This is a genomic window from Pseudomonas sp. Sample_23, assembly GCF_004307595.1.
In the GTDB taxonomy this organism is placed as follows: Bacteria; Pseudomonadota; Gammaproteobacteria; order Pseudomonadales; family Pseudomonadaceae; genus Aquipseudomonas; species Aquipseudomonas atacamensis.
On record NZ_RCNX01000091.1, the window covers coordinates 1 to 44,992 of the forward strand.

General features: G+C 60.1%; 37 protein-coding genes. 11 read left to right on the forward strand and 26 right to left on the reverse strand.

Going from position 1 to position 44,992, the window contains the following annotated elements:
* Both lpxH and D8U82_RS24305 read right to left on the reverse strand, forming a co-directional pair.
* Positions 1-734: UDP-2,3-diacylglucosamine diphosphatase (lpxH, locus tag D8U82_RS24300; protein WP_130903150.1), on the reverse strand; the 734-nt coding region annotated here is incomplete at its 3' end.
* Positions 731-1,237 (reverse strand): peptidylprolyl isomerase, encoded by a 507-nt coding sequence (locus tag D8U82_RS24305; protein WP_076567676.1) that lies wholly within the window; start codon positions 1,235-1,237, stop codon positions 731-733. The genes lpxH and D8U82_RS24305, both read right to left, overlap by 4 nt.
* Positions 1,238-1,488: 251 nt before the next feature.
* On the opposite strand from D8U82_RS24305, the gene D8U82_RS24310 reads away from it, so the two are divergent.
* A complete protein-coding gene (locus D8U82_RS24310; RefSeq protein ID WP_024013424.1) occupies positions 1,489-3,186 on the forward strand; it encodes a glutamine--tRNA ligase/YqeY domain fusion protein in 1,698 nt (565 codons plus the stop codon).
* Positions 3,187-3,204: 18 nt separating this feature from the next.
* The gene (gene cysS, locus D8U82_RS24315; RefSeq protein ID WP_130903151.1) at positions 3,205-4,587 is read left to right on the forward strand and encodes a cysteine--tRNA ligase; all 1,383 of its coding nucleotides are present in this window, start codon (positions 3,205-3,207) and stop codon (positions 4,585-4,587) included.
* 210 nt (positions 4,588-4,797) lie between these two features.
* Here cysS and D8U82_RS24320 read toward each other — a convergent pair whose 3' ends face one another.
* On the reverse strand, positions 4,798-6,636 hold the full coding sequence (locus tag D8U82_RS24320) for a sigma-54-dependent Fis family transcriptional regulator (RefSeq protein WP_130903152.1): 1,839 nt from the start codon (positions 6,634-6,636) through the stop codon (positions 4,798-4,800).
* Positions 6,637-6,988: 352 nt separating this feature from the next.
* Between D8U82_RS24320 and D8U82_RS24325 the strand changes: the two genes are divergently transcribed.
* From D8U82_RS24325 to D8U82_RS24350, 6 genes are read left to right on the forward strand one after another with little or no spacing between them, the layout of a single operon-like run.
* A complete protein-coding gene (locus D8U82_RS24325) occupies positions 6,989-8,080 on the forward strand; it encodes an ABC transporter ATP-binding protein (protein ID WP_130903153.1) in 1,092 nt (363 codons plus the stop codon).
* Positions 8,080-9,192 (forward strand): ABC transporter ATP-binding protein, encoded by a 1,113-nt coding sequence (locus D8U82_RS24330; protein WP_125927401.1) that lies wholly within the window; start codon positions 8,080-8,082, stop codon positions 9,190-9,192. Before D8U82_RS24325 ends, D8U82_RS24330 begins: the two co-directional genes overlap by 1 nt.
* Positions 9,189-10,055: a sugar ABC transporter permease gene (locus tag D8U82_RS24335; protein ID WP_130903154.1), complete on the forward strand. Its 867-nt coding sequence runs from the start codon at positions 9,189-9,191 to the stop codon at positions 10,053-10,055. The genes D8U82_RS24330 and D8U82_RS24335 overlap by 4 nt, the downstream gene beginning before the upstream one ends.
* A gap of 9 nt (positions 10,056-10,064) precedes the next feature.
* Complete coding sequence (locus D8U82_RS24340) at positions 10,065-10,865, forward strand: carbohydrate ABC transporter permease (RefSeq protein WP_024013421.1); 801 nt, start codon at positions 10,065-10,067, stop codon at positions 10,863-10,865.
* Between the two features lie 10 nt (positions 10,866-10,875).
* Positions 10,876-11,148, forward strand: a complete 273-nt coding sequence (locus D8U82_RS24345; RefSeq protein ID WP_038861868.1) for a DUF2160 domain-containing protein — start codon at positions 10,876-10,878, stop codon at positions 11,146-11,148.
* A 47-nt stretch (positions 11,149-11,195) separates the two neighbouring features.
* Positions 11,196-12,938, forward strand: a complete 1,743-nt coding sequence (locus tag D8U82_RS24350; RefSeq protein WP_016775286.1) for an ABC transporter substrate-binding protein — start codon at positions 11,196-11,198, stop codon at positions 12,936-12,938.
* 383 nt (positions 12,939-13,321) lie between these two features.
* On the opposite strand, the gene nuoN is transcribed toward D8U82_RS24350, so the two are convergent.
* The 22 genes from nuoN to D8U82_RS24470 all read right to left on the reverse strand — a co-directional run bounded on the left by nuoN (position 13,322) and on the right by D8U82_RS24470 (position 39,590).
* Complete coding sequence (gene nuoN / locus D8U82_RS24355) at positions 13,322-14,785, reverse strand: NADH-quinone oxidoreductase subunit NuoN (RefSeq protein WP_024013420.1); 1,464 nt, start codon at positions 14,783-14,785, stop codon at positions 13,322-13,324.
* A 7-nt stretch (positions 14,786-14,792) separates the two neighbouring features.
* A complete protein-coding gene (gene nuoM, locus D8U82_RS24360) occupies positions 14,793-16,325 on the reverse strand; it encodes an NADH-quinone oxidoreductase subunit M (RefSeq protein WP_123442121.1) in 1,533 nt (510 codons plus the stop codon).
* A gap of 39 nt (positions 16,326-16,364) precedes the next feature.
* Positions 16,365-18,218: an NADH-quinone oxidoreductase subunit L gene (nuoL, locus tag D8U82_RS24365; protein ID WP_024013419.1), complete on the reverse strand. Its 1,854-nt coding sequence runs from the start codon at positions 18,216-18,218 to the stop codon at positions 16,365-16,367.
* Entirely contained in the window at positions 18,215-18,523 is a 309-nt protein-coding gene (gene nuoK, locus D8U82_RS24370) for an NADH-quinone oxidoreductase subunit NuoK (protein ID WP_003180046.1), read from the reverse strand. The genes nuoL and nuoK overlap by 4 nt, the downstream gene beginning before the upstream one ends.
* A 3-nt stretch (positions 18,524-18,526) precedes the next feature.
* The gene (gene nuoJ, locus D8U82_RS24375) at positions 18,527-19,027 is read right to left on the reverse strand and encodes an NADH-quinone oxidoreductase subunit J (RefSeq protein ID WP_007951462.1); all 501 of its coding nucleotides are present in this window, start codon (positions 19,025-19,027) and stop codon (positions 18,527-18,529) included.
* A 9-nt stretch (positions 19,028-19,036) separates the two neighbouring features.
* Positions 19,037-19,585, reverse strand: a complete 549-nt coding sequence (nuoI, locus tag D8U82_RS24380) for an NADH-quinone oxidoreductase subunit NuoI (RefSeq protein ID WP_016775283.1) — start codon at positions 19,583-19,585, stop codon at positions 19,037-19,039.
* Between the two features lie 11 nt (positions 19,586-19,596).
* The gene (gene nuoH, locus D8U82_RS24385) at positions 19,597-20,604 is read right to left on the reverse strand and encodes an NADH-quinone oxidoreductase subunit NuoH (protein WP_016775282.1); all 1,008 of its coding nucleotides are present in this window, start codon (positions 20,602-20,604) and stop codon (positions 19,597-19,599) included.
* Positions 20,601-23,315 carry an NADH-quinone oxidoreductase subunit NuoG gene (gene nuoG, locus D8U82_RS24390; RefSeq protein WP_130903155.1) on the reverse strand — a complete coding sequence of 905 codons (2,715 nt, stop codon included), beginning with the start codon at positions 23,313-23,315 and terminating at the stop codon, positions 20,601-20,603. The genes nuoH and nuoG overlap by 4 nt, the downstream gene beginning before the upstream one ends.
* 136 nt (positions 23,316-23,451) lie before the next feature.
* Positions 23,452-24,807, reverse strand: a complete 1,356-nt coding sequence (gene nuoF / locus D8U82_RS24395) for an NADH-quinone oxidoreductase subunit NuoF (RefSeq protein WP_130903156.1) — start codon at positions 24,805-24,807, stop codon at positions 23,452-23,454.
* Entirely contained in the window at positions 24,804-25,301 is a 498-nt protein-coding gene (gene nuoE / locus D8U82_RS24400; RefSeq protein WP_130903157.1) for an NADH-quinone oxidoreductase subunit NuoE, read from the reverse strand. The genes nuoF and nuoE overlap by 4 nt, the downstream gene beginning before the upstream one ends.
* A 2-nt stretch (positions 25,302-25,303) precedes the next feature.
* A complete protein-coding gene (gene nuoC / locus D8U82_RS24405) occupies positions 25,304-27,088 on the reverse strand; it encodes an NADH-quinone oxidoreductase subunit C/D (protein WP_122612132.1) in 1,785 nt (594 codons plus the stop codon).
* A gap of 69 nt (positions 27,089-27,157) precedes the next feature.
* Positions 27,158-27,832: an NADH-quinone oxidoreductase subunit B gene (locus D8U82_RS24410; protein WP_016775278.1), complete on the reverse strand. Its 675-nt coding sequence runs from the start codon at positions 27,830-27,832 to the stop codon at positions 27,158-27,160.
* Between the two features lie 10 nt (positions 27,833-27,842).
* Positions 27,843-28,256 (reverse strand): NADH-quinone oxidoreductase subunit A, encoded by a 414-nt coding sequence (locus tag D8U82_RS24415; RefSeq protein ID WP_003223812.1) that lies wholly within the window; start codon positions 28,254-28,256, stop codon positions 27,843-27,845.
* A 646-nt stretch (positions 28,257-28,902) separates the two neighbouring features.
* Complete coding sequence (aceA, locus tag D8U82_RS24425; RefSeq protein ID WP_016775277.1) at positions 28,903-30,228, reverse strand: isocitrate lyase; 1,326 nt, start codon at positions 30,226-30,228, stop codon at positions 28,903-28,905.
* A gap of 475 nt (positions 30,229-30,703) precedes the next feature.
* A complete protein-coding gene (locus D8U82_RS24430) occupies positions 30,704-31,465 on the reverse strand; it encodes a secretin N-terminal domain-containing protein (RefSeq protein ID WP_073471299.1) in 762 nt (253 codons plus the stop codon).
* Positions 31,466-31,753: 288 nt separating this feature from the next.
* Positions 31,754-32,179, reverse strand: coding sequence for a GNAT family N-acetyltransferase (locus D8U82_RS24440; RefSeq protein ID WP_130888674.1), 426 nt, complete (start codon positions 32,177-32,179; stop codon positions 31,754-31,756).
* Positions 32,172-33,341 (reverse strand): cupin domain-containing protein, encoded by a 1,170-nt coding sequence (locus D8U82_RS24445; RefSeq protein ID WP_016775274.1) that lies wholly within the window; start codon positions 33,339-33,341, stop codon positions 32,172-32,174. The genes D8U82_RS24440 and D8U82_RS24445 overlap by 8 nt, the downstream gene beginning before the upstream one ends.
* Positions 33,342-33,427: 86 nt before the next feature.
* Entirely contained in the window at positions 33,428-34,798 is a 1,371-nt protein-coding gene (gene purB / locus D8U82_RS24450; protein ID WP_003223822.1) for an adenylosuccinate lyase, read from the reverse strand.
* Positions 34,799-34,924: 126 nt separating this feature from the next.
* Complete coding sequence (gene hflD, locus D8U82_RS24455; RefSeq protein ID WP_039763308.1) at positions 34,925-35,548, reverse strand: high frequency lysogenization protein HflD; 624 nt, start codon at positions 35,546-35,548, stop codon at positions 34,925-34,927.
* Positions 35,545-36,669 carry a tRNA 2-thiouridine(34) synthase MnmA gene (gene mnmA, locus D8U82_RS24460; protein ID WP_003223826.1) on the reverse strand — a complete coding sequence of 375 codons (1,125 nt, stop codon included), beginning with the start codon at positions 36,667-36,669 and terminating at the stop codon, positions 35,545-35,547. Before mnmA ends, hflD begins: the two co-directional genes overlap by 4 nt.
* A gap of 59 nt (positions 36,670-36,728) precedes the next feature.
* On the reverse strand, positions 36,729-37,175 hold the full coding sequence (locus D8U82_RS24465) for an NUDIX hydrolase (RefSeq protein WP_016775271.1): 447 nt from the start codon (positions 37,173-37,175) through the stop codon (positions 36,729-36,731).
* A gap of 189 nt (positions 37,176-37,364) precedes the next feature.
* A complete protein-coding gene (locus tag D8U82_RS24470) occupies positions 37,365-39,590 on the reverse strand; it encodes an NADP-dependent isocitrate dehydrogenase (RefSeq protein WP_071172899.1) in 2,226 nt (741 codons plus the stop codon).
* Positions 39,591-40,071: 481 nt separating this feature from the next.
* Between D8U82_RS24470 and icd the strand changes: the two genes are divergently transcribed.
* The gene (icd, locus tag D8U82_RS24475) at positions 40,072-41,328 is read left to right on the forward strand and encodes an NADP-dependent isocitrate dehydrogenase (RefSeq protein ID WP_024013414.1); all 1,257 of its coding nucleotides are present in this window, start codon (positions 40,072-40,074) and stop codon (positions 41,326-41,328) included.
* A gap of 77 nt (positions 41,329-41,405) precedes the next feature.
* Here icd and D8U82_RS24480 read toward each other — a convergent pair whose 3' ends face one another.
* On the reverse strand, positions 41,406-41,687 hold the full coding sequence (locus D8U82_RS24480; protein WP_071172897.1) for a cold shock domain-containing protein: 282 nt from the start codon (positions 41,685-41,687) through the stop codon (positions 41,406-41,408).
* A gap of 224 nt (positions 41,688-41,911) precedes the next feature.
* On the opposite strand from D8U82_RS24480, the gene clpS reads away from it, so the two are divergent.
* Positions 41,912-42,295 carry an ATP-dependent Clp protease adapter ClpS gene (clpS, locus tag D8U82_RS24485; RefSeq protein WP_011334948.1) on the forward strand — a complete coding sequence of 128 codons (384 nt, stop codon included), beginning with the start codon at positions 41,912-41,914 and terminating at the stop codon, positions 42,293-42,295.
* Between the two features lie 30 nt (positions 42,296-42,325).
* The gene (gene clpA, locus D8U82_RS24490; protein WP_016775266.1) at positions 42,326-44,596 is read left to right on the forward strand and encodes an ATP-dependent Clp protease ATP-binding subunit ClpA; all 2,271 of its coding nucleotides are present in this window, start codon (positions 42,326-42,328) and stop codon (positions 44,594-44,596) included.
* Positions 44,597-44,992: the final 396 nt, after the last annotated feature.

Here is a 44,992-nt window from a genome sequence, read left to right on the forward strand (position 1 = left end):
AGGGCGGGTGGCGGGGCGAAATCGAATGGCGCCAAGGCATACCCGCTCTCATCCACCTGCAACGCCCAACCCTGACGATCCCAATCCCCCAGCACAATCCGCTTCGCCGCCTGCTCACCAAGCTGCAACTTGTGAATTGCCGGGCGGTGGGTGTGGCCGTGGATCAGAGTCTTCACGCCGAATGCCTGCATCACTCGCGGAATCTCTTCCGGGGTGACATCGACAATGTCATTGGCTTTCATCCGCGTCTGTGCACGGCTTTCGCTGCGTAGCTTGCGCGCCAGTTTGTGGCGGCTGCTCAGCGGCAGATGGCGGAGGATGAACAGGGTAATCGGGTTGCGCAGGTAGCGGCGCAGCTTCATGTAGCCAACGTCGCGGGTGCACAGGCTGTCGCCGTGCATCAGCAGCACCGGTTCGCCGTAGAACTGCACGACACTCGGATCCTTCAGCAAGGTGCAGCCGGCCTGTTTGCAGAAGGCCTTGCCAAGCATGAAATCGCGATTGCCGTGCATCAGGAATATGGCCGTGCCGCTGTCGCTCAAATCGCGCAGGGCCTGGCAGATGGAACGCTGAAAGGGCGTCATGGCGTCGTCGCCGATCCATGCCTCGAAGAAGTCGCCGAGGATGTACAACGCACTCGCCGAGCGGGCGCGTCCGGCGAGCAAATCCAGAAACGCCCGGGTAATGTCCGGGCGCTCCTCTTCCAGATGCAAGTCTGAAATCAGCAATATCACGCTGCGATGATCTCGGCTTTCTCGATGATCACGTCGTCTGCTGGTACGTCCTGGTGGCCGGCCTTGGAAGTGGTCGACACGCCTTTGATCTTGTCGACAACGTCGGTGCCGGCGGTCACTTTACCGAATACCGCGTAGCCCCAGCCCTGGACGTTCTTGCCGCTGTGGTTGAGGAAAGTGTTGTCGGCGACGTTGATGAAGAACTGCGCCGATGCCGAATGCGGCTCCATGGTGCGGGCCATGGCGACGGTGTATTTGTCGTTGGAGAGACCGTTGTCCGCTTCGTTCTGGATGCTTGGACGCTTGTCTTTCTTCTCTTTCATGCCTGGCTCGAAACCGCCGCCCTGGATCATGAAGTTGCCGATGACGCGGTGGAATACGGTGTTGGTGTAGTGACCGGCGTTGACGTACTCGATGAAGTTGGCAACGGTGATCGGCGCCTTTTCAGCGTTCAGTTCGATGACGATGTCGCCATGGTTGGTGGTCAGTTTGACTTGAGTCATGGTCATTACTCTTCAAAGGGAATTCGTGGTTCTGGGACATTGAGCCCCACAACCGGTTCAGCCTGCTTCGGCCAAGGTGCGCAGTTTAGCGTGACAGGCGCGAATTTCGAGGCGGTTTTTCATTTCCCGGCGATTAAATGCGTGCCTTTATAAGAGCTGCTCTGTCAGGCCCTTGACAGCATCGGCTATGATAGCGGCTTTGTTTTGTCTGGCCCCTCTTTGCGGCCGCGCACCTGTACGTCAAGGATCCTATGAGCAAGCCCACTGTCGACCCTACCTCGAATGCCAAGTCCGGCCCTGCCGTGCCGGTCAACTTCCTGCGGCCGATCATCCAGGCAGACCTGGACTCGGGCAAGCACACCCAGATCGTGACTCGCTTCCCGCCGGAGCCCAACGGCTACCTGCACATCGGCCACGCCAAGTCGATCTGCGTCAACTTCGGCCTGGCCCAGGAGTTCGGTGGCGTCACGCACCTGCGTTTCGACGACACCAACCCGGCCAAGGAAGATCAGGAATACATCGACGCGATCGAAAGCGACGTCAAATGGCTGGGCTTCGAATGGTCCGGTGAAGTGCGCTACGCCTCGCAGTATTTCGATCAATTGCACGACTGGGCCGTCGAGCTGATCAAGGCCGGCAAGGCCTACGTCGACGACCTGACCCCGGAGCAGGCCAAGGAATACCGTGGCAGCCTGACCGAGCCGGGCAAGAACAGCCCGTTCCGTGACCGTTCGGTTGAGGAAAACCTCGACCTGTTCGCGCGCATGAAGGCCGGTGAATTCCCGGACGGCGCGCGCGTGCTGCGGGCGAAGATCGACATGGCCTCGCCGAACATGAACCTGCGCGACCCGATCATGTATCGCATCCGCCACGCCCATCACCACCAGACCGGCGACAAGTGGTGCATCTACCCAAACTACGACTTCACCCACGGGCAGTCGGACGCCATCGAAGGCATCACCCATTCGATCTGCACCCTCGAGTTCGAAAGCCATCGCCCGCTGTACGAGTGGTTCCTGGAGAACCTGCCGGTGCCGGCGAACCCGCGCCAGTACGAGTTCAGCCGTCTGAACCTGAACTACACGATCACCAGCAAGCGCAAGCTCAAGCAACTGGTTGACGAGAAGCACGTCAATGGCTGGGACGATCCGCGGATGTCCACGCTGTCGGGCTTCCGCCGCCGTGGCTACACGCCGAAATCGATCCGCAACTTCTGCGAAATGATCGGCACCAACCGTTCCGACGGCGTGGTCGATTTCGGCATGCTCGAGTTCAGCATTCGTGACGACCTCGACCACAGCGCACCGCGCGCCATGTGCGTGCTGCGTCCGCTGAAAGTGGTCATCACCAACTACCCGGAAGGCCAGGTCGAAAACCTCGAACTGCCACGCCATCCGAAAGAAGACATGGGCGTGCGCGCGCTGCCGTTTGCCCGGGAAATCTACATTGACCGTGAAGACTTCATGGAAGAGCCGCCGAAGGGCTACAAGCGCCTGGAACCGGCCGGTGAAGTGCGTCTGCGCGGCAGCTACGTGATCCGCGCCGACGAAGCGATCAAGGACGCCGACGGCAACATCGTCGAACTGCGTTGCTCGTACGACCCGGACACCCTCGGCAAGAACCCGGAAGGGCGCAAGGTCAAAGGCGTGATCCACTGGGTGCCGGCCGCCGCCAGCGTCGAGTGCGAAGTGCGTCTGTACGATCGCCTGTTCCGTTCGCCGAACCCGGAAAAGGCCGAAGACAGCGCCAGCTTCCTCGACAACATCAACCCTGACTCGCTGCAAGTGCTGACCGGTTGTCGCGCTGAGCCATCGCTCGGCAACGCACAGCCGGAAGACCGTTTCCAGTTCGAGCGCGAAGGCTACTTCGTCGCGGACCTGAAGGACTCGAAACCCGGTCAGCCGGTATTCAACCGTACCGTGACCCTGCGTGATTCGTGGGGCCAGTGAGTGAGTCAAGGAACTAACGTGCTAACGATCTACAACACGCTCAGCAAGAGCAAAGAAGTCTTCAAGCCGCTGGATGGCAACAAGGTGCGCATGTACGTCTGCGGAATGACCGTGTACGACTACTGCCACCTCGGCCACGGCCGCAGCATGGTTGCGTTCGACCTGGTGACGCGCTGGCTGCGCTTCAGCGGTTATGACCTGACTTACGTGCGCAACATCACCGACATCGACGACAAGATCATCAATCGTGCCCGCGAGAACGGTGAATCGTTCGAAGCGCTGACCGAGCGCATGATCGCCGCGATGCACGAAGACGAAGCGCGCCTGAACATCCAGAAGCCGGACATGGAACCGCGCGCCACCGATCACATCGCTGGCATGCACGCGATGATCCAGACCCTGATCGACAAGGGCTACGCCTATGCGCCGGGCAATGGCGACGTGTACTACCGCGTCGCCAAGTTCATGGGCTACGGCAAGCTGTCGCGCAAGAAGATCGAAGATTTGCGCATCGGTGCGCGTATCGAAGTCGACGAGTCGAAGCAAGACCCGCTCGACTTCGTCCTGTGGAAAGCCGCCAAGCCGGGCGAGCCGAGCTGGGAATCGCCATGGGGCGCCGGACGTCCGGGCTGGCACATCGAGTGCTCGGTGATGTCCACCTGCTGCCTCGGTGAGACTTTCGATATTCATGGCGGCGGCAGCGACCTGGAGTTCCCGCACCATGAAAACGAAATCGCCCAGAGCGAAGCGGCCACCGGCAAGACCTACGCCAATGCGTGGATGCATTGCGGGATGATTCGCATCAATGGCGAGAAGATGTCCAAGTCCTTGAACAACTTCTTCACCATCCGCGACGTGCTCGACAAGTACCACCCGGAAGTCGTGCGTTACCTGCTGGTATCGAGCCACTACCGCAGCGCGATCAACTATTCGGAAGATAACCTCAAGGACGCCAAGGGCGCACTGGAGCGTTTCTACCATGCGCTGAAAGGCCTGCCGAGCGTGGCGCCGGCGGGCGGCGAAGCGTTTGTCGAGCGTTTCACCACGGTGATGAACGATGACTTCGGCACCCCTGAAGCCTGCGCCGTGCTGTTCGAGATGGTCCGTGAGATCAACCGTCTGCGTGAGAGCGATCTCAATGCAGCGGCGGGGCTGGCGGCACGTCTGAAAGAACTGGCGAGCGTGTTGGGTGTGTTGCAGTTGGAGGCGGATGACTTTTTGCAGGCGGGCGCTGAAGGGCGGGTCGATGCGGCTGAAGTCGATGCACTGATTGCGGCGCGCCTGGCAGCTCGGGCGGCGAAAGACTGGGCCGAGTCGGACCGGATTCGTGATCAGCTGACGGCGATGGGTGTGGTGCTGGAAGATGGCAAGGGTGGGACTACCTGGCGTCTGGCTGACTGACTCAAAAGCCAAAAGTCAAAAGCCCCTCACCCTAGCCCTCTCCCGGAGGGAGAGGGGACTGACCGAGGTGTCTTTTGCTATACGCCGACCTGAACGATCGAGTCGATTATGGATTCGATGAAGCAAGGTCAGGTCGGCGTATCTCTCGAATATCCCCCAATCGGCTCCCTCTCCTCGGGGAGAGGGCTGGGGTGAGGGGAAGGGGTGTACTCAGTTGCCAATCTGCCGCAATCGCTTATAGAGAGTATTCCGACTAACCCCCAAACGCCGTGCCAGGTGCGAGATATTCCCTCCAGCCGCCTTCAACTCCCTGTTCAACGCCTCAACATCATTCAAATCCAGCCCCAGCGGCGCCGCTGTTTCCACCGGCTCCATCTCCAGGTCGACAAAGAAATCATCCGGCAAATGCTCAGGCCGCACCGGTTGTTCCTCGGCCATGGCCAGCGCTACCTGCATCACGCTGCTGACCTGACGCAAATTCCCCGGCCACGGGTGCTTTTCAAACAGCTCCAATACCTCCGGGCTCAGCCCCGCCCATTGCGTCGGCTCGCGATGTTGCTCCCACAGCCGTTTGAACAGCGCCTGCTTGTCACTGCGCTCGCGTAACGGCGGCAGCTCCAGGGTCAGGCCGCCGATGCGGTAGTACAAATCCTCACGAAACCGCCCCAACTGCACCTGCTCGCGCAACGAACGGTTGGTCGCGGAAATGATCCGCAGATCAACCGGGAACAACTCGCTGCTGCCCACTGGCTGCACGCAGCGCTCCTGCAACACGCGCAACAAACGCGCCTGAGTTGGCAGCGGCATGTCACCGATCTCGTCGAGAAACAGCGTGCCTTTGTCGGCCTTGCGGATCAGGCCGATGCTGCCTTTCTGGTTGGCCCCGGTGAACGCGCCTTTCTCGTAACCGAACAACTCGGACTCGACCAGTTCAGCGGGGATCGCTGCGCAATTCACCGCGATGAATGCCTGTTTGCTCCGCGAGCTGGCCTGGTGCAAGGCTTTGACGAAGACTTCCTTGCCGACGCCGGTCTCACCGTGAATCAGCAACGGAATGTCCTTCTCCAGCAAGCGCTCGGCCTGGCGCACGGCTTTTTCCACACGGCTGTCGCCGAAATGCAGGGTATTGAGGCTGATCGCGCTGGCTGGCGCAGGCTTGTCCTCGGCGACAAACACCCGCGCCTGCACCGGAGCCTGTTTCGGCCGTTTCAGCAAGCACTGGAAACGGTTGCGTCCAGAAGTCTGCAAGGCAAACGGCAGACCCTCGGGCTGATTGATCAACTCCAGCAGCGACACCTTGAACAGGCTTTCAACGCTGACGCGGGACAAACGCACACCGAGCAAATTGTCGGCGCGGCGATTGGCCGACAGCACCTGTCCGCTCTCATCGAAAATCAACAACCCGGCCCACTGGCTGTCGAGGTTGTTCAACCCGGTGTTGAAGGTCAGTTGAAAATGCTGGCCATGGAACAGGTTGAGGATCAGCCGGTTCTCCACGGTCTGGCTCATCATCTTGACCATGCCCAGGGTGTGCGAAGGCGGCAGGTAGCTGTCGCTGGAGACATCGAGCACGGCGATGACCTTGCGCTCGGCGTCGAAAATCGGCGCGGCGGAGCCGGTCATGAAGCGGTTGGCCTTGAGGAAGTGTTCGTCGTGTTCGATGTGCACCGCCTGCTCACAGGCCAGTGCGGTGCCGATCGCGTTGGTACCGCTGCTACGCTCCATCCAGCTCGCACCGGCCTGAAAGCCCCGGGCCAGATTCGGCTCGATAAAGCGCTGTGTGCCCCATGAGGTCAGCACCTGGCCCTGATTGTCGGCGAGCATGATCAGGCAGTTGGAGTTGCTGAGGATGTTTTCGTAGTAGGGCAGCACTTCCTGATGGGTGGTCTGCACCAGCGAATGATGGCTGTCGAGCAACCGCGCAATGCCGGCGGCGGGCAATTGATCGAAGGCCGGGGCGCTCTGGTGGTCGAGGCCGAACGCGCGGCAACGTTGCCAGGAGGTCTGGACGATCGCGTCGTGGGACAGCGGCGAAGCAGGTGCGGCCATGGGGGCGAGCCTCTGAGTGCAGCGATTTTATTATTGTTATGAGGTACACCATCCCCTGTAGGAGCTGCCGAAGGCTGCGATCTTTTGATTTTGATCTTGAAAAAGCAAAGTCAAAGTCAAAGTCAAAAGATCGCAGCCTTCGGCAGCTCCTACATGGGTGTGAACAGTGCATAGAGTGTTGTTCACTATTGTTCATTGTCAATCACTCCGACTGTTCAAAAGTGTTCAGCTGTGAACGCCATTTCCCCGCGTAATAACGATTTTTAGGGAAAATCAACCACTTGCCACTTTTGGCACGAATGTCGCTCTGTTGCTCCGGTCGCTTGACTCCAAAAATAACAAAGGCCGAGCCATGTCACTCACCCTGGAGCACGTCAGCCGTACCGTCGAGGGCCAGATCTGGATCGACGATGCGTGCCTGAAATTCGAACCCGGATCCTTCAACGTTCTGCTCGGGCGCACGCTGTCCGGAAAGACCAGCCTCATGCGTCTGATGGCCGGCCTCGACAAGCCCGACAGCGGCCGCGTGCTGATGAACGGCGTCGACGTCACCCAGCGCCCGGTGCGGCTGCGCAACGTGTCGATGGTCTATCAGCAGTTCATCAATTACCCGACCATGACCGTGTTCGAGAACATCGCCTCGCCACTGCGCCAGGCCGGCATCTCGAAAGAGATCATCCACAGCAAGGTGCAGGAAACGGCACGCATGCTGCGCATCGAGAAGTTCTTGCAGCGTTATCCGCTGGAGCTCTCCGGTGGGCAGCAGCAGCGCATGGCCATGGCCCGCGCGCTGGTCAAGGATGCTGAACTGATCCTCTTCGACGAGCCGCTGGTCAACCTCGACTACAAGCTGCGCGAAGAGCTGCGTCAGGAAATGCGCGAGCTGTTCAAGGCCCGCCACACCATCGCCATCTACGCCACCACCGAACCCAACGAAGCGCTGGCCCTCGGCGGCACCACCACCATCCTGCACGAAGGCCGGGTGATCCAGAGCGGGCCGTCGACCGAGGTCTATCACCAGCCGCAAACCGTGTTGGCGGCGGAATTGTTCTCCGAACCACCGATCAACCTGATGCCCGGACGCATCGCCGGCAACGAAGTCAGCTTCGCCAATTTTGTGCACTTCCCGCTGAACGTCGATCTGCGCCCGGTAGGCGAGGGCGAGTTCCGCTTCGGCGTGCGCCCCAGCCATATCTCACTGGTGCCGAGCAACGATGACGACCTCGAACTGGCGGTGACCGTCGAGGTCGCCGAAATCAGCGGTTCGGAAACCTTCCTGCATGTGCGCAACGAGCATTTCCTGCTGGTGCTGCACTTGCCCGGGGTTCACGAATACGACGTCGATGCGCCGATCCGCATCTATATCCCGACCCACAAACTGTTCGTTTTCGATGCGCAGGGCCGTGTGCAAGCACCGGGCCGGCGTGTCGCGAGGGTTGCCTGATGGCCGAAATCCGTTTGCAGCACCTCGCCCACAGCTACAGCAAAACCCCGAGCGGCGCCGAGGATTATGCGATCCGCGAGATGGATCACGTCTGGGAGCAGGGCGGCGCCTACGCCTTGCTCGGCCCGTCCGGTTGCGGCAAGTCGACCTTGCTCAACATCATTTCCGGCCTGCTCAGCCCGTCCCAGGGCCATGTGTTGTTCGACGGCAAAGCGGTCAACGACCTCACGCCGGAGAAGCGCAACATCGCCCAGGTTTTCCAGTTTCCGGTGGTCTACGACACCATGACGGTGTTCGACAACCTCGCCTTCCCGCTGCGAAATCAGGGCATGGCCGAGGCGAAAGTGCACAGCAAGGTGCAGGAAATTGCCGAGGTGCTCGACCTGCAGAATCTGCTGAGCAAGAAGGCGCGCAATCTCACCGCCGACGAAAAACAGAAAGTCTCCATGGGCCGTGGCCTGGTGCGCGACGACGTCTCGGCGATCCTTTTCGATGAGCCGTTGACGGTGATCGACCCGCACCTGAAGTGGAAACTGCGGCGCAAGCTCAAGCAGATCCATGAGCAGTTCAACATCACCATGGTCTACGTCACCCACGATCAGCTCGAAGCCTCGACCTTCGCTGACAAGATCGCGGTGATGTACGGCGGCCAGATCGTCCAGTTCGGTACGCCACGGGAATTGTTCGAGCGGCCGAGCCACACCTTTGTCGGCTATTTCATCGGCAGCCCCGGCATGAACCTGATCGAGGTACAGCCGCAGCCCGGTGGCGTCGGTTTCGCCTCGACGCACCTGCCGTTATCCGACGCCTTGCAGCGCCATATCGAGCACGGCCAGTGGAAAAACCTCAAGGTCGGCATCCGCCCGGAGTTTATTCACGTGTGGGACGAGCCATTTGACGACGCGATGCAGGCAAAAGTCGTACACGTCGAAGACCTCGGCACCTACAAGATCATGACCCTCAACCTCGACGGCGCACCGTTGAAGGTGCGTCTGGCTGAAGACAAACCGGTGCCTCAGGGCACGGCTTACATCAGTTTCCCGGCGCAATGGCTGATGGTCTATGCCGATGAATTTCTCCTGGAAGCCAGCGACGAGGAGGTGCAGCCATGAACAAGGTGCAGAACAACAAGGCCTGGTGGCTGGTGTTGCCGGTGTTCCTGCTGGTGGCGTTCAGTGCGGTGATCCCGATGATGACCGTGGTCAACTATTCGGTGCAGGACATCTTCGACCAGTCCAGCCGCTACTTCGTCGGTGCCGATTGGTACAAGCAAGTGCTGCTCGATCCGCGTCTGCACGACTCGCTGCTGCGCCAGTTCATCTATTCGGCGTGCGTGCTGCTGATTGAAATCCCGCTGGGCATCGCCGTCGCGCTGACCATGCCGACCAAGGGCCGCTGGTCCTCGGTGGTGCTGATCATTCTGGCGATACCGCTGCTGATTCCGTGGAACGTGGTCGGCACCATCTGGCAGATCTTCGGCCGCGCCGACATCGGCCTGCTCGGTTCCAGCCTCAACGCGATAGGAATCAGCTACAACTACGCGGCCAACACCATGGACGCCTGGGTGACGGTGCTGGTGATGGACGTCTGGCATTGGACTTCTCTGGTCGCGCTGTTGTGTTTCTCCGGCCTGCGGGCGATTCCCGACGTCTATTACCAGGCCGCGCGGATCGATCGCGCCTCGGCCTGGGCAGTGTTCCGCCACATTCAGTTGCCCAAACTGAAAAGCGTGCTGCTGATCGCGGTGATGCTGCGTTTCATGGACAGTTTCATGATCTATACCGAGCCGTTCGTGCTCACCGGCGGCGGGCCGGGCAATGCCACGACCTTCTTGAGTCAGACGTTGACGCAGATGGCCGTAGGGCAGTTCGACCTCGGTCCGGCGGCGGCGTTTTCGCTGGTGTACTTCCTGATCATCCTGTTGGTGTCGTGGCTGTTCTATACCGCCATGACGCACTCCGACGCCAACCGCTGAGGCCCGGCCATGAGCAAGAAAAAGCTTATTCCATTGCTGGTGTACATCCTGTTCCTGCTGGTGCCGATCTACTGGCTGCTGAACATGTCGTTCAAGAGCAACACCGAAATCCTCGGCGGCCTGACGCTTTTCCCACAGGATTTCACGCTGGCGAACTACAAGGTGATCTTCACTGATCCGAGCTGGTACACCGGCTACTTGAACTCGCTGTATTACGTCAGCCTCAACACGGTGATTTCCCTGAGCGTGGCGTTACCGGCGGCTTACGCGTTTTCACGCTATCGTTTCCTCGGCGACAAGCATCTGTTCTTCTGGCTGCTGACCAATCGCATGGCGCCGCCGGCGGTGTTCTTGCTGCCGTTCTTCCAGTTGTATTCGTCGATCGGCCTTTTCGACACGCATATCGCCGTGGCTTTGGCGCACTGCCTGTTCAACGTGCCGCTGGCGGTGTGGATTCTCGAAGGTTTCATGTCCGGCGTGCCCAAGGAGATCGACGAAACGGCCTACATCGACGGCTACAGTTTCCCCAAGTTTTTCGTGAAGATTTTCATCCCGTTGATCGGTTCCGGTATCGGCGTCACGGCGTTTTTCTGCTTCATGTTTTCCTGGGTCGAGCTGCTGCTGGCGCGCACGCTGACCTCGGTCAACGCCAAGCCGATTGCGGCGGTGATGACGCGCACGGTGTCGGCGTCGGGGATCGATTGGGGCGTGCTGGCAGCGGCGGGGGTGTTGACCATCCTGCCGGGCATGCTGGTGATCTGGTTTGTACGCAACCACGTGGCCAAGGGCTTTGCCCTCGGCCGGGTATGAGGAACTGATGATGGAATGGATGAGCTGGACGACACCGACCGCCGCGTTCTTCATCGGCATCGGTCTTATTCTGGTGGGCATGACCACCTGGGAATTGCGCTCGCCGAGCATTCTGCGGCGCGGGTTTCTGCCGATTGCCACCACCCGTGGCGATCGCTTGTTTATCGGTCTTCTCGGCAGCGCCTACCTGCATTTGCTGGTAATCGGCGTCACCGACTGGAGCATCTGGGTGGCGTCCGCGTTGTCCCTGGTGTGGCTGTTGGCTGTGATGCGTTGGGGCTAGTCGAATCGTTCGGCAACGCGGCTCCACAACTTAAACAGGAGGTCTCTATGTTCGATAAAAACAATAAGCTGCGACATAGCATTTCATTGGCAGCCATGCTGGCACTCAGCGGTTTGAGCGCATCTGCCTGGGCCGACGCCTATGAAGATGCGGCGAAAAAATGGATCGGCAGCGAGTTCAAGCCCTCGACCCTGACGGCCGAACAGCAGCTTGAAGAATTGAAGTGGTTCATCAAGGCCGCCGAGCCGTTTCGCGGCATGGACATCAAGGTCGTTTCCGAAACCCTGACCACTCACGAATACGAGTCCAAGGTGCTAGCCAAGGCCTTCAGCGAAATCACCGGGATCAAACTCACCCACGACCTGCTGCAGGAAGGCGACGTGGTCGAGAAAATGCAGACGGTGATGCAGTCGGACAAGAACATCTACGACGGCTGGGTCAACGACTCCGACCTGATCGGCACGCACTTTCGCTACGGCAAGACCGAATCGATCACCGACCTGATGGCCAACGAAGGCAAGAACTTCACTTCGCCGACCCTCGACATCAAGGACTTCATCGGCATCTCCTTCACCACCGCGCCCGACGGCAAGATCTATCAGCTGCCCGACCAGCAATTCGCCAACCTGTACTGGTTCCGTGCCGACTGGTTCGAGCGCGCCGATCTGAAAGCCAAGTTCAAGGAGAAGTACGGTTACGAGTTGGGCGTGCCAGTGAACTGGTCGGCCTATGAAGACATCGCCAAATTCTTCAGCGAAGACGTCAAGGAAATCGACGGCAAACGCGTCTACGGCCACATGGATTACGGCAAAAAAGACCCGTCGCTGGGCTGGCGTTTCACCGACGCCTGGTTCTCCATGGCCGGTGGCGGCGACAAGGGACTGCCCAACGGCTTGCCGGTGGACGAGTGGGGCATCCGCGTCGAGGACTGTCATCCGGTCGGCTCCAGCGTGACCCGTGGCGGCGACACCAACGGCCCGGCGGCGGTGTTTGCCACCACCAAATACGTCGACTGGCTGAAGAAATACGCACCACCGGAAGCGGCCGGCATGACTTTCTCCGAGTCCGGCCCGGTGCCGTCGCAGGGCAACATCGCCCAGCAGATCTTTTGGTACACCGCGTTCACCGCCGACATGACCAAACCCGGCCTGCCGGTGGTCAACGCCGACGGCACGCCGAAATGGCGCATGGCGCCGTCGCCTAAAGGCCCGTATTGGGAAGAGGGCATGAAGCTCGGCTATCAGGATGTGGGATCGTGGACGTTCATGAAATCCACGCCTGAGAAACAGAAACTCGCGGCGTGGCTGTACGCGCAGTTCGTCACGTCGAAAACTGTTTCGCTGAAGAAAACCATCGTCGGTCTGACACCTATTCGCGAGTCGGACATCAACTCGCAGGCCATGACCGATCTGGCGCCGAAACTTGGCGGGCTGGTCGAGTTCTATCGCAGCCCGGCCCGCGTGCAATGGTCGCCGACCGGCACCAACGTGCCCGACTATCCACGTCTCGCTCAGCTGTGGTGGAGCCATATCGCCGAAGCCGCCAGCGGCGAAAAAACACCGCAACAAGCGCTCGATGGCCTGGCCAAGGATCAGGACCGCATCATGGAACGCCTCGAGCGCTCCAAGGCCCAGGCCACTTGCGCGCCGAAGATGAACCCGGAACGCGATGCGCAATACTGGTTCGATCAACCGGGCGCACCGAAGCCGAAACTGGCCAACGAGAAGCCGAAGGGTGAAACCGTGAGCTATAGCGAACTGCTGAAATCCTGGGCGGATGCGCGCAAATGATGTTGGAAATGTGAGAAGCGAACGGCACCGGAAGGTGCCGTTTTTTTTGCTGCCGGATCTGCCGCTTTCGCGAGCAGGCTCACTCCCACATTGGAGCGGTGCTACTCAAAATTGGTGGCACCCGAGATCCCTGTGGGAGCGAGCCTGCTCGCGAAAGCGGAGGGTCGGTTAGCATATCCGTCGACTTGTAGGACGCCATCGCGAGCAGGTTCACTCCTGCTGGGTGTGCGATGCACCCGGATGCTATGAGCGACACACACACCTGTGGGAGCGGGCTTGCCCGCGATGACGCTTGCACAAACGCCGGCGATATCGACTTCTGCTACAAACAAAAAACGGCACCCGAAGGTGCCGTTTCCATTCCAGCCAGATCAGCCGAGCAATCAGCCCGCCAGACCCGCCTGCTGTACCAGCACCAGCAATGGCTGCGGGTACACGCCCAGGAAAAATGCGACCAGGGCGATGGCCAGCAGCATCACGCCGCCTGCCTTCTGTTCCCAGTGCAGCTGGGCGTCGTGGCGACGCAGGTTAGGCTCGATCAGGTACAGGGTGACCATCACGCGCAGGTAGTAGAAGACGCCGATGGCGCTGCCCAGTACCAGTGCGCCGACCAGCCACCACTGACGCGTTTCGACGCCGCTGGCGATGATGTAGAACTTGCCGATGAAGCCGGCGGTCAGCGGGATGCCGGCCAGGGACAGCATCATCACGGTCAGCACGGCGGTCAGGTACGGACGGCGCCAGAACAGGCCTCGGTACTCGTACAGCGCGTCAGCGTCGCGGCCGTTGTACGGCGACGACATCAGGGTGATCACGCCGAACGCGCCGAGGCTGGTGATGACATAAGTCACCAGATAGACGCCGATGGCTTCCACCGCCAGACCCTTGCTCGCCACCAGCGCGATCAGCAGATAGCCGAAGTGCGCAATCGACGAGTAACCGAGCAGACGCTTGAGGTTGCTCTGGGTCAGGGCCAGCAGGTTACCGAACAGGATCGAGGCGACCGCGATCACGCTCAGCACATCGCTCAGCACGCCACTGCTGGCGGCAGGGGAGAGCTGGAACAGACGCACCATCACCGCAAACACTGCGACCTTCGAAGCGGTAGCGAGGAACGCCGCCACCGGTGCCGGAGCACCTTCGTAGACGTCCGGCGTCCACAGGTGAAACGGTACCAGCGACAGCTTGAACGCCAGACCGATGAGCATCATGCCCAGGCCCAGTTGCGCCAGCGGGCTTGGCAGGCCGGTCGCGGCCAGGGCCTGACCAATGCCGACGAAGCTCAGCGAACCGGCGTCGGCGTAGAGCAGCGCCATACCGAACAGCAGGAACGCAGAACCGGCGGCCGACAGCACCATGTACTTGATGCCGGCTTCCAGCGAACGCTTGTTGAAGAAGGCGTAAGCCACCAGACCGTAGACCGGTACCGAGAGCAGTTCCAGACCGATGAACAAACCGGCCAGGTGCTGCGCACTGACCAGAACCAGACCACCGGCGGCGGCCATCAGGATCAGCAGGTACAGTTCTTCGCGGTTGCCCGGGTAGCCCGAACCGCCATCACCCAGATAAGCGTGGGCGAGGGTGACGCAGGCGAGGGTGGCGACCAGGATCATCGCCATGTACAGGCAGGCGAAGGCATCGATTTGCAGCAATGGGGTCACGGCCAGAGGCGCGACTTTCAACGCAGGCAGGATCGACAGCAGGGCCAGGTTCAGACCCGCCACCGAAATCAGGAAGGTCTGCGAGTGGTTGCGGCGCCAGGCGATTGCCAGCATCACCACGATAATGGTGAGGCTGGTGATCAACAGTGGCGCAAGCGCAATAAAGTGTTGAATCGTGAATTCCATAGCGCTCTTACCGGGCCGAAGCGAGTTGAGAGAAGGCGGTGCCGAGCCACTGCTGCACGCCATGCATGGTGGCGGCAGAGGTGTCGAGGAACGGTTGCGGGTAGACGCCGAGGTAAATCAGCAATACCGCCAGACCGAGCACCATGATCAGTTCGCGCGCATCCATGCCGTGCAGCACCGCGTCGGATTTCGACGGGCCGAAGTAGGCACGGTGGATCATGATCAGCGAGTAGACCGAACCGAACACCAGACCGGACGTGGCAATCGCCGTGACCCATGGAGCGCTGGCGAAGGAACCGATCAGGATCAGAAATTCGCCGACAAAGTTACCGGTGCCCGGCAAGCCCAGCGACGCCGCAGCGAAGAACAGGCTGATCGCCGGCAGGTAAGCGATACGCGACCACAGACCGCCCATCTCACGCATGTCACGAGTGTGCAGACGCTCGTACAACTGACCGCTGAGGATAAACAGCGCCGCTGCCGACAGACCGTGCGCCAGCATCTGGATCACTGCACCTTGCAGCGCCAGTTGGCTGCCGGAGTAGATGCCGATCAACACGAAGCCCATGTGGGAAACGGAAGAGAAGGCAATCAGACGCTTGATGTCGGTTTGTGCGAACGCGAGGAACGCGCCGTAGAAGATCCCGATCAGACCGAGGCTCATGGCGATCGGCGCGAACTCCGCCGAAGCGTTCGGGAACAGCGGCAGGGCGAAACGCAGCAGACCGTAGGCCGCAGTTTTCAGCAGGATACCGGCGAGGTCGACGGAACCGGCAGTCGGTGCCTGGGCGTGAGCGTCAGGCAGCCAGGAGTGGAACGGTACGACGGGCAGCTTGACCGCGAAAGCGATGAAGAAGCCGAGCATCAGAATGTACTCGGTGGTCATCGACATCTTGGTTTTCAACAGGTCGGCGTAGTTGAAGGTGATCACGCCGGTATTGTTGAAGTTGACCAGCACCAGACCGAGGATCGCCACCAGCATGATCAGGCCGGACGCCTGAGTGAAGATGAAGAACTTGGTCGCTGCGTAGATCCGGGTTTTCTTGCCGTCCGAAGAACTGTGACCCCAGAGCGCGATGAGGAAGTACATCGGCACCAGCATCATTTCCCAGAAGAAGAAGAACATGAACAGGTCGAGGGCGAGGAACACGCCGACCACACCGCCCAGGATCCACATCAGGTTGAGGTGGAAGAAGCCAACGTGACGTTGAATCTCTTTCCACGAGCAGAGTACCGAGAGGATACCCAGCAGCCCGGTCAGCAGGATCATCAACAGCGACAGGCCGTCGAGGGCCAGGTGCACGTTGATGCCGAAACGCTGGATCCAGACATGCTTGAACTCAAGCGCCCAGGTCGGATCGGCGCCCGGCGCCGGTGCGAATGAATAGTCACCGTGGGCCCACAGCCAGAGGCCGAGCGCGAGTTCCAGGGTCATGGTCAACAGCGCAATCCAGCGCGGGAGGGTAGCGCCGAAGCGCTCACCCATCCAGCACAGCAGGCCGCCGATGAAGGGGATCAGGATTAGCCAAGGCAGAATCATGACGGGCTCGTTTCCTTTCGCAAATTCGCAAGGTTCATATCAGACCGCTACCAGCACGATGGCGCCGATCACCAGCACGGCACCAGCAGCCATCGAGGCGGCGTACCAACGCAGTTGACCGGTCTCGGTGCGGCTCAGGGCAGTGTGACCACCCTTGGCCATACGCGGGATCAGACCGATGGTCTGGTCGAGCGGGTCTTTGCGCAGTACATGGCTGATCGCAAGGTACGGCTTGACGAACAGTTTGTCGTAGATCCAGTCGAAGCCCCAGGCAGCGAACCACCAGGCCGAAAGGAAACGGCCGATGCCGCTGTTGGCGATCGCCGTGACGAAGCGACGCTTGCCAAGGAACAGCAGCGCTGCCAGCAGGATACCGGCCAGGGCGATGGCGCCCGAGGCGATTTCCAGACTGTGCTTGGCTTCGCCACCGGCATGGCCGACGCTTTGCGGCAGTACGCCGTGCAGCGGCGGCACGATCATCGCGCCGACGAAAGTCGACAGCACGATCAGTACCGACAATGGCAGCCAGTGGGCAATGCCGTGGCCGGCGTGGGCTTCGGTCTTGGCTTCACCGTGGAACGCGATGAAGATCAGGCGGAAGGTGTACAGCGACGTCATGAACGCACCGACCAGACCTGCGTAAAGCAGACCCTGGTTGCCGCTGGCGAACGCTTCCCAGAGGATTTCGTCCTTGGAGTAGAAGCCTGCGGTAACCAGTGGCAGAGCGGCCAGCGCGGCACCACCGACGATGAAGCTGGCGTAGGCCAGTGGCAGTTTCTTCCACAGACCGCCCATCTTGAAGATGTTCTGCTCGTGGTGGCAGGCAACGATCACCGCACCGGAAGCAAGGAACAGCAGGGCCTTGAAGAAGGCGTGGGTCATCAGGTGGAAGATCGCGCCTTCCCAGGCACCAACGCCCAGCGCCAGGAACATGTAGCCGATCTGGCTCATGGTCGAGTAGGCGAGGATACGTTTGATGTCGGTCTGCACCAGCGCGGCAAACCCGGCCAGTACCAGGGTCACGCCACCGACGATGCCGACGAGGTGCAGGATGTCCGGCGCCAAGGCAAACAGACCGTGGGTACGGGCGATCAGGTAGACACCGGCGGTGACCATGGTCGCGGCGTGGATCAGTGCCGAAACCGGGGTAGGGCCGGCCATCGCATCCGCGAGCCAGGTTTGCAGCGGCAGTTGCGCCGATTTACCGACAGCACCACCGAGCAGCATCAGGGTTGCCAGAACGATCCAGAAGTCACCGACCTTGAAGTGCTCCGGCGCACGCACCAGCAGTTCCTGGACGTTCAGCGTGCCCAGTTGCTGGAACAGGATGAACAGGCCGATGGCCATGAACACGTCGCCGATACGGGTGACGATGAATGCCTTAAGTGCGGCGTTACCGTTGTTGCGGTTGCTGTAGTAGAAACCGATCAACAGGTACGAGCACAGGCCCACGCCTTCCCAGCCGAAGTAGATGAACAGCAGGTTATCGCCGAGGATCAGAAACAGCATGCTGGCGATGAACAGGTTGGTGTACGAGAAGAAGCGCGAGTAACCGTCTTCGCCACGCATGTACCAGGACGCGAACAGGTGGATCAGGAAGCCGACGCCGACGACCACACCGAGCATGGTCACCGACAGGCCATCCAGGTACAGCGCGAAGTTCGGCTGGAAGCCTTCCACCGACATCCAGCGCCACAGCACCTGGGTGTACACGCCACCCTCCGGCGGTGCGACGTTGAATTGCCAGATCACGTAAGCGGTGACGATGGCCGACAGGCCGATCGAACCGACACCGATCAGCGCCGAGAGGTTTTCCGAGAAGCGGCCGCGCGAGAACGACAGCAACAGGAACCCGATCAGAGGGAATACGAAAGTCAGAAAGAGTAGGTTCATCCGCGCATCTCACTGGCAGCGTCGATATCGAGCGTGTGGAAGCGGCGATACAGTTGCAGCAGAATCGCCAGGCCAATACTGGCCTCGGCCGCTGCAAGGCTGATCACCAGGATGAACATGATCTGTCCATCCGGCTGCGCCCAGCGGGCGCCCGCGACGATGAAGGCCAGGGCAGAGGCGTTCATCATCACTTCCAGACTCATCAACACGAACAAAATGTTGCGGCGGACCATCAGGCCGACCAGACCAAGGCAGAACAGGATGCCGGCGACGGCCAGTCCATGTTCGAGAGGGATAGCAGGCATGTCTTACTCCTTCGCCTCGTTACGGCCCAAATGGAACGCCGTGACGGCTGCAGCGAGCAGCAGCATCGAGGCGAGTTCGACCACCAGCAGGTACGGGCCGAACAGGCTGATGCCCACGGCTTTCGCGTCTACGGTGGTGTGGCCGATGGCCTGGCCGCTCTGGTGAGCGAACAGCACATACAGCAGTTCGGCCAGCAGCAGCGCGGCAAGAATCACCGGTCCTGCCCAGATGCCGGGCTTGAGCCAGGTGCGTTCCTGCTGCACCGAGGCCGGGCCGAGGTTGAGCATCATCACCACGAACACGAACAGCACCATGATGGCACCGGCGTAGGCGATCACTTCCAGCACACCGGCGAACGGCGCGCCAAGGGCGAAGAAGGTCATGGCCACGGCGATCAACGAGATGATCAGGTAGAGCAGGGCGTGCACAGGGTTGGTGTTGGTGACCACACGCAGCGTGGACACCACAGCAATACCCGATGCGAAATAGAAAGCGAATTCCATCGTTCTTCCTTAAGGCAGCAAGCTCTTCACGTTGATCGGTTCGGCTTCGTTCTGCGCAGCGCCTTTCGGCTTGCCAGCGATTGCCATACCTGCAACACGATAGAAGTTGTAATCAGGGTTTTTGCCGGGGCCGGAGATCAAAAGATCTTCTTTCTCGTACACCAGGTCCTGACGTTTGAACTCGGCCATCTCGAAATCCGGCGTCAGCTGGATCGCGGTAGTCGGGCAGGCTTCCTCGCAGAGACCGCAGAAAATGCAGCGCGAGAAGTTGATCCGGAAGAAGTCCGGGTACCAGCGACCGTCTTCGGTTTCAGCTTTCTGCAGCGAGATGCAACCCACCGGGCAGGCCACGGCGCACAGGTTGCAGGCTACGCAGCGTTCTTCGCCATCGGGGTCGCGGGTCAGGACGATGCGGCCACGGTAGCGCGGCGGCAGGTAGACCTGCTCCTCGGGGTATTGCAGGGTGTCGCGCTTGCGAAAGCCATGGCCGAAGACCATGACCAGGCTGCGCAACTGGGTACCGGTACCCTTAACGATGTCGCCAATATATTTGAACATGGGTCAAATCCTCACTGAACCGCAACCGCAGGCGTGTTCATCAACACAACCGCAGCGGTCACCAGCAAATTGATCAGGGTCAGTGGCAGGCAGAATTTCCAGCTGAAATCCATCACCTGGTCATAACGCGGACGCGGGATGGAAGCGCGCAGCAGGATGAACAGCATGATGAAGAACGCGGTCTTCAGTGCGAACCAGACGAAGGACAGTTGCGGCAGGATGCCGAACGGACCGTGCCAGCCACCGAAGAACAGGGTGACCAGCAGCGCCGAGATCAGGATGATGCCGATGTATTCACCGACGAAGAACATGCCCCATTTCATACCGGCGTATTCAATGTGGTAACCGTCGGCCAGTTCCTGTTCCGCTTCCGGCTGGTCGAACGGGTGACGGTGAGTCACGGCGACACCAGCGATGAAGAAGGTACAGAAGCCGAAGAACTGCGGAATGATGAACCACAGGTTCTGCGCCTGGTACTCGACGATGTCGCGCATGTTGAACGAGCCGACCTGGACCACGATGCCCATCAGGGCCAGGCCCATGAACACTTCGTAGGACACGGTCTGCGCCGAGGCACGCAAGCTGCCGAGCAGGGCGAACTTGTTGTTGCTCGACCAGCCGGCGAACAGCACCGCGTAGACCGACAGACCGGCCATGGCGAAGAAGAACAGCAGGCCGATGTTCAGATCCGCCACGCCCCAGGTCGGGGTGATCGGGATGATCGCGAAGGCGATCAGCAGGGCGGACATGGCCACCACCGGCGCCAGGGTGAAGATCACCTTGTCGGCGAACGGCGGGGTCCAGTCTTCCTTGAAGAACATCTTCAGCATGTCGGCGGCGATCTGGAACATGCCGAACGGGCCAACGCGGTTCGGACCGTAACGGTCCTGCCACCAGCCCAGCAGGCGACGTTCGACAAAGCTGAGCAAGGCGCCTGCAACCACTACGGCCAGCAGGATCACGATGGCTTTGATGACCGTCAGGATCACATCGATCACTTCAGGGGTGAACCAGGTCATTGCGCTGCCTCCTGCAGACCGTCGACGGACACGCCGGCGAATGCCGGTGGAATGCCGGCGATGCCCGCAGGCAATGCCACCAGACCGGCGCCCAGTTCTTCATTGATGCGCAGCGGCAGACGCAATTTCTGGCCGGCCACGTTCAGGTTCAGCAGGGCACCGTCGTTGACGCCGAGGCGATCCGCTTCGGATTTCGCCAGCGCAACGTAAGGTGCCGGAATGCGTTCCTGTACCGGGGCGGCTTTCGAAGAGTTTTCTTCGCTGCCGAACAGGTGGAAGAACGGCACGGCTTGCCAGGTACCCGGCGCCGGATTGAATGCGCGCGGAGCAGCAGCGAACCAGCTCAGCGAATCACCGGTGCTTTCGATCAGGCGTGTGCCAGGGTCGCCAGCACGCAGATGACCACCGACTTCGTCCTGGAACTTGTTCCACGCTTGTGGCGAGTTCCAGCCCGGCGACCATGCGAATGGCACCTGCTGACGCGGTTCGGCGGAGCCCGAGTAACCTTCCATGGAGAAGGCGAACGCGGTGTCCTGGTCTTGCGGGGTGCGCGGTTCGTGAACGCTGATGTCGGCGCGCATGGCGGTGCGACCGGAATAACGCAGCGGCTCACGGGCCAGTTTCAGACCCTTGATGCGGAACGCCGCCGACGGTGCTGCATCGACGATGCGCGCCAGTTGCGCGGTGCTCGAGGCAACGGCAGCGGTGACGTGGTCGAGTTGCGTCCAGTCGATCGGCTGGTTCAGCAGGGTCGCGCGCAGGGCGTGCAGCCAGCGCCAGCCTTCGTGCACCAGAATGCTCGCGTCCATGTATTGCGGATCGAAAACCTGGAAGAAGCGCTGAGCGCGGCCTTCCTGGCTGACCAGCGTGCCGTCGCCCTCGGCGAAGCTCGCCGCTGGCAGAACCAGGTGCGCGCGATCAGTGGTGGCGGTTTTCTGATGGTCAGCGACGATCACTACTTTGGCGGCGTTCAGCGCAGCATCGACCTTGGCGTTGGCAGTGCGGGTGTACAGATCGTTTTCCAGCACGACGATCGCGTCGGCCTTGCCATCGATGACCGCTTGCAGCGCGGCGTCGACCGATTCGCCACCGAGCATGGCCAGACCGAGGCTGTTGGCTTCCGGCACGATCAGGCTGATCGAACCGTTCTTCTCGCGCAGCTTCAGGGCCTTGGCGATGTTCGCGGCAGCTTCGATCAAGGCTTTGGAGCCCAGCGAAGTACCGGCGATGATCAGCGGACGCTTGGCGGCGAGCAGGGCATCGGCGATGCGCTGCGCCAGTTCCAGGGCTTCGGTGTCCAGACCTTCAACGGCCGGGGCACTGGCATCCAGAGCATGCGCAACGGCGAAACCGATGCGCGCCAGATCGTCGGGAGCTGCGTGTACGCATTCTTCAGCGACGTCGTCGAGCTTGGTTTCGGCGAGGCTGGCGATGAACAGCGGGTTCAGCGCGTGCTGGCCGATGTTCTTCACCGCCGCGTCGAGCCAAGGCTGGACGCGCATGGCTTCGGCCATGTCTTCAGCCTTGCCCTTGACCGACTGACGCAGAGCCAGCGCCATACGCGCGGCGGTCTGGGTCAGGTCTTCGCCGAGGACGAAAATCGCGTCGTGGTCTTCGATGTCGCGCATGTTCGGCACTGGCAGCGGGCTGTCGTTCAGCACCTGCAGGACCAGACGGATGCGCTCCAGCTCGGAGGCTTCGATACCCGAATAGAAGTGCTCGGCACCAACCAGTTCGCGCAACGCGTAGTTGCTTTCGAGGCTGGCACGCGGCGAACCGATGCCGACGATGTTGCGTCCGCGCAGCAGGTCAGCGGCTTTGTCCAGCGCAGCGTCGAGGCCGAGCTTGGTGCCATCGGCCAGCAGCGGCTGACGTGGGCGGTCGGTGCGGTTGACGTAGCCATAACCGAAACGGCCACGGTCGCAGAGGAAGTACTGGTTCACCGAACCGTTGAAACGGTTTTCGATGCGACGCAGTTCACCGTAACGCTCGCCCGGGGAGATGTTGCAACCGCTCGAGCAGCCGTGGCAGATGCTTGGTGCGAACTGCATGTCCCACTTGCGGTTGTAGCGCTCGGAGTGAGTCTTGTCGGTGAACACACCGGTCGGGCAGACCTCGGTGAGGTTGCCGGAGAACTCGCTTTCGAGGGTGCCGTCTTCAACGCGACCGAAGTACACGTTGTCGTGGGCGCCAAACACACCGAGGTCGGTGCCGCCGGCGTAGTCCTTGTAGAAACGCACGCAGCGGTAGCAAGCGATGCAGCGGTTCATTTCGTGGGAAATGAACGGGCCCAGTTGCTGGTTCTGATGGGTGCGTTTGCTGAAGCGATAACGGCGCTCGTTGTGGCCGGTCATCACTGTCATGTCTTGCAAGTGGCAGTGACCGCCTTCCTCGCACACCGGGCAGTCGTGCGGGTGGTTGGTCATCAGCCATTCGACAACACTGGCGCGGAACGCCTTGGATTCTTCATCGTCGATGGAGATCCAGGTGTTGTCGGTGGCCGGGGTCATGCAGGACATGACGATGCGACCACGGGTGTCGTTCTCGTCGGTGTACTGCTTGACCGCGCACTGGCGGCAGGCCCCGACGCTACCAAGCGCGGGGTGCCAGCAGAAATATGGAATGTCGAGGCCCAGCGACAGACATGCCTGTAACAGGTTGTCTGCCCCGTCGACTTCGAGCGCTTTGCCGTCTACGTGGATAGTGGCCATGGTTCAAAGGTCTTCGTTGGCCCGGTGTCAGCGGGCGTGGCTAATGGAATCTTGTTATGCGTCCGAATCCAAACAGCCCCGAAGGGCGTCATCGGACGAAAGGCGAAGGGCACGGACCCTTCGCCTTTTTAAGCGTTTACGCGCCGACTACGATCGGCCTTGCCAGAGGCGGGACGGCGGCGCTGACAGGCGCGATACCGGCTTCGAACTCTGGACGGAAGTATTTGATGGCGCTGCCCAGCGGCTCCACGGCACCCGGTGCGTGAGCACAGAAGGTCTTGCCCGGGCCGAGGAAACCGACCAGACCCAGCAGGGTCTCGATGTCGCCCGGCTGGCCCTTGCCCTGTTCGATGGCCATCAGGAGCTTGACGCTCCATGGCAGACCATCGCGGCACGGGGTGCAGAAACCGCAGGATTCGCGTGCGAAGAACTGCTCCATGTTGCGCAGCAGCGAGACCATGTTGACGCTGTCATCCACCGCCATCGCCAGACCGGTACCCATCCGGGTGCCGACCTTGGCGATGCCGCCGGCATACATTTGTGCGTCGAGGTGCTCGGGCAGGAGGAAACCGGTACCGGCACCGCCTGGCTGCCAGGCCTTGAGCTTGAAGCCGTCGCGCATGCCGCCGGCGTAGTCTTCGAACAGTTCACGACCGGTGACGCCGAACGGCAGTTCCCACAGGCCCGGGTTCTTGACCTTGCCGGAGAAGCCCATGAGCTTAGTGCCCATGTCTTCGGAACCTTCGCGGGCCAACGATTTGTACCAGTCAACGCCGTCGGCAATGATCGCCGGCACGTTGCACAGGGTTTCGACGTTGTTCACGCAGGTCGGCTTGCCCCACACGCCGACGGCGGCAGGGAAGGGCGGCTTGGAGCGCGGGTTGGCGCGGCGGCCTTCGAGGGAGTTGATCAGTGCGGTTTCTTCACCGCAGATGTAACGCCCGGCGCCGGTGTGGACGAACAGCTCGAAATCGAAACCCGAACCGAGAATGTTCTTGCCCAGCAGGCCGGCCGCCTTGGCTTCTTCCACGGCACGGTTCAGGTGCTTGGCGGCGGTGGTGTATTCGCCGCGCAGGAAGATGTAGCCACGGTAGGTTTTCAGCGCGCGGGCACTGATCAGCATGCCTTCGATCAGCAGATGGGGCAGTTGCTCCATCAGCATGCGGTCTTTCCAGGTGTTCGGCTCCATTTCATCCGCGTTGCACAGCAGGTAGCGGATGTTGATGGATTCGTCCTTGGGCATCAGGCCCCACTTCACGCCTGTGGGGAAGCCGGCGCCGCCGCGACCCTTGAGGCCAGCGTCTTTGACGGTCTGGACGATCGCGTCCTGATCCATCTCGGCGAAGGCTTTGCGCGCAGCGGCGTAACCATTCTTGGCCTGGTACTCGTCGAGCCACACGGCTTCGCCGTCATCGCGCAGACGCCAGGTCAGCGGGTGTGTCTCGGCCGAACGCGGGATGCGGTTGGCTGGACCAAAAGATGTCAGGGTCATACGTAGCCCTCGAGCAGTTTGGCCACGCCAGCAGGCTGCACGTCGCCAAAGGTGTCGTCGTCGATCATCAGCGCCGGCGCCTTGTCGCAGTTGCCGAGGCAGCAGACAGGCAGCAGGGTGAAACGACCGTCGGCGGTGGTCTGACCCAGGTCGATGCCCAGATTGTTCTGGATTTCGCTGACCACCGACTCGTGGCCGCCGATGTAGCAGACCATGCTGTCGCAGACGCGAATGATGTGGCGGCCGACCGGTTGACGGAAGATCTGGCTGTAGAACGTCGCCACGCCTTCAACGTCGCTGGCCGGGATGCCGAGGATCTCGCCGATCGCGTACAGGGCGCCATCCGGCACCCAGCCGCGTTCCTTCTGCACGATCTTCAGGGCCTCGATCGACGCCGCGCGCGGGTCTTCGTAGTGATGCAGCTCGTGCTCGATGGCCGAGCGCTCGGTTTCACTCAAGGTGAAACGGTCTGTCTGGATAAGCGTGCTGTTCATGCTTAGCGGTCCACGTCGGCCATAACGAAGTCGATACTACCCAGGTACGCAATCAAGTCCGCGACCATGCTGCCTTTGATCACCGAAGGGATCTGTTGCAGATGCGGGAAGCTTGGAGTACGGATCCGGGTACGGTAGCTCATGGTGCCGCCGTCGCTCGTCAGGTAATAACTGTTGATGCCCTTGGTCGCTTCGATCATCTGGAAGGATTCGTTGGCCGGCATGACCGGGCCCCACGAAACCTGCAGGAAGTGCGTGATCAGGGTTTCGATGTGCTGCAGCGTGCGCTCTTTCGGCGGCGGCGTGGTCAGCGGGTGATCCGCCTTGTACGGGCCTTCCGGCATGTTTCGCATGCATTGATCGATGATCTTGATGCTCTGGCGCATCTCTTCGACGCGGACCATGCAGCGGTCATAGGCATCGCCGTTGACGGCCAGCGGCACTTCGAATTCGAAGTTCTCGTAGCCCGAATACGGACGCGCTTTACGCAGGTCGAAATCGCAACCGGTCGAACGCAGGCCAGCACCGGTGACGCCCCATTCCAGGGCCTCTTTGGTGTTATAGGCAGCGACGCCGATGGTACGACCCTTGAGGATGCTGTTCTGCAGGGCGGCCTTGGTGTATTCGTCCAGACGCTTGGGCATCCACTCGACGAAATCCTTGACCAGTTTTTCCCAACCGCGCGGGAGGTCGTGGGCGACGCCGCCGATGCGGTACCAGGCCGGGTGCAGGCGGAAACCGGTAATCGCCTCGATCACCGTGTACGCCTTCTGGCGGTCGGTGAAGGTGAAGAACACCGGGGTCATGGCGCCGACGTCCTGGATGTAGGTACCCAGGAACAGCAGGTGACTGGTGATCCGGAAGAACTCGGCCATCATGATGCGGATGACGTCGACCTTCTGCGGCACCTTGATGCCGGCGAGCTTCTCGACCGAGAGCACGTACGGCAGGTTGTTCATCACGCCGCCGAGGTAGTCGATGCGGTCGGTGTACGGAATGTAGCTGTGCCAGGACTGACGCTCGCCCATCTTCTCGGCGCCACGGTGGTGGTAACCGATGTCCGGGACGCAATCGACGATCTCTTCGCCGTCCAGCTGCAGGATGATGCGGAACGCACCGTGCGCCGAAGGGTGGTTCGGGCCGAGGTTGAGGAACATGTAGTCCTCGTTGGCACCGGAACGCTTCATGCCCCAGTCTTCCGGACGGAAACGCGCGGCTTCCTCTTCCAGCTGCTGCTTGGCGAGGTTGAGGCTGTACGGATCGAATTCGGTGGCGCGCGCCGGGAAGTCCTTGCGCAGCGGGTGACCTTCCCAGGTCGGCGGCATCATGATGCGCGACAGGTGCGGGTGGCCTTTGAAGTCGATGCCGAACATGTCCCAGACTTCGCGCTCGTACCAGTTGGCGTTGGGCCAGATGCTGGTGACGGAAGGCATGCTGAGGTCGCCTTCGGACAAGGCCACCTTGATCATCACGTCACTATTACGCTCCAGCGACATGAGGTGATAGAACACGGTGAAATCGGCGCCGGTCGGCAGCCCTTGACGCTTGGTGCGCAGACGCTCGTCCACGCCGTGCAGGTCATAGAGCATGACGTACGGCTTGGGCAGGTTGCGCAGGAAAGTCAGGACTTCAACCAGTTTGGCACGGGCCACCCACAGCACCGGCATGCCGGTGCGGGTTGCCTGCGCGGTGAACGCTTCGGCGCCAAAACGGTTGTTCAGTTCGACGACCACATCCTGGTCGTCTGCCTTGTAAGGCGGGATGTACAGAGCACTGCCTGTAGTCATGGTTATTTTTTCGCTTTCGGTCAACGTAAAGAATGAAGCCAGCTTCTCGTTACTTGGAACAGAACTGGATCAGACTTCGTCAGGGCTGCGCAGATTGGTGACTGCGATTCGCTGTTCGCGGCGCTGTTCCTTCTGCGATGGCATGTCGGCGCGATACACGCCTTGATCACCAACGACCCAGGAAAGCGGACGACGCTCCTGTCCAATCGATTCCTGCAACAGCATCAAGCCTTGCAGAAATGCTTCCGGACGGGGCGGGCAGCCAGGTACGTAGACGTCCACGGGCAGGAATTTGTCCACCCCTTGAACCACGGAGTAGATGTCGTACATGCCGCCGGAGTTGGCGCACGAACCCATGGAGATAACCCATTTCGGCTCGAGCATTTGCTCGTAGAGACGCTGGATGATCGGCGCCATCTTGATGAAGCAGGTACCGGCGATAACCATGAAGTCGGCCTGACGCGGCGAGGCCCGGATCACTTCGGCGCCAAAGCGCGCGATGTCGTGGGGCGCCGTGAAGGCGGTGGTCATTTCCACGTAGCAGCACGACAGGCCGAAGTTGTACGGCCACAGCGAGTTCTTACGTCCCCAGTTGACCGCGCCACTCAGCACGTCTTCCAGCTTGCCCATGAAAATGTTTTTGTGGACTTGATCTTCTAACGGATCGGCAACGGTTTCCCGCTGGCCAATCGGATACTGCTCGTTAGGAGCATCGGGGTCGATCCTGGTGAGATTGTATTGCATTGCCAAAGCCTCATTGTTTCAGCTTCGCCTGCCGCTTGCGACGAGCTTCCGGAGCCCAGTCAAGGGCGCCCACTCGGAACAGGTAGACAAGACCTGCCAACAGAATTGCTATGAAAACGAGAGCTTCGACGAATCCGGTCCAGCCGCTTTCGCGGACGGACACAGACCATGCAAAGAGAAAGAGGGCTTCGATATCGAAGATCACGAAGAGCATCGCGACCAGATAGAATTTGGCTGAGAGCCGCAAGCGGGCGCCACCGGTAGGTAGCATGCCCGACTCGAACGGTTCGTTTTTGCTGCGACCCCAGGCTTTTGACCCGAGGAGGCTGGAGACGCCAAGCATGAAGGCACACAGGCCGACGACACCCAGAAGGAAAATGGCAAAGCCCCAGTTGTGGGCCATGAGTCCTGTCGCTTCGGGCATGCTGGTAATCCTTAACAGAGAGCAAAGGTCTCTGAGCTTGATAAAGAAATAAGGCAGTGACGATATGTCGCAGCAATCAATCGGGCTGATTTTATGGCTAAACACCCGGCAAGTAAAATTCCAAAGGCGAAATTATTTACCGGATTAAGGACATAGCGCCTCCTGAAGGCGCTGCGGCCCATGCGTTGCGGGCATTAGCCGGGTTTCCATCAATTATGTTTTGTAGAGTTTGCAACGAACATAGTTGCGGCTAAATGATAATTAATATCGTTTGGCCTGGTTTTGTAACTGTTTAACGAGTGAGTGGCTGGGAAGTTGTCTTACTTGCGCGTTACTGCAAGTAGCGAAGCCTACCGTTTTAACGGAAATTTCTGACGCTTGTAGCGCTTCAGATCAATGTTTCGTCTCGCGGCTGACGGTAGCCCTGTGGGAGCGAGCCTGCTCGCGAAAGCGAAGGATCAGCCTCCAGATGTGCAAGCTGACTTATCGCCTTCGCGAGCAGGCTCGCTCCCACAGGGGATTTGTAGTGTCTTTGAGATTCCAACAGGCAAAAAAACGCCCCGATCCAGTCGGGGCGTCAGTTTTGCGGCTCTGCGGTTAGCTTTTTATCCGATCCGCAAAGGCCGTTTGCTCAGGTGAGGCCGAATCAGTGGAACTGTTCTTCTTCGGTCGAACCGGTCAGCGCGGTCACCGAGGACGAGCCGCCCTGGATTACGGTGGTCATGTCGTCGAAGTAGCCAGTGCCCACTTCCTGCTGGTGCGCAACGAAGGTGTAACCCTTGGCGGCGTCAGCGAATTCCTGCTCTTGCAGCTTCACGTAGGCAGTCATGTCGTTGCGGGCGTAGTCGTGCGCCAGGTTGAACATGCTGTGCCACATGTTGTGAATGCCGGCCAGGGTGATGAACTGGTGCTTGTAGCCCATGGCGGACAGTTCGCGCTGGAACTTGGCGATGGTCGCGTCGTCGAGGTTCTTCTTCCAGTTGAAGGAAGGCGAGCAGTTGTACGACAGCAGCTGGTCCGGGTATTCCTTTTTGATCGCTTCAGCGAAGCGACGGGCTTCTTCCAGATCCGGCTTGGCGGTTTCGCACCAGATCAGGTCGGCGTACGGTGCGTAAGCCAGGCCACGGGCGATCGCTTGATCCAGGCCGGCACGTACCTTGTAGAAACCTTCCTGAGTACGCTCGCCGGTCACGAATGGCTGATCGTACGGGTCGCAATCGGAGGTCAGCAGGTCGGCCGCGTTGGCGTCGGTGCGGGCCAGAATGATGGTCGGCGTGCCGGCAACGTCAGCTGCCAGACGGGCAGCGGTCAGCTTCTGCACGGCTTCCTGGGTTGGCACCAGAACCTTGCCGCCCATGTGGCCGCATTTCTTCACCGAAGCCAGTTGGTCTTCGAAGTGAACGCCGGCGGCGCCGGCTTCGATCATGCTTTTCATCAGCTCGTAGGCGTTGAGTACACCGCCGAAACCGGCTTCAGCGTCGGCCACGATTGGTGCGAAATAGTCGATGTAGCCATCGTCGCCCGGGTTTTTGCCGGCTTTCCACTGGATCTGGTCAGCGCGACGGAACGAGTTGTTGATGCGCTTGACCACGGTTGGCACCGAGTCCACCGGGTACAGCGACTGGTCCGGGTACATCGATTCTGCGGAGTTGTTGTCCGCAGCCACCTGCCAGCCGGACAGGTAGATCGCCTGGATACCGGCCTTGACCTGCTGAACAGCCTGGCCGCCGGTCAGGGCGCCCATGCAGTTGACGAAATCTTTCTCTGGACGGAAGGACGGCTTGGCACCCTGGGTGACCAGGTTCCACAGCTTCTCGGCGCCCATCTTCGCGAAGGTGTGCTCTGGCTGAACCGAGCCACGCAGGCGGACCACGTCGGCAGCGGAGTAAGTGCGAGTCACGCCTTTCCAGCGCGGGTTCTCGGCCCAGTCTTTTTCGAGGGCTGCAATTTGCTGTTCGCGTGTCAGTGCCATGGAGATAAACCTCGTCGCGTCTTTTATGAAAAGTTGTTCTGCGGTGGAAAATTCCTGCGCTCGCTGACCAGAAGCTTAGGTGGTCAAGTCGGATTCGGCGGGGTAGGCGACGGGATGAACGATGGGCTCGAGGGGAAGTGAGCAGGTAGTGGCGGACTGCGGGGCGCATGCGGGCGTCGTGGGCCTTTATACGGACAACAGCGTGAAGCCGGGTTACCTAAATACGCTTCCGTCCCTCGGGACAACTTCGTTCCAGTCGGCAACCTCGTCAAACACACCTTGTGGGCGGTACAGACACGAAACGGCTCGCGGGGTAGGTGCGAGCGGCGCTTCGAAGGCCCTTGCCAGGGCCTCTGATTAGCGGGAGCGAGGCCATCATGCCTTCGCTTTTTTTTCGCGTCAAACGTTTTGTAGTGCTTTTTTTCAAGCACTACATCTTTCGTCTAATACGACTAATCAGTCAGTTTTCGGTGCTTTAGTCCAGCGTGTCGACTTTCACCCGCAAGGTCATGTCATCCCGGCCTTGAGTCGAGTAGCTGCGGGTCAGGCCCTGTTTATCGGCCTGAGTCTGGCTGTTGACGCCCGCCAGAGTGATCCATTCACCGAGGCGCCCGGTGACGGTTGTGTCGGTGCTTTGCACGTTCACTACATCGGGACGTTCCTGGCTCATGCGGTCACGGTTGGTACTGATCGCCAGATGAACGGTTTCGCCGGTGACGCTGGCGGTGACATAGAAACCCTGGGTGACGTTGCGGTATTGAGTCTCGCTGCTGTAACCGCCGTAGGAATCGCTCTGGGTGTTGGTGATCGGCACGCTCTGGCCAACCTGAATCAGCGCCGGAGTGCCTTCGCTGGTCTGCACTTGCTGAACGCCGCCGTTGCGGCTGGTGGTGCTGCGGCTGATGATCCGGGTCTGGCTCGGCTGGGCGCCATTGACCGCATAACCTTCGTCGCCACGGCCGTTGTTTTCGTTGGTGTCGACGGTGATCAGCAAGCGCTTCGGTGCGGTATCGAGTTGCGCCAGCAGATCCTTCAACTCCTGAATCTTGCCCGGCTCGGCCTTGACGATCAGCTGATTGCCGTAAGCGCTGACCTGACCGTCCTGGCCGATGAAATCCTGCGCCACTGGCAACATGTCAGCGCTGGTGTGGTATTTGAGGGGGACGATTTCTGTGGCTGCCAGCACCGAAAAACTGCAGCCGAGCAGCAGGGTGGTGAGCAGGGTGCGTAGGGACATGTCCGTTATCTCCGCGTTCGAAAGGCTTGATATTGCCAGTTTGTCGGCCTGGGGTGGGGCAAGTTGAATCGTAGACAGCAAAACGCCCCGGCATCGGTGGATGGCGGGGCGTTTTGTGGTGTGCTTGCGGCCTTTTGTGGTGAGGGGATTTATCCCCGCTCGGCTGCGCAGCAGTCGCCGACCCAGCGCGCTCGATTTAACTGACTCACCGAGTTTGCTGCATTTGGGGCTGCTTCGCACCCCAGCGGGGATAAATCCCCTCGCCACAGGGATCTGGAGGTCTCGGAATCAGGCCGAATGCCGAACCATGTCGACATGCGGAATCCCGGCTTCGAGGAATTCCTCGCTGACCAGGCTGAAACCCAGGCGCTCGTAGAACGCCGTGGCTTGCACCTGAGCGCTGAGCTTCTGCTGCTTCAAACCGCGCGCTTCAGCTTCGGCGATGACCGCTTGCATCAGCGCATCACCGACCTTCATTCCGCGCCAGTCTTTGAGTACTGAAACGCGGCCGATGTGCCCGTCGGGCAACAGCCGCGCCGTGCCGATCGGGAAGTCGCCTTCGAACGCCAGAAAATGCACGGCGGTCGCGTCATCGGCGTCCCACTCAAGCTCGGGTGGCACCGATTGTTCGGCGACGAACACCGTTTCACGAATGCGCCGGATCTCGGCGATATCCTTCTGCCAGTCTGCGACACGAACGCGAATTTTATTCATCGGCGAACCCCAGGCTTCCTTGCTTGACCAGTTCGCAGAGCAGGCTGCGGCCGTCTTCGTCGCTCAGCCACTCGCCGAGGTTATCGGCATGCAGGGCGTCAGCGGCGCAGATCAGCTTCAGCAGTTCGCGCAGCTTGCCCGGCAGGTAGCGGCTCTGGCCACTGGCGAACAGCAGGAGATCGTCGTCGACTTCCGACCAGGCCAGGCGCGCGCTCGGGTTGCGGATCAGCACGGCGCCATCCTGCAGGGCGGCGAGGAAGTCTTCTTCTTCGACGTCTTCCGGGCCGACCACCAGTTCCGGGTAGCGCGGCTCGGTCATGTACTGGCCGAACCAGGTCAGCAGCAGACGCTCGTCGCTCATGTGCTCGGCGAGCAGGCTTTTCAGGCGATCCAGCGCATCGTGTTGAATCTGGTGCGGATCGACCGCCGGCTTGGCGTCGGCATCGGTGTAGCGCTCTTCGTCGGTCAGGAACTGGCTGAGGAAGTCGGTGAAGTGGGTCAGCACTTCAGCGGCGCTCGGCGCGCGGAAGCCGACCGAGTAGGTCATGCAGTTGTCGACCGCGACACCGCAATGGGCCAGGCGCGGCGGCAGGTAGAGCATGTCGCCCGGTTCCAGCACCCATTCTTCGGTTTCGTGGAATTCAGCGAGGATGCGCAGGTCGGCGTGTTGCAGCAGCGGGCTCTCGGAATCGCACATCTGGCCGATTTTCCAGTTGCGCTTGCCGTGGCCCTGCAGCAGGAAAACATCGTAATTGTCGAAATGCGGGCCGACGCTGCCACCCGGTGCGGCAAAGCTGATCATCACGTCGTCGACGCGCCAGCTCGGCAGGAAGCGGAAGTTTTCCAGCAGTTCGCTGACTTCCGGCACGAACTGGTCAACCGCCTGCACCAGCAGCGTCCACTCTTTTTCTGGCAATTTGCTGAACTCGTCTTCGGCAAACGGGCCGCGACGCAGTTCCCATGGGCGCTCGCCGTGCTCGATCACCAGGCGCGATTCGACTTCTTCTTCCAGGGCCAGGCCGGCCAGTTCGTCGGCGTCGATCGGGCTTTCGAAGTCAGGAATCGCCTGACGGATCAGCAGCGGTTTTTTCTGCCAGTAGTCACGCAGGAATTCGCGTGCTGTGAGGCCGCCCAGAAGTTGAAGAGGAATATCGGAATTCATATGTAACCTATTGAAAAAAAGCACTTTTCAGACGGGAATAAAAACGCCCGGCGCGGCCGGGCGTCTCAAGCGGGGCAAACGGACGATCAGATGCGTTTGGCTTGTGCCACTGCGTTGCCGATGTAGTTGGCCGGGGTCAGTTGCTTGAGCTCGGCTTTGGCTTCGGCTGGCATGTCCAGGCCATCGATGAAAGTCTGCAACGCTTCAGGGCTGATGCCCTTGCCACGGGTCAGTTCTTTCAGCTTTTCGTACGGGTTTTCGATGTTGTAGCGACGCATCACGGTCTGGATCGGCTCAGCCAATACTTCCCAGCAAGCATCGAGGTCGGCGGCAATTTTCTGCTCGTTGAGCTCAAGTTTGCTGATGCCTTTGAGGCTGGCTTCGTAAGCGATCACGCTGTGAGCGAAGCCGACACCGAGGTTGCGCAGGACGGTGGAGTCGGTCAGGTCGCGCTGCCAGCGGGAAATCGGCAGCTTGCTCGCCAGGTGCTGGAACAGTGCGTTGGCGATACCCAGGTTGCCTTCGGAGTTTTCGAAGTCGATCGGGTTGACCTTGTGCGGCATGGTCGACGAACCGATTTCGCCAGCGATGGTGCGCTGCTTGAAATAACCCAGGGAAATGTAGCCCCAGATGTCGCGGTCGAAGTCGATCAGGATGGTGTTGAAGCGCGCAATGGCGTCGAACAGCTCGGCGATGTAGTCGTGCGGTTCGATCTGCGTGGTGTACGGGTTGAAGCCCAGGCCCAGCTCGTCTTCGATGAAGGCGCGGGCATTGGCTTCCCAGTCGATCTGCGGGTAGGCCGACAGGTGCGCGTTGTAGTTGCCGACGGCGCCGTTGATCTTGCCCAGCAGCGGCACGGCAGCGACCTGAGCGATCTGACGCTCGAGACGGTAAACCACGTTGGCCAGCTCTTTACCCAGAGTGGTCGGCGAAGCCGGCTGACCGTGGGTGCGCGACAGCATCGGCACGTCGGCGAAACGGATGGCCAGTTCGCGGATGGCGTTGGCGGTCTGGCGCATCAGCGGCAGCATCACGTCGTCACGGCCTTCGCGCAGCATCAGGGCGTGGGACAGGTTGTTGATGTCTTCGCTGGTGCAGGCAAAGTGGATGAATTCGCTGACCTTGGCCAGCTCCGGCAGCTTGGCCGCCTGCTCTTTGAGCAGGTATTCGATGGCTTTGACGTCGTGGTTGGTGGTGCGCTCGATCTCTTTGACGCGCTCGGCGTGCTCCAGCGAGAAGTTTTCAGCCAGTTCGTTGAGAACGGCGTTGGCCTCGGCGGAGAAGGCTGGCACTTCAGGGATGCCAGCGTGGGCGGCCAGGCGCTGGAGCCAGCGCACTTCAACCAGTACGCGTGCACGGATCAGGCCGTACTCGCTGAAAATCGGGCGCAGGGCCTGGGTTTTGCCGGCGTAGCGGCCGTCAACAGGGGAAACCGCAGTGAGCGAAGAGAGCTGCATGGGGTGTTCTCGGACAGTCGGGCAACGAAATGGGGCGCGTATCATACATGAAAAAATCCGCCGGTCCGTCGCCAACTGACCGGCGTATTACGCGTTACAGACTACAAAGCCTTCGTGACGCGGCGTTTACTCGCTGCGCATCAACGGATAAAGCTCTTTAAGCAGCTTGCGACGGCTGATCACCAACTGCCAGCGATGGCCACCGAGCTGACGCCACAGGCGCGCCGAGCGGATACCCGCGAGGAGCAGGGCGCGGATCTTCGAGGCATTGCTCGGCTGCTGCAGGTTGCGCATGTCGCCGTGCACCTGAATGCGCTGGCGCAGGGTGCTTAACGTGTCCTGATACAACGCACCGCAAGCGGCGACGACGTTTTCGTGCGCAGGGCCAAAATGCTCCACCTGCGACTGAATCTGCGGCAGGCGTTTGGCAATCGTCTCAAGCATGTCGTCACGCTTGGCCAGTTGCCGCTCCAGACCGAGCATCGACAGCGCGTAGCGCAACGGCTCGCGCTGCAAGGTGCTCGGATCGCGCTCCAGCGCGCCGATCAATGCGCGGTAACCCTCGCGCAGATTGATGTCGTCGCCGCCGTATACATCCAGCGTATCTTTTGGGTCGCGGACCAGCAGGCTGCCGAGCATGCAACTCAGGCCGGCCTCGTTGGTCTGGCCAGTCTTGGCGATGCGATCGACCAGCACGGCGGCGAGAAACACACCGCCCAGCGCTGTCAGTTGTTCCTGAGTCGGGCTCATGCCTGGCCGCTCCACGGCTCGGCCACTTCGATCACGCCGCCGCCGAGGCAGATTTCACCGTCATAGAAAACCACCGACTGGCCCGGCGTCACCGCGCGTTGCGGTTCGTCAAACACGGCGCGGTAGCCGCTGGCGGTTTTTTCCAGAGTGCAGGCCTGATCGCTCTGGCGATAGCGCACTTTCGCCGTCAGGCGCAGCGGCTGGCTCAGATCGATCGGATTGACCCAGTAGATTTCCGAAGCAAGCAGGGCGCTGGAGAACAGCCACGGATGGTTGTTGCCCTGGCCGACGATCAGTTCGTTGGTGTCGAGATCCTTGCGCAGCACATACCACGGCTCATCGCCGGCATCCTTCAAGCCGCCGATGCCGAGGCCCTGACGCTGGCCGATGGTGTGGTACATCAAGCCGTGGTGACGGCCGATGACTTCGCCTTCGGTGGTCTTGATCTCACCCGGTTGTGCCGGCAGGTACTGCTTGAGGAAATCGCTGAAACGGCGCTCGCCGATGAAGCAGATCCCGGTGGAATCCTTCTTCTTGGCGGTGGCCAGTTCGTATTTCTCGGCAATCGCGCGGACTTCAGGCTTTTCCAGTTCGCCGACCGGGAACAGGGTCTTGGCGATCTGTTCGCCACCAACGGCGTGCAGGAAGTAGCTCTGATCCTTGTTCGGATCGAGGCCCTTGAGCAGTTCGGTGCGGCCATCGATGTCGCGGCGGCGCACGTAGTGACCAGTGGCGATCAGGTCGGCGCCGAGCATCATCGCGTAGTCGAGAAACGCTTTGAACTTGATCTCGCGGTTGCACAGGATGTCCGGGTTCGGCGTGCGCCCCGCCTTGTATTCGGCGAGGAAGTGTTCGAACACGTTGTCCCAGTACTCGGCGGCAAAGTTGGCGGTGTGCAGCTTGATGCCGATCTTGTCGCAGACAGCCTGAGCATCCGCCAGGTCGTCCATGGCGGTGCAGTATTCCGTTCCGTCGTCTTCTTCCCAGTTCTTCATGAACAGGCCTTCCACTTCATAACCCTGCTCGATCAGCAGAAGGGCGGAAACGGAAGAGTCCACGCCGCCGGACATGCCGACAATGACGCGCTTCTTGGATGTGTCAGAAGGGGCTGGATCACGCATAGGGATTCAATGAGTGTCTTGGAAAAGGGCGCGATTCTATCAGGCTCACGGCCGCAAGGCTAAAGAGAAGGGCGGATCAGTTCGAGGCTGAAGTGATGACCGGCCAGATAATCGTCGATGCAACGGATGATCAGTTCACTGCGCCAGTTGTCGCGCTGGGCGATTAATTCGTCGCGGGTCAGCCACTTGGCGCCGACAATGCCGTCGTCGAGTTGGTAATCCGGGTGATGCTGCACGGCTTTGGCGCTGAAGCATATGCGCTGGTAAGTCACGCCGTTGCTCGGTGCGGTATACAGATAAATGCCGATCACGCCGGTGGGTTCGACGTCCCAGCCGGTTTCTTCGAGGGTTTCGCGAATCGCCGCGTCGATCAGGGTTTCATCCGGGTCGAGATGACCGGCGGGCTGGTTGAGCACATTGCGCCCGCCCTTGTGCTCTTCGACCATCAGGAAGCGGCCGTTGTCCTCGACGATGGTGGCGACGGTGATGTGGGGGAGCCATTCCATAAGATTTCCTCGACGGTAGCGCGGTCAACTGTGGGAGCGAGCCTGCTCGCGAAAGCGGTGGGTCAGTCAACGAAGGTGCTGAATGATAAACCGCATTCGCGAGCAGGCTCGCTCCCACAAGGGATTTATGTTGTCAGTAGAAACACAAACCCCGGCACTCGGCCGGGGTTTGTTTACCGCATTACAACCTTAAACCAGCGCAGCAATCGCCGCGTTGAAGGTTGCGCTTGGGCGCATGGCCTTGCTGATCAACTCGGCGTCGGCGTGGTAGTAACCGCCGATGTCGACTGGCTTGCCCTGCACGGCGTTGAGTTCGGCAACGATGGTTGCTTCGTTCTCGGTCAGGGTTTTGGCCAGAGTCGCGAACTGCGCTTGCAGTGCAGCGTCTTCAGTCTGGGCGGCCAGGGCCTGAGCCCAGTACATCGCCAGGTAGAAGTGGCTGCCGCGGTTGTCGATGTTGCCGACTTTGCGCGATGGCGACTTGTTGTTGTCGAGGAACTGACCGGTGGCCTGGTCCAGGGTTTTCGACAGCACCAGTGCTTTCGGGTTGTTGTAGTTCACACCCAGGTGCTCAAGGGAAGCGGCGAGGGCAAGGAACTCACCCAGCGAATCCCAGCGCAGGAAGTTTTCTTCAACCAGTTGCTGCACGTGCTTCGGCGCCGAACCGCCGGCGCCGGTTTCGAACAGACCACCGCCATTCATCAGCGGTACGATCGACAGCATCTTGGCGCTGGTGCCCAGTTCCATGATCGGGAACAGGTCGGTCAGGTAGTCGCGCAGTACGTTGCCGGTCACCGAAATGGTGTCCTTGCCTTCGCGGGTGCGCTGCAGGGTGTACTTCATCGCGTCGACCGGCGCCATGATCTGGATGTCCAGACCGCTGGTGTCGTGATCCTTCAGGTAGGCCTGAACCTTCTCGATCACCACGCCATCGTGAGCGCGCATCGGGTCGAGCCAGAAGATCGCCGGCGTGCTGCTCGCGCGGGCACGGTTGACGGCCAGTTTGACCCAGTCCTGGATCGGCGCGTCTTTGGTCTGGCACATGCGGAAGATGTCGCCGGCTTCGACAGCCTGTTCCATCAGCAGCTTGCCTTTGCTGTCGGTGACGCGAACAACGCCGTCAGCCTTGATCTGGAAGGTCTTGTCGTGGGAGCCGTACTCTTCGGCTTTCTTCGCCATCAGGCCGACGTTCGGCACGCTGCCCATGGTGGTCGGATCGAAAGCGCCGTTGGCTTTGCAATCTTCGATCACAGCCTGGTAGATGGTCGCGTAGCAACGATCCGGGATCACAGCCTTGGTGTCGTGCAGCTGACCGTCGGTGCCCCACATCTTGCCGGAGTCACGGATCATCGCTGGCATCGAGGCGTCAACGATGACGTCGCTCGGTACGTGCAGGTTGGTGATGCCTTTGTCGGAGTTGACCATCGCCAGCGACGGACGAACGGCGTAGACCGCTGCGATATCGGCTTCGATCTGCGCTTGCTGCTCGGCCGGCAGGGCCTTGATGCGTGCGTACAGATCGCCGATGCCGTTGTTCAGGTTGAAGCCGATCTGGTTCAGCACGTCAGCGTGCTTGGTCAGTGCGTCTTTATAGAACTCGGCAACGATCTGGCCGAACATGATCGGGTCGGAGACCTTCATCATGGTCGCTTTCAAGTGAACCGAGAGCAGCACGCCCTGGGCCTTGGCGCTTTCGATCTCGGCAGCGATGAACGCACGCAGGGCGTTTTTGCTCATCACGGCGCAGTCGAGGATCTCGCCAGCCTGAACGGTGGTTTTTTCTTTCAGAACGGTGGCAGCACCGTCCTTGGCGATCAGTTCGATCTTCACAGCGTCAGCGGCGTCGATCAGGACAGCTTTTTCGCTGCCGTAGAAATCGCCGGTGCTCATGTGTGCGACGTGGGACTTGGAGTCCTTGGCCCAGGCGCCCATCTTGTGCGGGTGCTTGCGCGCGTAGTTCTTCACCGACAGCGGAGCGCGGCGGTCGGAGTTGCCTTCACGCAGAACCGGGTTCACGGCGCTGCCCTTGACCTTGTCGTAACGCGCCTTGGCGTCTTTGTCGGCGTCGCTGGTCACGGTTTCCGGGTAGTCCGGCAGGTTGTAGCCCTGCGCCTGCAGCTCTTTGATCGCGGCTTGCAGCTGTGGCACCGAAGCACTGATGTTCGGCAGCTTGATGATGTTGGCTTCAGGCGTAACGGCCAGGTCGCCCAGTTCGGCGAGGTGGTCGGCTACGGCTTTGTCGCCCAGTTGCTCGGGGAAGCTTGCCAGGATGCGCGCTGCAAGAGAGATATCGCGGGTTTCCACGGCGATATCGGCCGAGGCGGTGTAAGCCTCGATGATCGGCAGCAGGGAATAGGTGGCGAGGGCAGGAGCTTCGTCGGTGAAGGTATAGATGATCTTCGAGCGGGTGGGCATATTCGGATTAACTCTCTCTTCTTTGCTAAAGCGTGCGCAGAAACTCGAGGGGCGCCGGGTAAGCGCGTTCGTTCAAAGTCATCCATGAACCGAATGTCGAGATTCTTCGCGGTGATGTTGGGTGCATCAGTAGAGCGTCAAGCAGTCAGGCTGCGGTAACAACCCGACCAATCAGGCGGAAAGTCTCGTGCTAGAGAGGCCAGCCGTCGTGACCCTGTGGTCAGCGGGCGGCATTATACATAGGTAGCTGGCAATCTGCCGATGGTTCATATGCAACGATTCTCGTCCATTGGTCTAAAGGTCGCAGGGCGCGACCGGGCAAAGACTCGTTACGAATGCTGGAGTTTGGCGCTTTTCCCTTTGCTTTCAGGCTTGTACGAAACGAGATGTGCGCGGCGCAGGAACATAGGGTTTGCGTGTTGATTCAACTGGGTTACGCTCGAAGCAAGCCAGGTGTTCAATCCAAACAATGGAGTTCAGCATGGGTTACAAGAAGATTCAGGTTCCAGCCGTCGGTGACAAAATCACTGTCAATGCAGACCATTCTCTCAATGTTCCTGATAACCCGATCATCCCCTTCATCGAAGGTGACGGTATTGGTGTCGACATCAGTCCGGTGATGATCAAGGTTGTCGATGCTGCTGTTGAAAAGGCCTACGGCGGCAAGCGCAAGATTTCCTGGATGGAAGTCTACGCCGGCGAAAAGGCCACTCAGGTTTATGACCAGGACACCTGGCTGCCGCAGGAAACCCTCGACGCGGTCAAGGATTACGTGGTCTCTATCAAAGGCCCGCTGACCACTCCGGTCGGTGGCGGCATCCGCTCGCTGAACGTGGCCCTGCGTCAGCAACTCGACCTGTACGTCTGCCTGCGCCCGGTGCGCTGGTTCGAAGGCGTGCCGAGCCCGGTGAAAAAGCCCGGCGATGTCGACATGACCATCTTCCGCGAGAACTCCGAAGACATTTACGCCGGTATCGAATGGAAGGCCGGTTCGCCGGAAGCCACCAAGGTCATCAAATTCCTTAAAGAAGAAATGGGCGTCACCAAGATCCGTTTCGACGAAAACTGCGGCATCGGCGTCAAGCCGGTATCGCGCGAAGGCACCAAACGTCTGGCGCGCAAGGCTCTGCAATATGTGGTCGACAATGACCGCGATTCGCTGACCATCGTGCACAAAGGCAACATCATGAAGTTCACCGAAGGTGCCTTCAAGGAATGGGCCTACGAAGTGGCGGCCGAAGAGTTCGGTGCGACCCTGCTCGACGGCGGTCCGTGGATGCAGTTCAAGAATCCGAAAACCGGCAAGAATGTTGTGGTCAAGGACGCCATCGCGGACGCCATGCTCCAGCAGATCCTGCTGCGCCCGGCCGAATACGATGTGATCGCTACGCTTAACCTCAACGGTGACTACCTGTCCGACGCGCTGGCGGCGGAAGTGGGTGGTATCGGTATTGCGCCGGGCGCCAACCTGTCCGACACCGTGGCGATGTTCGAAGCGACCCACGGTACCGCGCCGAAATATGCCGGCAAGGACCAGGTCAACCCGGGCTCGCTGATTCTCTCGGCCGAGATGATGCTGCGTCATATGGGCTGGACGGAAGCGGCGGACCTGATCATCAAGGGAACCAACGGTGCGATCGGCGCCAAGACTGTTACTTATGATTTCGAGCGCTTGATGGATGGCGCGAAGCTGGTGTCGTCTTCCGGGTTCGGGGATGCGTTGATTTCGCATATGTAAAAGTTGCAGGCACGCAAAAACCGCCTGACTCGATGGGTTGAGCCAGGCGGTTTTTTATGACCGAATGTTTTGAGGCTTCAACTGGTTGCCGTTTGTTTTTCCTTGGCAATCGAGCTTGGCGTGGGCGCTGCTTCGACCGAAGTTATCTTCACGGCATGCAAGCCTTTAGGGCCTTGAACGATCTCGAAGTTCACCGCCTGACCCGCTTTCAGGGTCTTGTACCCTTCCATTTCAATGGCGGAGTAGTGGGCAAAGAAATCAATGTCCTTGCCATCCTCATCGCGACCTTCCCGGGCGTCGGTATTGATAAAGCCGAATCCCTTGGCATTGTTGAACCATTTCACCTTGCCGACAGCCATGCTCAAATCCCTCTGCAACAGACTCCATCGCTGGAGTATCATCCACGACATCCGCAATCGAATTCGATAAAAGAATTGACTCCGCGGATCTTTTTTACCCACTGTGGGCTCTATTGGTTGTAACACCGTTTTCCCGATAGTCAAGGTGACCGGGCAGTCGTAGTTGAAAACGTGTGCAACCGCCCCCACCACTGTATTCGCACAACTGACGAACCTTTTTTTCCATGCATGCAATCAGCCAGATTCGACTAACATTCAATCAGGATCGCCCGCTTCTCCAAAAGGATCTTCCACAGGAGCACGACGACGATTCGGCAGGCGTTGCTGTTCAGGAAGCAAAGCCCGCGTTACAGGCGCCGCCGATGTACAAGGTGGTTTTGTTCAACGATGACTACACACCGATGGATTTCGTCGTCGAAGTGCTCGAGGTGTTTTTTAACCTGAATCGCGAGCTGGCGACCAAGGTCATGCTGGCCGTCCATACAGAAGGACGAGCAGTATGTGGAGTGTTTACCCGCGACATCGCCGAGACAAAGGCCATGCAGGTCAACCAGTACGCCAGGGAAAGCCAGCATCCGCTACTCTGTGAAATCGAGAAGGACGGTTAATCGCCGACCACTTGGGTATGAGGTGAAGCTATGTTAAACCGCGAGCTCGAAGTCACCCTCAATCTTGCCTTCAAGGAGGCTCGTTCGAAGCGTCATGAGTTCATGACCGTCGAACATCTCCTGCTGGCCCTATTGGATAATGAGGCTGCCGCCACCGTTTTGCGTGCCTGCGGCGCAAACCTCGACAAACTCAAGCATGATCTGCAGGAGTTCATCGACTCCACCACGCCATTGATCCCCGTGCATGACGAGGATCGCGAAACCCAGCCAACCCTGGGCTTCCAGCGTGTCCTGCAGCGTGCTGTTTTTCACGTACAGAGCTCGGGCAAACGCGAAGTGACCGGCGCCAACGTGCTGGTCGCCATCTTCAGTGAGCAAGAGAGTCAGGCCGTGTTCCTGCTGAAACAGCAGAGCGTGGCGCGCATCGATGTCGTCAACTACATCGCCCACGGCATTTCCAAAGTACCGGGGCACGGCGATCACTCTGAAGGTGAACAAGATATGCAGGACGACGAGGGCGGTGAGTCTTCTTCTTCAGGCAATCCTCTGGATGCTTATGCCAGCAACCTCAACGAACTCGCGCGCCAGGGTCGCATTGATCCGTTGGTTGGTCGTGAGTCGGAAGTCGAGCGTGTCGCGCAGATTCTTGCGCGCCGGCGCAAGAACAATCCGCTGCTGGTGGGCGAGGCAGGCGTGGGTAAGACCGCGATTGCCGAAGGCCTGGCCAAGCGCATCGTCGACAACCAAGTGCCGGATCTGCTGGCCAATGCGGTGGTTTATTCGCTCGACCTCGGCGCTCTGCTTGCGGGTACCAAGTATCGCGGTGATTTCGAGAAGCGCTTCAAGGCGCTGCTCAATGAGCTGAAAAAGCGTCCGCAGGCGATTCTGTTTATCGACGAGATCCACACCATCATCGGTGCGGGTGCTGCGTCCGGTGGCGTGATGGATGCGTCCAATCTGCTCAAGCCGCTGCTGTCGTCTGGCGACATTCGCTGCATCGGTTCGACCACGTTCCAGGAATTTCGCGGCATCTTCGAGAAGGATCGTGCCTTGGCGCGTCGCTTCCAGAAGGTCGATGTCGTCGAGCCATCGGTGGAAGACACTATTGGCATCCTGCGTGGCCTGAAAGGACGTTTCGAGCAGCATCACAATATCGAATACAGCGATGAGTCGTTGCGTGCCGCTGCCGAACTGGCGTCGCGCTACATCAATGACCGGCACATGCCGGACAAGGCCATCGACGTAATCGACGAGGCGGGCGCCTACCAGCGTCTGCAACCTGTAGAAATGCGCGTCAAGCGTATCGAAGTGCCACAGGTCGAGGACATCGTCGCGAAAATCGCGCGGATTCCGCCAAAGCACGTGACCAGTTCCGACAAGGAGCTGCTGCGTAACCTGGAGCGTGACCTGAAGCTGACGGTGTTTGGTCAGGACGCGGCGATCGATTCGCTGTCGACTGCGATCAAGCTGTCCCGTGCCGGGCTCAAGTCGCCGGACAAGCCGGTGGGTTCGTTCCTGTTTGCCGGGCCTACCGGTGTCGGTAAAACCGAGGCCGCGCGACAACTGGCCAAGGCCCTGGGCATTGAACTGGTGCGTTTCGACATGTCCGAATACATGGAGCGGCACACCGTATCGCGTCTGATCGGTGCGCCTCCAGGCTATGTCGGTTTCGACCAGGGCGGTCTGTTGACCGAAGCCATTACCAAGCAGCCACATTGCGTATTGCTCCTTGATGAAATCGAGAAGGCGCATCCGGAAGTCTTCAACCTGCTGTTGCAGGTCATGGACCACGGCACGCTGACCGACAACAACGGGCGCAAGGCGGATTTCCGCAACGTAATCGTGATCATGACTACCAACGCCGGTGCCGAGACGGCCGCGCGGGCTTCGATCGGTTTCACCCATCAGGACCACTCGTCCGATGCGATGGAAGTGATCAAGAAGAGCTTCACGCCGGAATTCCGTAACCGTCTGGACACCATTATCCAGTTTGGTCGCCTCAGCCATGAGGTCATCAAGAGTGTGGTGGACAAGTTCCTCACCGAGCTTCAGGCGCAGCTGGAAGACAAGCGTGTGTTGCTTGAGGTTACTGATGCTGCGCGTAGTTGGCTGGCGGCGGGTGGTTATGACTCGGCGATGGGTGCGCGTCCGATGGCGCGTCTGATCCAGGACAAGATCAAGCGTCCGCTGGCGGAGGAGATTCTGTTTGGCGAACTGGCCGAGCATGGCGGTGTGGTGCACATCGACATCAAGGATGGGGAGTTGACGTTCGACTTCGAGACCACTGCAGAAATGGCCTGACGGCTGTGGATCAAGAGGGCGCCTTCGGGCGCCTTTTTGTTGTCCGGTGTTTTTGGGCTTTGGATGTATATCCGTTGCTGCGGTGATGGCTTATTAAGGTTTCGCCCTTACGGCGAGTCACCTTTTTCAAACGCCAAAAAGGTAACCCAAAACGCTTGCTCCTACGTTCGGCCCTCGCAGGCTCGGGTTCCTTCGCTGCGGGATCGATCCGGGCGCAGCGGCTACGGTTTGCTTCGCTGCACCTCCTTCCGCTGTGTCTGGCTGCGCCAGACGGTCGCTGCGCTCCCACCCCCGGATCAATCCCTCCACTCAGCCTTCCGACGTCGCCGGTGGATCAACAGCAAGATCAAAAGCACTCGAGCTTGCGCTCATTGTTGAGTGGGGCGGCTTCGCCGC

What these genes read in the sequence shown, in the direction of transcription:
- D8U82_RS24415 (WP_003223812.1), bottom strand. Translation starts at nt 28,256, where the DNA reads ATGCCCGAAGCGACAGGACTCATGGCCCACAACTGGGGCTTTGCCATT.
- D8U82_RS24480 (WP_071172897.1), bottom strand. Translation starts at nt 41,687, where the DNA reads ATGGCTGTCGGCAAGGTGAAATGGTTCAACAATGCCAAGGGATTCGGC.
- nuoF (WP_130903156.1), bottom strand. Translation starts at nt 24,807, where the DNA reads ATGACCCTGACATCTTTTGGTCCAGCCAACCGCATCCCGCGTTCGGCC.
- D8U82_RS24445 (WP_016775274.1), bottom strand. Translation starts at nt 33,341, where the DNA reads ATGAATTCCGATATTCCTCTTCAACTTCTGGGCGGCCTCACAGCACGC.
- D8U82_RS24330 (WP_125927401.1), top strand. Translation starts at nt 8,080, where the DNA reads ATGGCCGAAATCCGTTTGCAGCACCTCGCCCACAGCTACAGCAAAACC.
- mnmA (WP_003223826.1), bottom strand. Translation starts at nt 36,669, where the DNA reads ATGCGTGATCCAGCCCCTTCTGACACATCCAAGAAGCGCGTCATTGTC.
- nuoJ (WP_007951462.1), bottom strand. Translation starts at nt 19,027, where the DNA reads ATGGAATTCGCTTTCTATTTCGCATCGGGTATTGCTGTGGTGTCCACG.
- nuoK (WP_003180046.1), bottom strand. Translation starts at nt 18,523, where the DNA reads ATGCCTGCTATCCCTCTCGAACATGGACTGGCCGTCGCCGGCATCCTG.
- D8U82_RS24345 (WP_038861868.1), top strand. Translation starts at nt 10,876, where the DNA reads ATGGAATGGATGAGCTGGACGACACCGACCGCCGCGTTCTTCATCGGC.
- D8U82_RS24340 (WP_024013421.1), top strand. Translation starts at nt 10,065, where the DNA reads ATGAGCAAGAAAAAGCTTATTCCATTGCTGGTGTACATCCTGTTCCTG.
- D8U82_RS24470 (WP_071172899.1), bottom strand. Translation starts at nt 39,590, where the DNA reads ATGCCCACCCGCTCGAAGATCATCTATACCTTCACCGACGAAGCTCCT.
- D8U82_RS24465 (WP_016775271.1), bottom strand. Translation starts at nt 37,175, where the DNA reads ATGGAATGGCTCCCCCACATCACCGTCGCCACCATCGTCGAGGACAAC.
- nuoI (WP_016775283.1), bottom strand. Translation starts at nt 19,585, where the DNA reads ATGTTCAAATATATTGGCGACATCGTTAAGGGTACCGGTACCCAGTTG.
- nuoM (WP_123442121.1), bottom strand. Translation starts at nt 16,325, where the DNA reads ATGATTCTGCCTTGGCTAATCCTGATCCCCTTCATCGGCGGCCTGCTG.
- purB (WP_003223822.1), bottom strand. Translation starts at nt 34,798, where the DNA reads ATGCAGCTCTCTTCGCTCACTGCGGTTTCCCCTGTTGACGGCCGCTAC.
- D8U82_RS24325 (WP_130903153.1), top strand. Translation starts at nt 6,989, where the DNA reads ATGTCACTCACCCTGGAGCACGTCAGCCGTACCGTCGAGGGCCAGATC.
- D8U82_RS24335 (WP_130903154.1), top strand. Translation starts at nt 9,189, where the DNA reads ATGAACAAGGTGCAGAACAACAAGGCCTGGTGGCTGGTGTTGCCGGTG.
- nuoN (WP_024013420.1), bottom strand. Translation starts at nt 14,785, where the DNA reads ATGGAATTCACGATTCAACACTTTATTGCGCTTGCGCCACTGTTGATC.
- D8U82_RS24350 (WP_016775286.1), top strand. Translation starts at nt 11,196, where the DNA reads ATGTTCGATAAAAACAATAAGCTGCGACATAGCATTTCATTGGCAGCC.
- hflD (WP_039763308.1), bottom strand. Translation starts at nt 35,548, where the DNA reads ATGAGCCCGACTCAGGAACAACTGACAGCGCTGGGCGGTGTGTTTCTC.
- D8U82_RS24320 (WP_130903152.1), bottom strand. Translation starts at nt 6,636, where the DNA reads ATGGCCGCACCTGCTTCGCCGCTGTCCCACGACGCGATCGTCCAGACC.
- aceA (WP_016775277.1), bottom strand. Translation starts at nt 30,228, where the DNA reads ATGGCACTGACACGCGAACAGCAAATTGCAGCCCTCGAAAAAGACTGG.
- nuoE (WP_130903157.1), bottom strand. Translation starts at nt 25,301, where the DNA reads ATGAACAGCACGCTTATCCAGACAGACCGTTTCACCTTGAGTGAAACC.
- nuoG (WP_130903155.1), bottom strand. Translation starts at nt 23,315, where the DNA reads ATGGCCACTATCCACGTAGACGGCAAAGCGCTCGAAGTCGACGGGGCA.
- D8U82_RS24430 (WP_073471299.1), bottom strand. Translation starts at nt 31,465, where the DNA reads ATGTCCCTACGCACCCTGCTCACCACCCTGCTGCTCGGCTGCAGTTTT.
- clpS (WP_011334948.1), top strand. Translation starts at nt 41,912, where the DNA reads ATGCATGCAATCAGCCAGATTCGACTAACATTCAATCAGGATCGCCCG.
- nuoC (WP_122612132.1), bottom strand. Translation starts at nt 27,088, where the DNA reads ATGACTACAGGCAGTGCTCTGTACATCCCGCCTTACAAGGCAGACGAC.
- nuoL (WP_024013419.1), bottom strand. Translation starts at nt 18,218, where the DNA reads ATGAACCTACTCTTTCTGACTTTCGTATTCCCTCTGATCGGGTTCCTG.
- clpA (WP_016775266.1), top strand. Translation starts at nt 42,326, where the DNA reads ATGTTAAACCGCGAGCTCGAAGTCACCCTCAATCTTGCCTTCAAGGAG.
- D8U82_RS24310 (WP_024013424.1), top strand. Translation starts at nt 1,489, where the DNA reads ATGAGCAAGCCCACTGTCGACCCTACCTCGAATGCCAAGTCCGGCCCT.
- icd (WP_024013414.1), top strand. Translation starts at nt 40,072, where the DNA reads ATGGGTTACAAGAAGATTCAGGTTCCAGCCGTCGGTGACAAAATCACT.
- nuoH (WP_016775282.1), bottom strand. Translation starts at nt 20,604, where the DNA reads ATGACCTGGTTCACCCCTGAAGTGATCGATGTGATCCTGACGGTCATC.
- D8U82_RS24410 (WP_016775278.1), bottom strand. Translation starts at nt 27,832, where the DNA reads ATGCAATACAATCTCACCAGGATCGACCCCGATGCTCCTAACGAGCAG.
- D8U82_RS24440 (WP_130888674.1), bottom strand. Translation starts at nt 32,179, where the DNA reads ATGAATAAAATTCGCGTTCGTGTCGCAGACTGGCAGAAGGATATCGCC.
- D8U82_RS24305 (WP_076567676.1), bottom strand. Translation starts at nt 1,237, where the DNA reads ATGACTCAAGTCAAACTGACCACCAACCATGGCGACATCGTCATCGAA.